At 45.7% G+C, this 57671-nt stretch carries 48 protein-coding genes (2 of these 48 running past the window's edge); 24 read left to right on the forward strand and 24 right to left on the reverse strand.

Going from position 1 to position 57671, the window contains the following annotated elements; all coding sequences use genetic code 11:
- Positions 1 to 575: the 3' portion of a DnaJ domain-containing protein gene (locus QT996_RS02580; protein WP_333044308.1), read on the forward strand. Its footprint begins 52 nt before the window's first position; only the last 575 of its 627 coding nucleotides appear in the window; its start codon lies beyond the left edge, outside the window; the stop codon is at positions 573 to 575.
- On the opposite strand, the gene QT996_RS02585 is transcribed toward QT996_RS02580, so the two are convergent.
- Complete coding sequence (locus QT996_RS02585) at positions 569 to 1498, reverse strand: serine/threonine-protein kinase (protein WP_333044309.1); 930 nt, start codon at positions 1496 to 1498, stop codon at positions 569 to 571. The two genes, QT996_RS02580 and QT996_RS02585, sit on opposite strands and share 7 nt — an antisense overlap.
- A gap of 461 nt (positions 1499 to 1959) precedes the next feature.
- Positions 1960 to 2691 (reverse strand): DUF7873 family protein, encoded by a 732-nt coding sequence (locus QT996_RS02590; RefSeq protein ID WP_333044310.1) that lies wholly within the window; start codon positions 2689 to 2691, stop codon positions 1960 to 1962.
- A 475-nt stretch (positions 2692 to 3166) separates the two neighbouring features.
- On the opposite strand from QT996_RS02590, the gene QT996_RS02595 reads away from it, so the two are divergent.
- On the forward strand, positions 3167 to 3421 hold the full coding sequence (locus QT996_RS02595) for a hypothetical protein (RefSeq protein ID WP_333044311.1): 255 nt from the start codon (positions 3167 to 3169) through the stop codon (positions 3419 to 3421).
- 3 nt (positions 3422 to 3424) lie between these two features.
- On the opposite strand, the gene QT996_RS02600 is transcribed toward QT996_RS02595, so the two are convergent.
- Entirely contained in the window at positions 3425 to 4318 is an 894-nt protein-coding gene (locus tag QT996_RS02600) for an EI24 domain-containing protein (protein ID WP_333044312.1), read from the reverse strand.
- A gap of 89 nt (positions 4319 to 4407) precedes the next feature.
- Between QT996_RS02600 and QT996_RS02605 the strand changes: the two genes are divergently transcribed.
- Positions 4408 to 5199, forward strand: a complete 792-nt coding sequence (locus QT996_RS02605; RefSeq protein WP_333044313.1) for a 2-phosphosulfolactate phosphatase family protein — start codon at positions 4408 to 4410, stop codon at positions 5197 to 5199.
- 135 nt (positions 5200 to 5334) lie between these two features.
- Here the strand turns inward: QT996_RS02605 and QT996_RS02610 are convergent, their stop codons facing one another.
- The gene (locus QT996_RS02610; RefSeq protein ID WP_333044314.1) at positions 5335 to 6720 is read right to left on the reverse strand and encodes a lipid-A-disaccharide synthase-related protein; all 1386 of its coding nucleotides are present in this window, start codon (positions 6718 to 6720) and stop codon (positions 5335 to 5337) included.
- A 163-nt stretch (positions 6721 to 6883) separates the two neighbouring features.
- On the opposite strand from QT996_RS02610, the gene QT996_RS02615 reads away from it, so the two are divergent.
- Positions 6884 to 7447 (forward strand): Uma2 family endonuclease, encoded by a 564-nt coding sequence (locus QT996_RS02615; protein WP_333044315.1) that lies wholly within the window; start codon positions 6884 to 6886, stop codon positions 7445 to 7447.
- Between the two features lie 204 nt (positions 7448 to 7651).
- On the opposite strand, the gene QT996_RS02620 is transcribed toward QT996_RS02615, so the two are convergent.
- The 3 genes from QT996_RS02620 to QT996_RS02630 all read right to left on the reverse strand — a co-directional run bounded on the left by QT996_RS02620 (position 7652) and on the right by QT996_RS02630 (position 17054).
- Positions 7652 to 12847 (reverse strand): PAS domain S-box protein, encoded by a 5196-nt coding sequence (locus tag QT996_RS02620; RefSeq protein WP_333044316.1) that lies wholly within the window; start codon positions 12845 to 12847, stop codon positions 7652 to 7654.
- 412 nt (positions 12848 to 13259) lie between these two features.
- The gene (locus tag QT996_RS02625) at positions 13260 to 14552 is read right to left on the reverse strand and encodes an ATP-binding protein (protein ID WP_333044317.1); all 1293 of its coding nucleotides are present in this window, start codon (positions 14550 to 14552) and stop codon (positions 13260 to 13262) included.
- A gap of 183 nt (positions 14553 to 14735) precedes the next feature.
- Complete coding sequence (locus tag QT996_RS02630) at positions 14736 to 17054, reverse strand: tetratricopeptide repeat protein (RefSeq protein ID WP_333044318.1); 2319 nt, start codon at positions 17052 to 17054, stop codon at positions 14736 to 14738.
- 163 nt (positions 17055 to 17217) lie between these two features.
- Between QT996_RS02630 and QT996_RS02635 the strand changes: the two genes are divergently transcribed.
- From QT996_RS02635 to QT996_RS02645, 3 genes are all read left to right on the forward strand, one after another.
- Positions 17218 to 19761 carry a glycosyltransferase gene (locus QT996_RS02635; protein ID WP_333044319.1) on the forward strand — a complete coding sequence of 848 codons (2544 nt, stop codon included), beginning with the start codon at positions 17218 to 17220 and terminating at the stop codon, positions 19759 to 19761.
- A gap of 136 nt (positions 19762 to 19897) precedes the next feature.
- Positions 19898 to 23404: a glycosyltransferase gene (locus QT996_RS02640; RefSeq protein WP_333044320.1), complete on the forward strand. Its 3507-nt coding sequence runs from the start codon at positions 19898 to 19900 to the stop codon at positions 23402 to 23404.
- 73 nt (positions 23405 to 23477) lie between these two features.
- A complete protein-coding gene (locus QT996_RS02645) occupies positions 23478 to 24806 on the forward strand; it encodes a GH39 family glycosyl hydrolase (RefSeq protein ID WP_333044321.1) in 1329 nt (442 codons plus the stop codon).
- A 70-nt stretch (positions 24807 to 24876) separates the two neighbouring features.
- Here QT996_RS02645 and QT996_RS02650 read toward each other — a convergent pair whose 3' ends face one another.
- Both QT996_RS02650 and QT996_RS02655 read right to left on the reverse strand, forming a co-directional pair.
- Positions 24877 to 25176 carry a contact-dependent growth inhibition system immunity protein gene (locus tag QT996_RS02650; RefSeq protein WP_333044322.1) on the reverse strand — a complete coding sequence of 100 codons (300 nt, stop codon included), beginning with the start codon at positions 25174 to 25176 and terminating at the stop codon, positions 24877 to 24879.
- Positions 25173 to 25712: an RNase A-like domain-containing protein gene (locus tag QT996_RS02655; protein WP_333044323.1), complete on the reverse strand. Its 540-nt coding sequence runs from the start codon at positions 25710 to 25712 to the stop codon at positions 25173 to 25175. The genes QT996_RS02650 and QT996_RS02655 overlap by 4 nt, the downstream gene beginning before the upstream one ends.
- A gap of 356 nt (positions 25713 to 26068) precedes the next feature.
- Here QT996_RS02655 and rfbF point away from each other — a divergent pair, with 356 nt between their 5' ends.
- The 5 genes from rfbF to QT996_RS02680 all read left to right on the forward strand — a co-directional run bounded on the left by rfbF (position 26069) and on the right by QT996_RS02680 (position 30765).
- A complete protein-coding gene (rfbF, locus tag QT996_RS02660; protein WP_333044324.1) occupies positions 26069 to 26845 on the forward strand; it encodes a glucose-1-phosphate cytidylyltransferase in 777 nt (258 codons plus the stop codon).
- A gap of 150 nt (positions 26846 to 26995) precedes the next feature.
- Complete coding sequence (locus tag QT996_RS02665; RefSeq protein WP_333044325.1) at positions 26996 to 28060, forward strand: acyl-CoA dehydrogenase family protein; 1065 nt, start codon at positions 26996 to 26998, stop codon at positions 28058 to 28060.
- Between the two features lie 77 nt (positions 28061 to 28137).
- On the forward strand, positions 28138 to 28869 hold the full coding sequence (locus QT996_RS02670) for a cyclase family protein (protein ID WP_333044326.1): 732 nt from the start codon (positions 28138 to 28140) through the stop codon (positions 28867 to 28869).
- A 47-nt stretch (positions 28870 to 28916) separates the two neighbouring features.
- Positions 28917 to 29663: a DUF1995 family protein gene (locus tag QT996_RS02675; protein WP_333044327.1), complete on the forward strand. Its 747-nt coding sequence runs from the start codon at positions 28917 to 28919 to the stop codon at positions 29661 to 29663.
- A 331-nt stretch (positions 29664 to 29994) separates the two neighbouring features.
- The gene (locus QT996_RS02680) at positions 29995 to 30765 is read left to right on the forward strand and encodes a metallophosphoesterase family protein (protein WP_333044328.1); all 771 of its coding nucleotides are present in this window, start codon (positions 29995 to 29997) and stop codon (positions 30763 to 30765) included.
- Positions 30766 to 31072: 307 nt separating this feature from the next.
- Here QT996_RS02680 and QT996_RS02685 read toward each other — a convergent pair whose 3' ends face one another.
- On the reverse strand, positions 31073 to 31924 hold the full coding sequence (locus QT996_RS02685) for a M48 family metallopeptidase (protein WP_333044329.1): 852 nt from the start codon (positions 31922 to 31924) through the stop codon (positions 31073 to 31075).
- Between the two features lie 379 nt (positions 31925 to 32303).
- On the opposite strand from QT996_RS02685, the gene QT996_RS02690 reads away from it, so the two are divergent.
- The gene (locus tag QT996_RS02690) at positions 32304 to 32828 is read left to right on the forward strand and encodes a DUF4330 domain-containing protein (RefSeq protein ID WP_333044330.1); all 525 of its coding nucleotides are present in this window, start codon (positions 32304 to 32306) and stop codon (positions 32826 to 32828) included.
- A 185-nt stretch (positions 32829 to 33013) separates the two neighbouring features.
- On the opposite strand, the gene QT996_RS02695 is transcribed toward QT996_RS02690, so the two are convergent.
- Positions 33014 to 33919 (reverse strand): alpha/beta hydrolase, encoded by a 906-nt coding sequence (locus QT996_RS02695; protein WP_333044331.1) that lies wholly within the window; start codon positions 33917 to 33919, stop codon positions 33014 to 33016.
- Positions 33920 to 34448: 529 nt separating this feature from the next.
- Here QT996_RS02695 and QT996_RS02700 point away from each other — a divergent pair.
- Positions 34449 to 35063, forward strand: a complete 615-nt coding sequence (locus QT996_RS02700) for a hypothetical protein (protein ID WP_333044332.1) — start codon at positions 34449 to 34451, stop codon at positions 35061 to 35063.
- Here the strand turns inward: QT996_RS02700 and QT996_RS02705 are convergent.
- Positions 35031 to 35963, reverse strand: a complete 933-nt coding sequence (locus QT996_RS02705) for a hypothetical protein (RefSeq protein ID WP_333044333.1) — start codon at positions 35961 to 35963, stop codon at positions 35031 to 35033. The two genes, QT996_RS02700 and QT996_RS02705, sit on opposite strands and share 33 nt — an antisense overlap.
- Before the next feature lie 105 nt (positions 35964 to 36068).
- Positions 36069 to 37274 carry a transposase gene (locus QT996_RS02710; protein ID WP_333044334.1) on the reverse strand — a complete coding sequence of 402 codons (1206 nt, stop codon included), beginning with the start codon at positions 37272 to 37274 and terminating at the stop codon, positions 36069 to 36071.
- Positions 37275 to 37603: 329 nt separating this feature from the next.
- Between QT996_RS02710 and QT996_RS02715 the strand changes: the two genes are divergently transcribed.
- Complete coding sequence (locus QT996_RS02715; RefSeq protein ID WP_333044335.1) at positions 37604 to 37819, forward strand: hypothetical protein; 216 nt, start codon at positions 37604 to 37606, stop codon at positions 37817 to 37819.
- Positions 37820 to 38006: 187 nt separating this feature from the next.
- Here the strand turns inward: QT996_RS02715 and QT996_RS02720 are convergent, their stop codons facing one another.
- A complete protein-coding gene (locus QT996_RS02720) occupies positions 38007 to 38156 on the reverse strand; it encodes a hypothetical protein (protein ID WP_333044336.1) in 150 nt (49 codons plus the stop codon).
- Positions 38157 to 38421: 265 nt separating this feature from the next.
- Here QT996_RS02720 and QT996_RS02725 point away from each other — a divergent pair, with 265 nt between their 5' ends.
- The 3 genes from QT996_RS02725 (at position 38422) to QT996_RS02735 (ending at position 41858) form a co-directional block, all read left to right on the forward strand.
- Complete coding sequence (locus QT996_RS02725) at positions 38422 to 39324, forward strand: MBL fold metallo-hydrolase (protein WP_333044337.1); 903 nt, start codon at positions 38422 to 38424, stop codon at positions 39322 to 39324.
- Between the two features lie 240 nt (positions 39325 to 39564).
- Positions 39565 to 40779 (forward strand): bifunctional riboflavin kinase/FAD synthetase, encoded by a 1215-nt coding sequence (locus QT996_RS02730; RefSeq protein WP_333044338.1) that lies wholly within the window; start codon positions 39565 to 39567, stop codon positions 40777 to 40779.
- A 170-nt stretch (positions 40780 to 40949) separates the two neighbouring features.
- Positions 40950 to 41858: a MoxR family ATPase gene (locus tag QT996_RS02735; protein ID WP_333044339.1), complete on the forward strand. Its 909-nt coding sequence runs from the start codon at positions 40950 to 40952 to the stop codon at positions 41856 to 41858.
- Between the two features lie 252 nt (positions 41859 to 42110).
- Here the strand turns inward: QT996_RS02735 and QT996_RS02740 are convergent, their stop codons facing one another.
- Both QT996_RS02740 and QT996_RS02745 read right to left on the reverse strand, forming a co-directional pair.
- Complete coding sequence (locus QT996_RS02740; RefSeq protein ID WP_333044340.1) at positions 42111 to 43319, reverse strand: glycosyltransferase; 1209 nt, start codon at positions 43317 to 43319, stop codon at positions 42111 to 42113.
- A gap of 383 nt (positions 43320 to 43702) precedes the next feature.
- A complete protein-coding gene (locus QT996_RS02745; protein WP_333044341.1) occupies positions 43703 to 43909 on the reverse strand; it encodes a hypothetical protein in 207 nt (68 codons plus the stop codon).
- A gap of 114 nt (positions 43910 to 44023) precedes the next feature.
- Here QT996_RS02745 and QT996_RS02750 point away from each other — a divergent pair, with 114 nt between their 5' ends.
- Together QT996_RS02750 and QT996_RS02755 are read left to right on the forward strand one after the other, a co-directional pair.
- Positions 44024 to 44350, forward strand: a complete 327-nt coding sequence (locus tag QT996_RS02750; RefSeq protein WP_242715806.1) for an MgPME-cyclase complex family protein — start codon at positions 44024 to 44026, stop codon at positions 44348 to 44350.
- Complete coding sequence (locus QT996_RS02755) at positions 44347 to 45084, forward strand: hypothetical protein (RefSeq protein ID WP_333044343.1); 738 nt, start codon at positions 44347 to 44349, stop codon at positions 45082 to 45084. The genes QT996_RS02750 and QT996_RS02755 overlap by 4 nt, the downstream gene beginning before the upstream one ends.
- A gap of 79 nt (positions 45085 to 45163) precedes the next feature.
- Here QT996_RS02755 and QT996_RS02760 read toward each other — a convergent pair whose 3' ends face one another.
- The 3 genes from QT996_RS02760 to QT996_RS02770 all read right to left on the reverse strand — a co-directional run bounded on the left by QT996_RS02760 (position 45164) and on the right by QT996_RS02770 (position 48659).
- Positions 45164 to 47260 (reverse strand): tetratricopeptide repeat protein, encoded by a 2097-nt coding sequence (locus tag QT996_RS02760; protein WP_333044344.1) that lies wholly within the window; start codon positions 47258 to 47260, stop codon positions 45164 to 45166.
- A 77-nt stretch (positions 47261 to 47337) separates the two neighbouring features.
- Positions 47338 to 47601, reverse strand: coding sequence for a hypothetical protein (locus QT996_RS02765; protein ID WP_333044345.1), 264 nt, complete (start codon positions 47599 to 47601; stop codon positions 47338 to 47340).
- A gap of 116 nt (positions 47602 to 47717) precedes the next feature.
- Entirely contained in the window at positions 47718 to 48659 is a 942-nt protein-coding gene (locus QT996_RS02770) for an NAD-dependent epimerase/dehydratase family protein (protein ID WP_333044347.1), read from the reverse strand.
- Positions 48660 to 48883: 224 nt separating this feature from the next.
- Here QT996_RS02770 and dnaG point away from each other — a divergent pair, with 224 nt between their 5' ends.
- The gene (dnaG, locus tag QT996_RS02775; protein ID WP_333044349.1) at positions 48884 to 50905 is read left to right on the forward strand and encodes a DNA primase; all 2022 of its coding nucleotides are present in this window, start codon (positions 48884 to 48886) and stop codon (positions 50903 to 50905) included.
- A 313-nt stretch (positions 50906 to 51218) separates the two neighbouring features.
- Here the strand turns inward: dnaG and QT996_RS02780 are convergent, their stop codons facing one another.
- Positions 51219 to 51734, reverse strand: coding sequence for a pentapeptide repeat-containing protein (locus QT996_RS02780; RefSeq protein ID WP_333044350.1), 516 nt, complete (start codon positions 51732 to 51734; stop codon positions 51219 to 51221).
- A 14-nt stretch (positions 51735 to 51748) separates the two neighbouring features.
- Here QT996_RS02780 and QT996_RS02785 point away from each other — a divergent pair, with 14 nt between their 5' ends.
- Positions 51749 to 52342, forward strand: a complete 594-nt coding sequence (locus tag QT996_RS02785) for a YraN family protein (protein ID WP_333044352.1) — start codon at positions 51749 to 51751, stop codon at positions 52340 to 52342.
- A 202-nt stretch (positions 52343 to 52544) separates the two neighbouring features.
- On the opposite strand, the gene QT996_RS02790 is transcribed toward QT996_RS02785, so the two are convergent.
- Complete coding sequence (locus QT996_RS02790) at positions 52545 to 52934, reverse strand: hypothetical protein (RefSeq protein ID WP_006632408.1); 390 nt, start codon at positions 52932 to 52934, stop codon at positions 52545 to 52547.
- A gap of 157 nt (positions 52935 to 53091) precedes the next feature.
- On the opposite strand from QT996_RS02790, the gene queA reads away from it, so the two are divergent.
- A complete protein-coding gene (gene queA / locus QT996_RS02795) occupies positions 53092 to 54237 on the forward strand; it encodes a tRNA preQ1(34) S-adenosylmethionine ribosyltransferase-isomerase QueA (RefSeq protein ID WP_333044354.1) in 1146 nt (381 codons plus the stop codon).
- Between the two features lie 42 nt (positions 54238 to 54279).
- Here queA and rpmF read toward each other — a convergent pair whose 3' ends face one another.
- Positions 54280 to 54453, reverse strand: coding sequence for a 50S ribosomal protein L32 (rpmF, locus tag QT996_RS02800; protein WP_006632406.1), 174 nt, complete (start codon positions 54451 to 54453; stop codon positions 54280 to 54282).
- Positions 54454 to 54633: 180 nt separating this feature from the next.
- Positions 54634 to 55110 carry a TM2 domain-containing protein gene (locus QT996_RS02805; protein WP_333044355.1) on the reverse strand — a complete coding sequence of 159 codons (477 nt, stop codon included), beginning with the start codon at positions 55108 to 55110 and terminating at the stop codon, positions 54634 to 54636.
- 391 nt (positions 55111 to 55501) lie between these two features.
- On the opposite strand from QT996_RS02805, the gene acsF reads away from it, so the two are divergent.
- A complete protein-coding gene (gene acsF / locus QT996_RS02810; RefSeq protein ID WP_333044442.1) occupies positions 55502 to 56578 on the forward strand; it encodes a magnesium-protoporphyrin IX monomethyl ester (oxidative) cyclase in 1077 nt (358 codons plus the stop codon).
- A 142-nt stretch (positions 56579 to 56720) separates the two neighbouring features.
- Here the strand turns inward: acsF and QT996_RS02815 are convergent, their stop codons facing one another.
- Positions 56721 to 57671 carry the final stretch of a tetratricopeptide repeat protein gene (locus tag QT996_RS02815; RefSeq protein WP_333044357.1) on the reverse strand. It continues 3546 nt past the right edge of the window, so only the last 951 of its 4497 coding nucleotides appear in the window; its start codon lies off the right edge, out of view; the stop codon is at positions 56721 to 56723.

The raw sequence follows: 57671 nt of genomic DNA on the forward strand, positions 1-57671 counted from the left end.
TATCGCAAGTTAAGACCTCTTATCGGCAGTTAGCCAGACAGTATCACCCCGATGTGAATCCGGGAAACGAACAGGCTAAGAATAAGTTTATTGCTATTACTGAGGCTTATAAGTTCCTGGTGAAGGTTGCCCCCCACCATGTTGCGGAGTCGAAAGTTGCCAATTCAACTGTGCCGCCTACTTCGACACCGCCGGATCTGGGGGTGAAAGCTCAACCGCAAGCAGTTAAGGTGACTCGAAAAGATGCCGCGGTTCAATCTCATGCGGATCTGTCGGCGGTGGAACAAAAGTTAAAGCAAGATGCTTATTTTGAGTTGCAGCAGTTGCTGAAATATCAGAGGTTCCCGCGGGCGATCGCCTTGATTGAGGGTTTGGCACAGCGGGTTCCCGAAGATTTGGAGGTGCGTCAGTGGCAGGCGATCGCCTATCAGCGCTGGGGACGGCATTTGATCGGAGAAAGGCAGGTTGATAAGGCGAGAATTTATTTGAAAAAGGCGGTGAAAACTGACCCTCACAATCGTGCTTTGTGGGCGGAAGTTGAGCGGGATTTTCGCAAGTTGGAACAGATTTACTGAAGTGATGTTGCGTCCCCCTTTTTCAGGGGGTCTCCGTCGTGAATTTTTAATTTTTCTACAATAACTTGGGTATTTTCAGGTCGGTTTTCCGGTAGCGGTTCCATCAATTCGTCGATCGAGTCTAGGAGTAACGGGTCAATATCTACAGCCTGGTTCCTCCAATTAATTTTACCAGTTTTTTCATTGACGGGAAAGTCGATCGGCTGTATCCCGGTTAATAAATGTACAAAAGTACGCCCTAGGGCAAAAAAGTCCGATCGCACGCCTGCTTTACCTGCAATTTGTTCCGGTGCGGCGTATCCAGCAGAACCTAGGGGTGCGGTATCTATCTCTGCTTCTGTGGCGGCGCCGAAGTCAATTAATCTCACTTTCCCATCCGCTGCAACCATCAGGTTGGATGGCTTAATATCCCGATGCACTACATGGTATTTGTGGATTTCCTGCAAAATATTGGTCATTTGTTGTAGCCAATCAAGAGCGAGCTTTTGAGAAACGTACTGTTTTTTAGTTAAGAATTCTGCCAAGTTTTCTCCGATAATTTTTTCCATCACCAAACAAGACAATTTCTGGAAGTTATGGGGGAGTTTAATGGGGAAATAACCGTCAGGTTCGACTTGGGGAACTGAGCCCTTTCCGGCCAGCCAAATCAAAACTCGCGCTTCTTGCTTGAACAAGCGAAGTAAATCGGGATTGTGGGTGTGTTTCAAGACTTTTAAAATTTTGACCGTTCCCCATTCGTTTTCCCCGGTTCCCAAATCTTCGACTTCAAAGATGTCTGTGGGGCGTGCGGGATTGGGCGATCGCACTGGTTTAAGGATACGATAGCGATCGCCAATTAACAAATCCGTACCGCAAGCCTGACAATTTTGAGCAGCAGCAGGATTTTCGCGTTGTTCGCATTGAGGATTGATGCAGTAAATCATCTGTCTTGATACGTCCAGGACTGACGGATTTAACGAATTGAATCAATTATTAGCATAAAACCCAGCAGTTCTGACCTTACTACTGGGTTTATATTTACCGCCCATTTGGGCACGCTATCACATTTAAGTCAAGGATTTAAGATTAATAGCATCGCGCTCTACCGATTGAGCTACCCCCCTACGTTTGGTAGAGGGGGCTGGATATGAGCCAGCAACCTCGATGATGTGATTTTCCTGACATTCGTTTTAGCGATCGGCGGTGAATGCTGAGTTTAGAGTAATAGCTTGCTGTTGAATTTGTACGCAATGCTGCCTCTGCTAATTGGGCTACCCCCCTATTTTGGGTAGAAGGGACAGGAGTCGAACCTGCACTATCACATTTGTACGGTTTAAGTTGAAGTTTTAGATTGAGCTTGTACTCTGTTTATATCTTAAACCATAACTATCAAAAAAGCAAGCAATCAGCGGAAAATAAACTGAAAAATTCGTTCTCCCACTCTCTGTTCCTCAACTTCAGAATTATTAGCTTCTTCGCGGGCGAACATAACAGCTTGCTGCAAGATTTCCACCCTTTGCAGCAACTCATTGATCCGCCGCGCCAGCATTGCTCCAGAAAACTTGACAGTCCGCCAATAGCCGATCGTAATATCTTCGTAATAAACATCGACTTGAGCCGGATGGTGTTCGGTAGCTTCAGCTTTAACGTGATTGCGCGGAGTTTTAAAAATCTTGAGAGTTTGCATCGGTTCAGTGGCCCAACAGTCTGCCGAAGCATCGAAGTTCCAAGTCTCGGAAGCATCTAAGACGGGAAGTTTTTTGATGAATGCTTGCAAATCGGCTAACTGCTTTTCAATGAATAGCAAATAGCTGACGGGAACTTGGCTCAAAAGCACATTTCCGTCTACAGTTACGTCCGCGCGAGCGCTACAGTTTGTCCAATCTTTGGTTGCGGTTACGTCAAAGAGTTTGGTCAAAACTTCAGTCGTTTTGCGGATAATCTCTTCTGCTTTGACTTCAACTTTTTTGGACTCGGGCGGCAGTTGTTCGCCTTCTTCGTCTTTGGGACGGTAAGTGCGGGAGATTCCAGAAAGCACAGCGGGCTTCTGGAGAGCTTTTTGAGCTTCTGCCAGTTCTTGAACCGAGCGGCTTTTGATGCCTTTTTCGATCGCAATAATCTGATTTAAGCGTGCCATTGTTCGATTTTATTGACGCTGAACTCATATCAAGCCGGGTTAATACTGATAATCAAATTGTTTGTCCTGTGGCTTTTAGGGCTTTGAGAACTTCAGTCCTCAGTACAAACCTCACGATCGTTCTTTAACCAGACTTGTTCATTTTGTAGAATTACATACTTCAATATAAATTACAAGCTTTTTTTTGTAGGCGCGCTGCCAAGAGATCCCGCCGCTACCCGTGCCCAGCAATTTATCTCTTAAAAAATCGGCAAAATCTCTAGCGTCGTTGCCAAAGTGTAGCAAATATAACTCTTTGTCAGCGCTCCAACTACCTCTTGAGATAGATGCGGAAATCCCTCCCAGGGCGCGTTGTCATATCGGGAAATATTTCTTAACATATAGATAACAAAGGGAATCCGAGGAGACACCAAAAATCCTTAAGCCCTTGGGGTGCCCCGGTTAATCAGACTTTTCGCAAACAAGGGCTAAATCAATGAACAAGTCGCAAAACTCGGAAGTTTCAGCATTTTTGCCCATGCTCCAAAAAGGCATTTGGTTGTTTGGGATTCTCTCTTGGATATTCGGGCTGACAGATAGAACTATTGCACTATTATCTGACGGATATTTGTCGGCGATCGATATTGTCCAGCTATTTACAGCATCCTTTTTCTTCATTAGCTGGCTGTTTTTAAGCCCCTTTTTGGGTCTTAACTCCCAGAGTCAGCCGAAGGAAGAAGCATCTTCCTAGTTTTTAATTGGTAATGTTAGTTTCTCGATCGCTCTTTGTTTCTTCTGGGGCAAAGCGGGCCGGCCAAATGCGATCGCAAAAAAACAAAGTTCCCGCCGTCACGCACAGCGGAATCGCCAACAGATTCAACAGCGGAATGCTCACCAAACCCAAACAAACCACACCAAAACTCCCGCTGGCCGGCAAACTCGCCCAAATTATCTCCAACTTCTCCTGAAAAGGTCGCCTCCGCCTCTCTAAAGGTGCATCTAAAAAGTCCAAACAGACAATAGTCGCGCCCAAAGCTACGCCACCCAAACTGCTAAGAATAGAGCCGACACCAGGGAGAAAATTTAGTAGCAGCAGCGGTATACCGACGCTCAACAAAATTTGTAATTTTCGCAGTTCAAAGGCGATCGCCCTTTGAATATCCCCAAAACTACTCGCTAAATTCATTGGTGCTTCTGCGGGCAATTGACCGTTCCGCAGGAGTTCCAATTGTTCGGAAAGTTTGCCGTACCAGGGCGAACCTAAAATCACGCCAAACTGCACTAACAAAAATCCAATTATTAGCAAAAGTCCTGACACTAGGATCACGCGCAGCAGCCAGCCAAAAGCAACTGTTAACACGCCGAGAAAGCTCAGCCAAGCTGGAAAACTCGCAATTAGAGTATTAAATCGGACGGACAAATCGGCAACCCAAACGTCTATCCCTGCCAAACTGGGAAATAGCAAGCTTAAATAAAGACCAATACCAATTATCAAATTTAGCACCACGGGAACTAATACATAAGTCCACAGCTTGGGAGTTTGCAAAATCAGCGTGAAAGCTCGCAAAGGATAGGTGAAACCTGCCAGGAGTCCAATTGGTGCGGTAATGGCGGCGTGGGCGGGGTTTGAATTGAGCTGTTTTGACATATTTTCTGCTTTTGAGGACTCGACTCTATTTTCTATTCTCCACTTTCCATTATTATTGCTGATGAGGATTTATCGCAGGTAGCCCAAAAGTGAAGCTTTTTATTTACCATACCCCGGAACTTACGCCAGCCGACAAAATGCCGGCTTGCGCGATCGCAGTTGATGTGCTGCGGGCGACTACGACAATGGCAACGGCCCTGAATAATGGCGCGGAAGCTGTCCAAGTTTTCAGCGACTTAAATAAGCTAATGGCCGAGAGCGAAAAATGGCCTGCAGATAAGCGGATTCGCGCCGGAGAGCGCGGCGGCGGCAAAGTTGACGGATTTGACATGGGGAATTCCCCCCTCGACTGCACGCCAGAAAAGGTGACTGGGAAGCGAATTTTTATCAGCACAACTAACGGTACTCGGGCTTTGGAGAGAGTGCAAGCTGCTGCAACTGTGTTAACGGCGGCTTTGATTAACCGCAAATCTGTGGTGCAGTTTTTGTTAAATAAACAGCCGGAAACTATTTGGATTGTGGGTTCTGGTTGGGAAGGAAGTTATTCGTTGGAAGATACGGTTTGTGCTGGTGCGATCGCCCAAAGTCTGCTAGCAGAAAGCGGTATTCCTGCGAGCGATTTTGCTGGGAACGATGAAGTATTTGGGGCTATTGCTCTTTATTTGCACTGGCAAGATCGGTTGCACGAATTGTTGGAAAGAGCTAGCCACGGTCAGCGCCTCCTCGGTTTAGGTGTTATTGAAGATTTAAAATATTGCGCGCAAACGGATACTTTAGATGTGCTGCCTATGCAGCGAGAACCGGGAGTTTTGGTTAAGTCGGATTTTAAAATTCCTCAAGCTAATTTCTGGGATCAATCTTCGGAAAAAACGGCGAATTAAATTTTTTTGCGAGTGCAGTATTAGTAAGGTGCGCCTAGGCGCACCCTACGGAAATTAGCAGGTAGTTAGTGAACAATATTTCTTTAAGCAAGTAGAATTAAACATACTTGGTAGGGACAAAACTATGTTTTGTCCCTAGTCTATTGTCGGCAATTGAGAATTGCTGCCTTCACCGCCGAAGCGCTGAATTAAACACTCGGCAATTCTGGCTGCTGCACCGGGTTCTCCCATGCGCCGCCAGCCATTTTCAGCGATTAGCTGCAACCTGTCGGGGTCGCGGAGCAAAGACTGCACCGCGCCGGCAACTTCGGCGGGATGTTTGACTAAGATTAATGACGGGCCTAACAGGCGACTTTGAGCTTCTGCAAAGGCGGGAGTAAATTGCGGGCCGTTTCCGGGAATGGCGATCGCGGGTTTTCCTAAACCTACAAATTGTTCTGTAGCTGTTCCTGCCATTGCTATTGCTAAATCTGCTTCGTACAAACAATCGTTAAAACTTTGCTGAGTCAAAATCATTGTGGCGTTTCTCTGCACAAATGTCAGCGGTAATAGCAAATTAGGAGATTCTTGCTGAATTTCTTGAGCGCTAGAAACAGGAGGTCGCAAAATACTTCCTTCTCGCCGCTGCGTTCTAGTTTCGCCTTGTTGTCGCCACCCAAAAAATTCTAAACTAGGTCGCAAAGCTTCTAGATTTAACTGAGGGGAAATCGCTCCGAAAAATAACAATTTGCGATCGGCAAACAGCGACAAAATTCCGGCTACAGCCTCTATTATTAGCAGCCAATTAGCATAGGCTTCCGGCGCTCTAGAACCGGGGAGTAAGGTGATGACGAGCGATCGCGACCTTTCCCGAAACTCTGCGTCAGGGCCGTAAAAACCGGCGGGGTTTTCCGGTTCGAGTCCGTCCATCATCGGGTTTCCGAGATTGTAAGCGGGAATTCCCAGCTTTTGTAAAGTCTCGGCGGTTAGCGCGTCCCTAGCAAAAACGGCCCGACAGCGCGATCGAGTCATCAACCAGCGCTCCCAAGGCAAATAAACCGATCGCGGGCAACCCCACCAACCAAAGGCGCGGGATTTGCGAGCCAGAGGCCCGTCCTCGTCCCGCAAATAATACTCGGACTTGGCAGTACCGACAAAGGCATAGGGCGCGCCGCCCAGCCAAGCAAACAGCAGCGGTACAATATCCCCGCAGGCTAAAATAACGCCGTCTTGATTCCCAGACTGTTGTTGCGATCGCACCCAAGCGCGGATGGCTTTAAACTGAGCTAGGGTCAACTGAAGCAGCCCGCCTTTGACATCGCGCAAAAATTCCCTTCCGTCCATGTAAATAAAGCCGCCCGAAGGCATCCGCTGCACCGGGCCGATGATGCGGGCGTTTTCTAGTTGAGCGAAAGCTTGCCCTTCGCCCACTAGCGGAAACACGGCTAATTCTGGAGGATGCGGGTGCTGTTGTAGTTCCTGCAAGATGCGAAGGGCGATCGCGTCTTCTCCGTGGCCGTTACTGAGGCAAAGTAATTTCAATCCCAACTCTCTCAAAAACTGTCTCTGAATATATAGAAGCAAGATTAGCCGCAGGATGCAAGGTGGTATAGCCGGATGTTGAAGTAAGTGGAGCGACGATCGCACGAGTCCGGGACTTTTTGGTAAAATAGCAGATGAAACTCTATTTTTTAGGTAAAATTGGATGGTACAAACCCTGCCAAAATCTTTGACACTCCAAGAGTTTCTTAAGTTGCCAGAAACCCAACCAGCCAGCGAGTACATTGACGGTGCAATCATTCAAAAACCGATGCCTCAAGGAGAACATAGTGTCATTCAAGGCGAGTTGACAAGTGCTGCTAATGCTACTCTCAAACCTCAAAAGGTGGCGCGAGCATTTCCCGAACTACGGTGCATTTTTGGCGGTCGAGCGATCGTTCCAGACGTGACTGTATTCACTTGGGAGCGCATTCCCCGTAAAGAAAATGGTGGTGTGGCAAATGTGTTTGCGATCGCCCCGGATTGGACAATTGAAATCCTCTCCCCCGACCAAAACCAAACTAAAGTTACTAAAAATATTTTACATTGTCTCAAACACGGAACTCAAATGGGTTGGTTAATCGATCCAGAGGATCAGTCGGTTTTTGTATATCGGCCGACTCAATCAACGGAGGTGTTTGACGAACCGGAACAGTTATTGCCCATGCCATCTTTTGCCCGGGAATTGCAACTGAAAGTAGGAGATTTATTTGGTTGGCTATTAGAGTGAAACAACAGAATATTAGAGTAGGAGAGAGGGAGAGGGGGTAAGGATTTGACGAGTTTTGATATGGGATCGAAATATGCAGTTTAGATGCACAACAGCTTATCAGACAATATAGACAGTGCACTGAAAAGGTGCAAATTCTGAATGGGGTCTTGAGAATTGGGCATTGGGCAGTGGAACTGACAACAAATAACTAATGACCACTGATCACTGACCATCGATATATTGCTTTAAAGTATTCCGAATTTGTTTGAGCTGAAATCCCTTAGCAAGTTGGCGCAGCTTCGAGACAAACGGCACTAAATTAGGTTCTAAACTCTCCAGCTTAGCACTCTCCTCAAAAATTTCTTCAATGTCGCCCATAGCTGCGAGTTTCAAAAGTTTTGCTACCGATTCAGAAGCCGCAGGTAACAGAGAAGAATAAGCAGGAAAATCAGAGGCGGGTGACAAACTGGGAGTTTTGCGTTTTTTGTTTTCCGAAGATTCCCCATAAATCCATTCTAGTCCCAAATGCACGCGCAACTGTTCCAAAAAGTGATTTGCTTCGATCGGTTTGGGAAGAAAAGCATCGTACCCTGCGAGGATGGTATCTTGCTGCGTAGCCTCGAAAACGCTAGCTGACATAGCGATTAACACGACCTCTTTTACTGCCGGCAACTGCCTCAGTTTTCTTGCAGTTTCTAAGCCATCCATTACAGGCATCCGCAAGTCCATTAAAATCACATCCGGTTGAAATTTAACTGTTTTGCAGAGGCATTCTTGCCCGTTTTGGGCCTCTGCAACCTCAAATCCCAAACGCCGCAGTAGCCTGCATAACAAATCGCGATTTAGTGGATTGTCATCCACGATTAGCACTTTCCGCTTATTGCCGATAAAACCGACAATCCAGCGTTTTTCCTGCAAAGGAGACACCTCCAAGTACCGTTTAGCTGCTGGCAATTCTAAATCCACCCAAAAAGTGCTGCCTTTTCCCAAAGTGCTGTGGACGCGAATTTCGGTACCCATTAGTTTCGCTAATTTTTGGCTAATCGAGAGTCCGAGACCTGTACCTTCAACAAATGTATTGCCTCCTACTTGGTGGAAAGGCAAAAATATTTCTTCTAACTTGCTTCGCTCTATTCCAGTGCCGGTATCCTCCACTTGAAAGCGGATTTTTAAAGCGTGTTTTGCTGCGATAGGATTGTGGGCAAAGCGCATATAATTTTCTTTGAGTTCCGAACTCAAAGTCGAGAGTTCATAATTTTCTCCTTGCCCTAGACTCCAGGCCCCGGTGCCGACATAGCCGACTTTGAAAGTCACACCGCCGCTGTTAGTAAATTTAACGGCATTGCTGAGTAAATTTATGAGAATTTGGCGCAATCTTTTTGGATCTACACGAACGCAGCTAGGCAGGGGAGAGACTTGTTCATAATGGAATAAAATTTCTTTTTGAGAGGCCCGCATCTGAAAGAGATCAGCAATGTTTTTCGTGAAATTTAGAAAATTCAACTCTTCCGGGTAGAGTTCCATTTTTCTAGCTTCAATTTTGGAAAGATCTAAAACATCGTCGATTAACATCAGCAGGTGTTGACCGCACTGTTGAATATTGCTGAGACTTTCTTGGTGATCTGAGTTTAAGTCTTTGTCGGTTTTGAGGATTTGAGCGTAACCTAAAACGCCGTTTAAAGGCGTGCGTAGTTCGTGGCTCATATTGGCAAGAAATTCGCTTTTGGCGCGGTTGGCGCTTTCTGCGACTAATGCGGCTTGTTGGAGGGCAGATTCTGCAAGTTTGCGATCGGCAATTTCGGTTTGTGCTTGTTGAAATAGCGTGGATTGCTGGATCGCGATCGCCAATTGCACGCACAATTGCCGGAGGGATTCTATTTCTGAGGAATCCCAGGGACGGGGGCCCGTGCAATCTTGGGCGATTAGCAGTCCCCAGAGGTTATTTTCTGCAGTCTGTTCGGTCTGGGAAATGCTTTCTCGTGCTTTTAAAATCGGCACTATTAAGTTAGCTTTTACTTCAAATCCTTCGAGAAACTTCATGTGACATTCCGTCAGATTTTCCCGGTAAATATCTTCCATAGCTCGAATAGAGCCTTGCTGGTAAATCTCAACAAATCTCTCTTTAAAACAGCCGTCAATATTGGTAAAGTCTCGCAGCGAAATTCGATTGTGGGCCACGGATTCCACAACTACAACGCCGCTCCAGTCGGGATTAAAGCGGTAAATAACTGTGCGGTCTGTTTGCAAAAATTGCCGCACTTGTTCGACAGCAGCGGTGAGGATTTCTTCTAAATTGAGGGAGGAGCGAATGCGATCGAGCATGGCAACTACCAGCCGTTCTCGCCTTAATTGCTGCAACAGCGCTATCTCGGCTTGTTTGCGTTCGGTGATGTCGGTAATTACTCCCACTAACCCGATTAAATGACCACTTTCATCTTTAATGCCGTCGGCGCGAAATAAAGTTGTTACCAGTTCGTTGTTTTTAGTGTTGATTTTGAGTTCGCCTTGCCAAGATTTGCCTTTACGGATCGTTTTAAACATTTCTAGCAGCACTTTAGTTTGGGGGTAAATTGCTGTTAATCCGCCTGCTGTGTTTAGTTCTTCTGCGGTGTAGCCGTACTGTTGAACAAAGGCTTGATTGTGGTAGAGCGATCGCCCTGTCAAGTCAGCAATGCCGATCGCATCGCTGGTGCTTTCTACCGCTTGAGTAACTCGCAGCAAATCTAATTCTGCTTGTTTGCGATCGCTAATATCAGTAATAGTTCCGATATAGCCTTTAATTTCCTGCTTGTCTCCGATTTCTGCAATTGCCTGACCGATCACCCAAATTACACGACCGTCTGGATGCTGAAAGCGGTATTCTGATTTAAAAGGAATTTTCTCAATAATTGCTTGATGCCATTCATTTTTTACCCGCTCCGTATCATCGGGATGTAGGGCATTCATCCAGCCATTTTGGGCGGCTAATTCTGGGTTTAATCCCGTGATTTCGCTCCACCGTTGATTCACATAAAGGCAATTTCCCAAGGTGTCTGTATGGAATATGCAAACTGGCGATGCTTCTGCTAAAGTTTGGTAGCGACGCTGGCTCGCTCGCAGGGCTGATTCTACCTGTTTTCTATTAGTGATATCGCGCACTATAGAAATGATTTCGCCACCGACAAGCCTTGTCAGCGACAATTCTTGAGGGAACTTACTACCGTCCCGGCGCTGACCGCTAGCTTCTATATTGCAGTACCCTTTTTGCATGAGCATTGGCATTATTTGTAGTTCAAAAAATAGATTTTCTGCTTTGCTGTAGAGCATTTTCCATTTCTTCCCATACAGTTCGCTAGTGCTAGCCAAGCCGTACATTTTGAGATAAGCGTCGTTGGAATAAATACATTCTTTATTAGTATTAAAAATGGCGATTCCGTCATACGCAGCGGCCATTGCTACTGCTTGTCGCTGGAGTTGGGACTCTGCTTGTTTGCGAGAGGTAATGTCGTGCCCGACTGAGTAGATTAAACTTTCTTCACTAAATGGCGAGGATGTCCACAGGAAGCATTTGTAAGAACCATCTTTGCAGAGATAGCGGTTTTCAAAGGAGATACTGGAGGTACCTGCTATTAGTTTGGCTCCTTCGGCTGCGGTAGCTTTTCGATCGTCTGGATGAACAAATTCGATCATCGGCTTGGCAAAAAGCTCAGCACTACTGTAGCCTAGAACCGTTGACCAAGCAGGGTTAAATCGTCTAAAATAGCCATCAAAGCCTACAATACAAAGCAAGTCTAAGGAGATGGTAAAAAAGTGATCGCGCTCTGTTTGGGCTTGCTTTAATTCAGTGATATCCATCACTAAACCGTCCCAGAGAATATCGCCTTCGCTGCCAGATTTGCTTTCATTATTCAGCCTTTCCGGTCTCGCCGCTCCTTGCAGCCACTTAACTTTTCCAGATGGCAAAGTCTGTCGCCACTGCTGCTGCCAAGGTTCCAAGGTAGCGGCAGAAATTTCGATCGATGATTCTAAATCTAAGAAATCGTCTGCGTGAATTCCGCTGAAAATCAGTTCCGCATTTTGCTCGATTGCTTCTGCTTCTAATTCGTACAGTTGGCGGCTGCCTGAAGAGACGTAGGGGAAAGACATTTTTCCAGTTGCTGACCTTCGTAATTGATAAATTGTTCCCGGTATGTTAGCTACCAATTTTTGAAAGCGAGCTTCGCTTTGTTCCAGGGCTTTTTGTTGCTGTCTGTATTCCGTAAAATCTCTAATTGTACCCACTATTACTTTACTGCCGTCTGCTATTTTGAAGACGCTTTTTTTTGTAGAAATTATGTGTTCTCTCCCGGCAGTGTCTGTAAATTTTTCTTCTGTTTCCAAGCAGACACCCGTTCTCAATACTTCTTCATCTTTTGTCCAAAAAACAGCAGCCTCTGATTTGGGAAAAAAGTCATAATCTGATTTACCGAGCAGTTCTTGCCGCGATTTCCCGACAAACTGACAAAAAGCATCATTTAATATCATCCAGCGGTGTTGCTCGTCTTTGACAAAAATGGGGTCGGGCGTAGCATTTATGGTGTGGTTTAAAAAATTTTCTGACGCTTTCAGTTTGGCTTCGTAGCGGTAGCGATCGCTCACGTCCAACACTACTTCGATGATCCGGTCGATAGACCCGTCCAGGCGGCGGATGCAGCGCAGAGAAACTCGCGTGTAAACTATTTCGCCGTCTTTTTTGAGCCACCTTTTGTCTAAGATGTAACCCTCGCTCCTACCTGCTAACATCTGAGAAAAATTTTCACAATTAGCCTCCAAATCCTCTGGATGAGTCAACTCTAGCCAATTCTTTTGCACGAGTTCGTAGCGCTCATAGCCCAGCAAATTGCACAGGGCATCGTTAACTTCTATCCAGTGGCAATTTAGAGGAATTTCCCTGTCAATAATTGGAGCGATGATGGCAATGCCGATCAGGGAATTTTCCACCACCGAGCGATATTTTTCTTCACTTTTTCGCAAAGCATCTTGACTGTTCTGGCGTTCTATGGCGTAACGGAGCGATCGAATTAACAGTTCGCTATCTATTTTTCTTTTTACCAAATAATCCTGTACGCCGACCGAAATCAACCGCAGGGCAAGCTCTTCGTCGTTTTGGGCGGTCAGAACTACGATCGGCACATTTACCCCGTACTCTTGTACCCGAGCCACCGTCTCGATTCCCAGACTATCTGGCAGTGAAAGGTCTAATAAAATTATGTCAAAAGTTTCTTGATTCAATCGCTGCTGCGCTTCGCTGAGGCGCTCTACTTTCGTCAGCACTATACGCTGCGCGCCGCCTATTTCTGACAGCAAATCTTCAATCAGCTCAGCTTCATGAGGGTTGTCTTCTACTAACAGAACTTTTAAGCAGATAGGAGGCACAGTTAAGTTAAAAACTGCTTTCATAATATTTATTAATCAATAAAATATTAAAATAACTTTAATTTTACCTTTTATTTTCAGGGCAGTCATTCAATTGCACGCACACATACATCGAGCGTCCGATTCGGGAGGGTAAGCAAGCGCTACAAAATTTTTGTTTAATCATTAAAATTTTATCACGCACCAACTAGACTGTCAACGGAAAATATTTTTTATTATAACTGATTATTTATACCACTTAACAAAAAGAATGCAACTGTAGCCCATCCCCCCACCACGCTCGTCCCATTCCTTCCCAATTATTTAATGTTTTCATCTGCTTTCTTAAATAGTATTAACTTCTCAATTATATCTTCTAGATGAGGATTTCTAATATAGAAACTATTTAATTTTGCCTCGCTTATAGCTTATACTTTTGGTCAAAATTATGTCTCAATTAAGGGAGAGTAAAGTAAAAAGTTGAACCTTGCTCTGGTTCCGATTCCACCCAGATACATCCCCCATGAAGTTCCACAATTTTTTGACAAATTGCTAAACCAATACCTGTCCCCGAATATTCTCTTTGAGTATGCAAGCGCTGGAAAATTTGAAAGATACGTTTTTGATGCTGGGGAGCAATCCCAATTCCATTATCTGAGACAGAAATTAACCAGTTTTCCTCCTGTCTGCAAGCGGTAATATGAACCACAGGCGGTGCATCGTGGCGATATTTAATCGCATTGCCGACTAAATTTTGAAAGAGCTGTACGAGCTGAGAAATATCCCCCATTACCGCTGGTAATTCGCTGTAGGTGACAATGGCTTGAGTCTGGCGGATCGCCCCTTGCAGGTTCGCGAGTGCTTGCTCGACTGCGTAATTGCAATCTGTCAGTTCAAAAGGTTTCCGGCTCCGGCCAACTCGTGAATATTCGAGTAAATCGTCAATTAAAGTTTGCATTCTGGTGCAGCCGTGAACGATATTGCCGATAAACTTACTACCTTGGCTATCGAGTTGATCTTTGTAGCGTTTTTCTAAAAGTTGAGCGTAACTGGCAATGGTTGCTAAAGGCGCTTGCAAGTCATGAGAAGCCACATAAGCAAATTGTTCTAGTTCCGCATTTGAACGCGCCAATTCTTGGTTAGATTTTAATAGAGCCGATTCGGCGCGCTGGCGGTTCGATATCTCTTGTTGGAGTACCAAATTTTGCTCTTGGAGGGCTTTTTCAACGGCGCGACGGGTGCTAATTTCTTGTTGGAGGATTTGGTTTTTTTCCTGAAGAGTTTTTTCTACGGCTAAGCGGCTGGTGATTTCTTCTTGCAACAGCACATTTTGTTCTTTTAGCTGCTTTTGTAAATTCCGCAGGCTGAGGTGACTTTCGATGCGGGCGAGCACTTCTTCAAACTGAAATGGCTTGCTGATATAGTCAACTGCTCCCACAGCAAATGCGTTTACTTTGTCGAAAACTTCATCTTTAGCGCTGATAAAAATAACCGGAATTTCGCGAGTTTTAGGCTCTAATTTCAAGTGCTGACAAACTTCATAACCGTTCATTTCCGGCATCATTATGTCGAGCAAAATTAAATCAGGTGGATTAGAATTGCAGGCTCTCAAAGCCATTTTTCCGTTAATCACGCAGCGGGGGGTGTACCCCCTTTGAGTCAACATGGTAGACAACAGACGCAGGTTTTCTGCAGTATCGTCTACTACTAAAATGTTTCCTAACGGCGTCCCTGGTTGCTGATTGTTCATTGATTATTTCCCAGTTCCTGTTTTCTTCACAAAAAATGTTGGCAGCTATTTTATTTAGGACTTACGGAAAACACCCGGTTTCTAGTAGGAATATTGGGTAAATAAAACGATAAATCCGGTCCGAAACCGGGTGTTTAGCCGTTTGTTCACAAGCAAGTCCAGTTATTGTTCGTTTACAAACCCTCAAATCCCCAGCAGCAGAGTCAAAGCATTATTGTTCCAAGTCAATCCTTTGTCTAAAACTTTAAATCCCGCGACTTTGCACATAGATTCTAAAGCAGTAGCTGTAGGTAGCCACCAACAAGGCGCAAAATCGTTCATGTCAAAAACTGCTTTCTCAGTTATCCCTATAAGTTGGTTATTGTTGATGTATGGTCGCCAATAAGCTGTTAAAATAGCTCGTTCTGCGTCGTCCAAAGCGGGAACAAACATTACTCCCGAAGCGGGAATTTGATAGCGTCCCAACTCATTTTCTATCACTTCTTGAGTAATAGCTGAAGTGAAAATTAAATGCTCGCGAGTTATCTGACGCAAAGCAACTAAAATCTGCAACGGATGCGGGTGATGGTACAAAACTCCTGCACAGTGAACTACATCGTAAGGCTCGCCAATGTCTGTAAGCTGAATCTGAGTGATATCTTGATTGATACAGTGATAATTAGCAATATTTAAACTTGTCATGCGATCGTGAAAATCTTGCCACCACTGGAGGGATGCCGGCATGGCATCAATCATTGTCAGAGAAACTGCACCGTATTTGCTAGCTACAGATACTTTTTCGCTGACAGTTCCCCACAAGCCGCCGACTTCTGCAAAAGTCTTGCCTTTGGCGACTCTGGCGATATAGCGATCGCGAATATCCTTAGCCTCTAACTCTAATAATAGAGTAGATTTCCCTGTTTGACGCTGTTTTTCTAAAATCCCCTCTAATTTTTGGGATATTTCTGGATCTTTTGGTCTAATCTCTAATACCATCAAGTACAACATGATGGCTTCGTTAAGCCGATCGCTCTCAGCCAACTTTTGGGCGATTCCGCAGTAAAATTCAGGAGCGTGCTGCGGCTGCGTTTGGTGGTGATAGTAGCTAGTTGCTACATCTGCATCTACCGGAGTTCTTTTAATGAGAGCCTTACCTAACTTTATGTAAATTTCCGGTAGAGACGGCTCGATTTTAAGCGCACAAAGGTAGGCGGAAACAGCATCGTTCCATGCGTGATTTCCACTCAAAGCATCGCCTAAATTGTAATAAGACCAAGAAATATGGGGATTAAGTTCAATAGCACGTTGGTAAGCGGTAGCTGCGGCTTTCCACTGTTGAGTTTTTAACAGCGCTTCTCCTAAATTGTGGTAAGTCCAAGAGAATTCTGGATTGAGTGCGATCGCCCGCCGATAAGCGAGTGTTGCGGCTTCAAACTTTTGAAGTTTAACTAAAGTCAAAGCTAAGTTATAATGAGACCAAAATAAATCCGCATTTAGTGCGATCGCCCGTTCGTATGCAGCCTCAGCTTCCGACCATCTTTCTAGCTTAACAAGAGCATCTCCTAACTGGTGAAAAGCTGAGAAAAAATTCGCATCTAATTCAGTAGCGCGCTGGTAAGCTGCAACGGATTCTGACCATTGTTCTAATCGATCGCAAGCTGCACCGAGGCTGTAGTAAGATCCAGAAAAATTCGGATTTATTTCAACACTTGTGCGATAACATCTCGCGGCTTCTTGCCATTTTCCTAACTTGAGCATAACGCTGCCTAAGTTGTAGTATGACCAAAAAGAATTGGGATTTAACTCAATACTTTCCCGGTAGGCAGCCTCCGCTTCGCGCCAGAGTTCGCTCGCTTGCAAAACATTGCCTAATTTGTAATAAAACTCTGAAATATCCGGCTGGAGTTGAATTGCTTTGCGGTAGTGAACAATAGCTTCATTCCACTGCTTTAGCTCGCTAGCAGCTTCGGCTATTTTGCAATAAGCTTCACAAAAGCTCGGGTTTAAATAAATCGTGCGGTGGTAACAAACTAGCGCTTTTTCTACCTTGTTTTGGGCAAGCAAAGTATTACCCAAGTCTAGATATTCTTCTGCTATTTCTATTGGTTCCACAAGGAGTGCTTGATACCAACAGTCTGCTGCTTCTTCAGCTTGACCGACTTGGGTAAATATCCGGCTCAAATTACGGTAAAATCCTGCAAAGTTTGGTTGCAGGGAGATGGCTTTTTGGTAACAGGCGATCGCCTCTTGCCAATGTTCCAAAGTAGCGCAGAGAGTGCCGAGGTTAGCAAAAGCTTCGGCAAAATCGGGTTGCAGGGCGATCGCAACTTTATACCAATACCTTGCGTCTTCTAGTTTACCCTGAGCTTGCAGCGCTTTCCCCAAGGTCTTGCAAGTCTTGGCGGAATTGGGGTGCGATGCCAAAATTTGCTGGCAAAGTGCGATCGCCTCATCCAACTTCCCTAAAGCCAAATAGACTTCTGCCTGTTGTTGAAAATCAACCGCTGCTGTTTCTGAATTCACTTCCTGCGTTCCTGTTGAGTAATAATTCTATGTATTATTGTATGGTACAACTTGTCAAACTTCAATTTCAAGTAAATACATCTGCCGATGGGCCTATAAATAGTGCTAAATGTCAGCAACCTTAATATAAACTAGACAATAATAGGTAATAGCGAGCTAAATAATGTCAATAGTCAATCGAACACCGCTTATTAGCGTAATTATACCAGCATATAATGGCGATCGCTACATCGTGCAAGCGATTGAAAGCGTCCTAGCTCAAACTTTTACTAATTTGGAGATTATAGTTGTAGACGACGGTTCGACAGATCGCACGCAGCAAGTATTGCAGCCTTATTTTGACAGAATTCGCTACATTTATCAAGAAAACCAAGGAGTCGGGGTAGCCCGGAATCGTGCTTGCGAACTAGCCCACGGCAAGTTTTTAGCTTTTCTAGATGCCGATGATTATTTCCTACCATCCAAGCTAGAGAAACAACTAGCTTGCTTTGACGCTGACCCCACCTTAGATATGGTGCAAACAGGTTGGGTGATCGTCGATGAAACCGGGCGAGAGATTTCTGCTGTCAAGCCTTGGCAGCAAGCGTCTAAATTAGACTTAGAAAGCTTTATTCTATATAAATGCGTACGACCGAGTGCAATGATCCTGCGCCGAACCTGGTGGGAAAAATTGGGCGGTTTCGATTCTCAGTTTCCACTAGCAGAAGATTTAGACTTTGCCTTGCGTTTAGCTTTAAAGGGGTGCAAAACAGTTTGGTTAGAAGAGACACTTACCTGTTATCGCCAGCACAATTCTAATCTCATGTCAAGCGGTTCTCGCCTAATGAAGAATATAGAAATTGTGATGAAAAAATTCTTCGAGCGACCAGATTTACCTCAGTCAATCCGGCAATTAAAAAACCGGGAACGCTATCAATGCTTAAAGTGGCTGGCATGGCGGATGTATCGCGACGGTCATCTAACAGAGATGGCCCAGTGTTTAGAAGAGTCATTGCAATATACGCCTTTTTCGCCCACAAAAACAGTTTTGAATTGGCTAGAAAGTTTTCAGATGGCTTCTGAAGAATATGGTGAGAACTTTGACGCTTATTCGCTGAGTAAGTTACCGGAATGGCAAGAGATTGTTTTGATGGTAATGACTAATCCACCCCAATCTCAACAGAGTTCTATTCCCACACATTCAAAAGCGCAAGCGCACATTCTACTTTACAACACGGACGATCCGGGCGTAGGAGGATTAGCGCAATACAATCATGCCATTCTTTGTCAGTTAGCCCTATTAGGCTATCGAGTCACTTGCGTGCAAACCAAACATTCTAGCCCCTTGGTTGAGCGAGAACGAGAGTTAGGTATAGAGCATTTGTGGCTAGATTTTAGCGGTCATAAAGATTTACAGCGGGTGTTAAGAAATACTCAGGATGCACGAGAGCTTTTTGCTAGCAATCAACCGGATATGATTATTTTTAGCGATGGTTGGCCATTTTCCAATTTTGCAGCTAAACAGGTAGTTATTGAAATGGGAATACCATACATGATAGTGATCGGCTTAGTTATGCCAGAACACGCAACTTTTGCCTGCGGGGATGTAGTGCCTTATGTAGAAGGAGTGCTCTACCACTGCCTGCAAGCTAGAGCCTTGATTGTTGGCGCTTACGAACATTTGAATTTATTGTGCCAACATTTCAAGTTGCCAAAAGAGCGAGGACAAGTGATTTACTTGGGGCGTTCTCCCAAATATTTTGCACCTCCTAATCCTGGGGTTCGTCAACGCCTGCGACAAGAAATAGAAATTCCAGAAGATGCGATTGTCTGTTTCACATCTGCTCGATTGGCATCGATTAAAGGGCATCGATATCAGATCGAAGCAATCAAGCAGTTGCAGCAGTCTCCTGTGTGGTCTAAACTGTATTTTGTGTGGGCAGGAACTGGTGAGGGAAGCGCTGACAATGTAGAAATAGAATTGAGGGAAACTATTAAAGAGTTAGGGGTGAGCGATCGCGTGAAGGCGATCGGACAGCGCTGGGATATCCTAGATTGGCTGGATGCTAGCGACATATTCATTTTGACTTCTCTAGCAGATGCAGCGCCTTCTCTTGCAGTTATGGAAGCGATGGCTAAGGGATTGCCGGTAGTTGCAACGGCTGTGGGCGGCATTCCTGAAGGGCTTGGCGAGACTGGGAAATTGTTGCCAGATCCGAATACCGATCCAGAGGGAACCGCGAGGGAATTGGCGGAAACTGTAGAAGCTTGGGCAATGGATCCAGAATTACGGCATCAAATCGGTAAAGCTTGCAAGCAGCGAGCCGAGAAAGTGTTTAAAGAGGAACGGATGTTGGCAGAGTCGATTGAGGCGATCGAAAAAGCTTTACTTTGTGATCGCCAAACAGATCCATTTGCTACTCGAAAAGAGGTGCAGAGGTCAATGGCGAAAATAGAAAGCCTGGTCAACTACAGCTCTTTAGTATGGAATGCTTGGCAGGCTTACTATCAAGAAGATCTAAGCGGAATGCAGAAGTCGCTTCAAAAATCTTTGAAGTACACACCTTTTTTAAGTACAGAAACGCTCTTAAACTGGGTAGAATATTTTGGCAATTTTTCGTTAGCTAAAGGGCATAATTTAGATACATATTCTCTCATTAATTCAGTACAATGGCAACAATTAGTCGAGGAAGTACAGGGTATTGAATCTGTATTTTATGCACGCTAAAAGACCAGATTGACATTTCAAATTCGGATTGCTGTCAGCAGTAGAATTGCATCTGCCTTCTGCCTGACCTCCGTTACATTCCTTACATCCGTTCCAGAATCCGTTGCCGAACCCTTCCTTATCCCCGATATAATTCATGTCAATACCAAATCCGGCACCGCGAGTAAGTGTAATTATTCCAGCATATAATGGCGATCGCTACATCGCCCAAGCGGTAGAAAGCGTCATCAGCCAAACCTATAAAAACTGGGAAATTATCGTCGTAGACGACGGCTCAAGCGACGACACCCGCCAAGCATTGCAGCCTTATTTTGACAAAATTTGCTATGTTTATCAGGAAAACCAAGGAGTAGCTGCCGCTCGCAACCGAGGAATTCAGGAATCCCGAGGTGAATTAATTGCTTTTTTAGATCAAGATGACTTTTTACTGTCAGATAAGTTAGCTGGACAAGTTGCGTTATTTGACGCTCAGCCATCACTAGGAATTGTTAATAGTGGCTGGCGAATGGTTAAAGAGCAAGGCGAAAGTATTTTCGATGTAACACCCTGGGAATACTTGCCTCAGCTAGACTTAAAAACCTGGATTGTTTATCTGCCCCTACTTCCCAGCGCCATGATGTTTTCGCGGCAGTGGCTGGAACGAGTCGGTGGCTTTGATTCTCAGTATGATTCAGTAGATGATGCCGACTTAATCTTGCGTTTAGCACTATCTGGTTGCGAAGCTGCTTGGTTGCCTCAAGTGACAGTATGCTACCGCCAGCACGGGCAAAATGTGTCCATCCAGAGAGCGCTAAAACAGGCCAACCTTTGTATTAAATTAAAGCAAAGTTTCTTCAGTAGAGCCGACTTGCCAGAGGACATCCGCCAATTAGAAAAGCAGGCTTTTTATGAAGCTCTGACATGGATGGCGTGGCAACTTTACTACAGCGGCTATCCGGCAGAAATGACTGACTATTTGCAAAAATCTTTGAATTATACCCCGTACTCCCTGACAGCAACTATAGCAGATTGGGTAAAGCGCATAACTGAAATTGCTAAGACCTACGGCCGCAATATCGATGCAATTTCTCTCCGAAAATTACCAGAATGGAAACAGTTAATGGCTAGTATTATTACTCCCAAAAAAGTTCGCGTCAGTGTCATCATCCCGGCTTACAACTGCGAGCGCTACATTGTCAGAGCCGTAGAGAGTGTTCTCACCCAGACTTATCAAAACTGGGAAATTATCGTCGTAGACGACGGCTCAACTGACAACACTCGACAAGTTTTGTCACCTTACCTCGATGTAATTCAATACATCTATCAAGATAACCAAGGAGCAGCAATTGCTCGAAATCGTGCTTGTAAGTTAGCACAAGGGGAATTTTTAGCTTTTCTAGATGCTGACGACTTCTTCTTACCAGAAAAACTAGAAAAACAAGTAGCTTGCTTTGACGCTGACCCCACATTAGATATGGTGCAAACAGGTTGGGTTATCGTTGGAAAAAACGACGAAGGCATCTATGGAGTCACGCCTTGGGAAGAAGAACCCAAATTAGATTTAGAAGCTTTTGTTTTCTACAAATCCGTGCGTCCCAGCGCCATGATGCTGCGGCGAGAGTGGTGGGAACGCTTGGGGGGTTTCGATCATCGCTTGCCGCCAACCGAAGATTTAGATTTTGTGCTACGTTTAGGTTTAAAAGGCTGCAAGTCAGTTTGGTTAAAAGAGATATTAACCTGCTATCGTCAGCACGACAGCAATATCATGTCTAACGGCTCCAAATTAATGAAAAATACCGAGATTTTGATGGAGCAATTTTTTGCTCGGCCAGACTTACCTCAGCACATCCGTGACTTGAAACGCGCGGAACGTTACAAGTGTTTCGTATGGATAGCATGGCGGATGTACCGCGACGGATATTTGGCACAAATGGTCGAAAGTCTGGAAAAATCTCTGTATTACACTCATTTGACAGGCACTGAAACTGTTTTTAATTGGCTGGAAACTTTTAAGGGGGTTTCGGAACAGTACGGCTACAACTTTGATGCCTATGCCTTAACCAATTTACAGGAATGGCAAGACATAGTGGCGATCGCAGCGAATAATCCTTATCAGTTTCAATCGGCTTCCACTTCAGCTTCTCGGCGGTCAACAAAGCACGTACTCCTGTACACAGAAGACTCAGGAGTCGGCGGTTTGGCTCAGTTTAACCACTCGCTGATGTGTAAATTAGCTGCGGATGGCTACCGAGTTACCAGCGTTCAAAGTCAAGCTTCTAACCCTTTAATTACCGAACAAAAACAGCTAGGTATCGAACATATTTGGCTAGAGTTCGACACGATGAAAGAGTTTTTGCGAATTGCTTACAATTTGGATGATGCTCAAAAGATTTACTCCCAGGCTCGACCGGATTTAATTATATTTAGTGACGGCTGGCCGATGGCTAACTTTGCAGCTAAAAAAGTTGCGATCGAGCAAAATATACCGTACATAATCAGTCTGGGTTATATCAATCGCAATTATGAAACCTTCGATCGCGGCGATCAAATCCCCTATTTCGATGCAGTTGCCTACCAGTACATCGTAGCCAAAGCAGCGGTAGCAGTTTCCCACGAGAATTTAAACTTGTTCCAAAGCCTATTTAAAGCGCATTTAGAACGAGGAAAAGTAATCTATTATGGCAGACCAAATAGTTATTTTGAGCCACCGAATCTTTCCACTCGCCAACGCCTGCGTCAAGAACAAGGAATCCCAGAAAATGCTATCGTTTGTTTTACGGCGGCGAGATTGACTCCAATCAAAGGATATCAGTATCAATTGCAGGCGATCGCCCAATTAAAAAATCGTCCAATTTGGTCCCAAATTTACTTTGTTTGGGCCGGCCCTGGGTCTACTACTCACGACAATATGGAACCTGAATTAAGAGCAACTGTGAGCAAATTGGGAGTAGAAGAACAGGTTAAATTCTTAGGACAGCGCTGGGATATTGCCGATTGGCTCGACGCCAGCGACATCTTTATTTTATCTTCCCAAGCTGAGGGAATGCCGCTAGCAATTATGGAAGCAATGGCGAAAGGATTGCCCGTAATTGCCACAGCAGTCAGCGGGATTCCTGAAGAACTGGGAGATACGGGAAAGTTGCTCCCCGATCCTACAATCGACCCAGAAGGAACAGTAAAAGAGTTGGTACAAACGGTGGAAATATGGGCAAAAAATCCGGAATTGCGCCGACTTGCAGGACAAGCATGCAAAGCGCGAGCCCAAGAACTATTCAAAGAAGAACGGATGCTTCGGGAATATGGAGAAATAATTGAACAGGCATTGGTAAGTGACGGTGAGAGCGACAGTTTATCTATTAGTCCGAAACTCAAAAAGCAGGTACAGCAAGTGGATAGCCTGGTGAGATACTATTATTTAGTGTGGAAAGCTTGGGAGGCTTACGATCGGGGAGATATGTCCGAGATGGTGAATAATTTGCAATCTGCTTGGGCCTGCACGCCTTATTTTACCACAGAAACTATCTTTGATTGGGTGAAAAATTTTGGTATTTTTGCTGCGGAAAAAGGAGTTAATTTCGATACCAACGAGCTGATCAACTCCCGATCGTGGCAACAAGTGATAGAATCAATACAGGGTTTGGAAGTGTTTTCATCTGTTCGTTAAAATTGATCTCTTGCAGCCTTCTTAGGAACGGGCTATCCGGCCCATTCCACAAAACATCAACCAAACAAAAGATATGCAATTTACATTCAAGTTCCCACGTATTAATAAACTGCTGCCAATGTGTTTAGCTATTGTCACGGTTCTGTTAATAGCCTATTTGGGACAGCCAAGAGCGATCGCCCAACTGCGATCGAACGTTACAGTAGATTTTGGACAGCCAGCCACCGGTACAATTTCCATGAGTGGCATCCTGCATGGAATCGACACCGCGAAACCGCCGGAGAGCTCGATCAAACCCTTGCAGCCGAAACTTTGGCGGGCCGGGAGACTCGATATTTACGATCGCGTAATCGCTAGCGGAGCGGAGTTTCAGTTAGTAGTCAGCGACTTGTGGGGCTACGGTAGCAATCCCAACGGCTGGCCCTATCAAAACTACCCCGCGTGGGAAGCATTCATCCGACAGTTAGCCCAGCAAAATAAAGGCAAGAAAATTATTTGGGATGTATGGAATGAACCAGATTTAAAAAATCCGTTTTGGAATGGAAGCAGAGAACAATTCTTTGAAACCTACAAAAGAGCTTACAAAATTTTGCGACAAGAATTGGGGCCGGCAGCAATGATTGGCGGGCCGAGCATTACCAACTACAACAAAGGATATCTCGCCGCTTTTTTGGATTACTGCAAAGCGAACAAACTGGAAGTAAATTTCCTAGCTTGGCACGAACTTAACGATACCATGATCTTATTTGTTGACGACCATGTAATTGATGCTAAACGTAATTTTCAGCAAAGTCCCTCTTACAAAGAACTGAACTTGCAAAAAATTTACGTCAACGAAATTGTCGGGAACTTAGCGCAGTACCAGCCGGGGGAAATCTTAGGTTATTTGTATAACTTAGAGTATGCAAAAGCTGACGGTGCTTGCAGAGCTTGTTGGGAGAGTAAAGGGCCAAATAAAGTTAGTAATTGCTTCAACAATACGCTGAGTGGGATGGTCACGCCTAACACTTTTGAGCCAAGAGCAGCTTGGTGGACTTACAAAGCTTATGCTGACGGGGTTAATTCGCGGGTGCGGAGTTGGTCAAATAACAATCGCCTTGTCGCTTTAGCCAGCAAGTCAAATCCTGAAGGTAAAGCACAGATACTTTTAGGTTATTTCGATCCCAATTTTTCCTCAGCAACAACGGTAACATTAAGCCTCGGAAATTTGGAGCAGCTAGGTATTCAAAAGGGCCAGAAAATAACTCTAAAATTAGAAAAAATTCCCAACAATCAAGAAGGAGCAGTGCCACAGCTTGTCACCGTTAAAGAAGAAAGTTTGTCGGTAAGTAGTGGCAGCTTGACTTATGTTATCTCTAATTTTAACGTCCACGAAGGCTACTTATTGACGGTTAGCAAGTGATATCGTTTTAGGTTGCATCGGAATTATATAGAGGACACGGCACTGCCGTGTCCCTACAAATATATAGATTTTAGCTGGGATTATTCAAAGATTTTTGCACCGATTCCAACCACTCTCGGATTGTTTGATTTTCGTATTTTGGATCGTAGTAACACCCTAATTTATCGAGGATGAATGTTTCTAAATCGGCTGAGGCGATCGGCATTTCTAGCAGTTTGCTGAGTTCTTGCGATGCAGCTTCAACACTTGCGGGCGATTCGCTGCTGCGGTAGTTGTTCACTACATCGCTGGGAGTGTCAGCTTCTAACGGCCAGTCTTGGTGAAAGTAGGAACTGAAAAATTGGGTTAAATGAGGAAAGTGATTTATCATTCGGGATAGGCGCTGAGAATAAAGTATCCGGGAGGTAATTTGGCGCTGCGCTGGAGGACGATTTTCAGGCGAGATGCTGAAGTTGCTTTCGATGCGCGGCGACGCAGAGTAATGCCAATTATTCTGTTGGCATTGTAGTCGATCGTATAACGATTGCCTCGACTTTTCACCCAGGAGTCGATCGCACTTTGATTTCTGTTCATTGCTTCTGCAATAGCCGCTTCGGCGACGGAACTATCAGTAAAAGAAGATGCGGCAGAAATTCTCGTTTCGCTGGCGAGTCGCTGTGCTAGTTGTGCTTCTGTTTTGCCAACGTGTCTCTCTAAAGTGTGTCCTCCTGCTGCTTCGTGAGAGTCTAATCCGCCGCCCGGTATGTTGGGCAAAAAAGCTACGGTGCTTTGTGGTATAGTTGAGAGTTCCGGTGCTAAAACCGTGGCGTAAACACCAGGTATTGCCGAGTGGAAGAAGACTGTTATTGAGGCGATCGCACACAGGATACCTAAAAACTTTTTTAGGCGATAGAGTTGATTTTTCATTGCTGTTGAAGGTCTTTCTTATATTTAGTATAGGTTTTTGCTGTTCTTTTGTCTATTTCTTAATCGACTCTTAGTAAGTTAGAAATTGCGCTGTATTCAAATATACTGTCCGCAGTACCCACCCTACTGTTAGTTAGAAATTGCGCCCAGCATTTAAATACATGGTATGCACAGAACACCCTAGGATTATTCCTAAATACACGCTGCCCCCCAATCACCCTACGATTATTTATAATAATTCGTGATTTCTGTGGTTTACAAAGCTTCACTCACTATGAGAAAATGTTAATAATTCTTTGAAAAAATCCCTCATGATTGATGATAAATTAATTTATCATCTTTAAAAATCTGACAAAATGCAAGTAGTTATCCTAGCAGGTGGTCTTGGTACTCGTCTCAGAGAAGAAACAGAATTTCGTCCCAAACCCTTAGTTGAGGTGGGGGGACATCCAATTATTTGGCACATCATGAAGATATATGCACACTACGGTTTCCAAAACTTTATTGTGTGCTTGGGCTATCGCGGCAACATGATTAAAGAATATTTCCTCAATTATGAAGCCATGAACAATGACTTTACTATCTGTCTGGGACGCCAAAATGCCATCACTTATCACGAGGAACATCTGGAACAAGATTTTAATGTTACCCTGGCTGAAACTGGCGCGGCAAGCATGACAGGAGGGCGGGTAAAACGAATCGAAAAATATATCGATCGCGATAATTTCATGGTGACATACGGCGATGGAGTAGCTGATGTCAATATTGACGCCTTGCTCGAATTTCACAAGTCTCACGGGAAGCTAGCAACTGTCACTACATTTCGCCCGATTTCTCGCTTTGGAATTTTGGATGTAGACAGCGATAGCCGCGTAGTTCAATTTTCTGAAAAACCTCAAATCGACGGCTGGATCAGTGTTGGATATATGATATTCAACCGCCGGGTGTTTGAGTATTTGGGGGGAGATGATTGTATTTTAGAACAAGAGCCGATGCAGCGTTTGGCGGCAGACGGACAGTTGATGGCTTACCGTCATGACGGCTTTTTCTTTGCGATGGATACTTTTCGAGAATACAAGTATTTAAACGAGCTTTGGGATGAAGGGAAGGCTCCTTGGAAAGTGTGGAAATGAGTTAGTTTTGGAGCGGGCTTTTAGGCTCGCTCCAAAAGAATTTGAAGAAAAATAAGGCATATTCTGCGTTTATGAAGTACACCCCGCCACCAAGTAGTAGGGACATGGCACTGCCGTGTCCCTACCTCTGCTATAAAATAATTATAAAAAATGGATTCTCAAGAAATTATCAACAGCACAGAAACTTACCTACAAAAGTGCGTTGCACCCCACGCGGAAATTATAGACAGCGACTCGGAAGCGCTGAAAACAGCAGTTGCTGGATTAGAAAATCGATCGCTCTTAGCGTTACGAGTTCCCCAAAAATGGGGCGGTGCGGAAATTGCACCAGAGATATTTTACCAATATCAGGAATTGACGGCTCGATATTCCGGCGCTGTGTCTTTCCTGCAAACTCAGCACCACAGCGCAACTGCCATGCTTGCCAACAGCGACAATGAATTGCTAAAAAGCAGATTCTTGCCCGCGATCGCCCAAAAAGAGTTACGCTTGGGTATTGGGTTTTCGCATTTAAGGCGATCGGGCGATCCGGCCGTCACCGCAACTCCCACCAAAGCGGGCTACTTACTGTCAGGAAAAGTTCCTTGGGTAACAGGTTTTGGATTGTTTCAAAAGTTTATTGTAGCGGCGGTACTTCCTGACGCTCGCGCTGTTTTCGGTTTAGTGCCTTTTGCCAATATTGAACGCGAATCGGGTAAAATAGCTTTTAGCGAAATCATGCAGTTAAATGCCATGAGCTCGACTAATACTGTGACAGCCACTCTCGATAATTGGTTGCTGCATGAATCGGAAATAATTTCAGTTAAACCTGTCGGCTGGATTTCGGAAAACGACACCAAAAATATACTGAATTTTGTTCCGGGTACTTTTGGCTGTATTCGAGCAGGATTGGATGTAATTGCAGCAGCGGCGACTGCTAAGAATTCACCTTTTATAACGGCGGCTTGCCAAAAACTAGAGCAAAAGCTCGATCGGCTAAAACAGAATTTTCCACAATCTCAACATAGCTCGAAAGCAGAACAACTAGCGCTGCGAGCTCAAGCCATTGATTTAGCGGTGCGTTGCGGGCACGCTGCGGTTGCAGTTTCTAGCGGTGCTGCTAACGGTGCGGTACACCCGGCCGGGAGAGTTTATCGAGAAGCTTTGGTGTATACGGTGTCCGGGCAAACAAAGGAGGTGATGGAAGCAACCCTCGATCGACTAATCGAATTTTAGATTTTAGATTTTAGATTGAGCTGGCAGAAAGTCAAAAACTCAACTGTGTTTAATAAATAATAGATATATTTAACCGGATGACAAACAACTTTAAGTCAAATAACTTAAAAACGATCGCCTACAGCCAAATTGTAGACCTAACCCATTCAATTCACCCAAACATTCCCCTCTGGCCCGGAGATCCAGCAACAGAATTTGAAACTGTCTCTCAAATAGAACAACACGGCTATTTCCTGCGAAAATTCTCAATGGGAGAACACAGCGGCACTCACATTAACGCACCCAACAGCTTTTATGCCGCAGGGGCCAGCATTGATAGTTATGGCCCGCAGTCGCTAGTTTCCCCTGCAATTGCGATCGACATTCGAGAGCAAAGTTTTGCGAATCCAGACTACACTTTAACAATTGATGATATATTGACTTGGGAACGGCAGCACAAACTTATAGAACCGGGAAATCTAGTTTTATTGTATACTGGCTGGCAAGAAAAATGGGATGACGAGCGATCATTTTTTAACCGAGACGAACACGGAATTTGCCACTTCCCCGGATTTGGCAAAGCAGCAACTCAATTTTTGCTAGAAGAACGCTCTATCGCCGGAATTGGAACCGACACCCACGGAGTAGATACCGGGCGAGATGAAAGTTTTGCGGTTAACAAATTGGTATTAGAAAAGCAGCGAATAGTCCTGGAAAATCTAGCAAATCTCGACTTGTTATCGGCGATTAACATCACTTTAGTTATCGGGATATTGCGTTTTTTGGGAGGTTCCGGCTCGCCTGTGTCAGTGTTAGCTTTTGTCGCTTGATGCGGTAAAATTAGATTGAAAAAACTCCAGTAAAAACCATCACATTAATGACACAACTGCCAAAAGATCTCAACGAGGCGATCGCCCAATCCCGCATTGCAACCGCCGCCGCCCTCTCGGACGGCAAAACTCTACTGCAAGTCGAATTAGTATTTCCCGAAATCGCCCTGCAAGCACAGTCTATCACCGAACAATTTCTCCCAGAATTTGAGGAAATCTACCCCGGAGTAAAAGTGTTTTTTCCCGACACCGGTGCGGCCGCCCTCGCGCGCCGCGACTGGGGAGAAACACCCTTTAAAGTCACTGATTTGGGCAGCAGTCGCACTTCTGTTGAAGATAAAATAGCACCGGAAGATCAACTTTTTCTCCTGATCAATCCAGCAGCCGTAGAAGTGGCCCAAGTCGAACAACTTTACATAGCTGCGGCCGGTCGCCCAGTAATTCTACTCAACCCGCGCCTCGAAGATGTTGCCACCATAGGTATAGGCTATGCCGGCCGCCAATTGCGCGATCGATTCCTCAGCAAAATCGAATCCTGCTACTACATCAGACCCCTAGACAGTGCTGCTTTATTCCGCTGCTACCCCCAATCCTGGCAAGTGTGGCTGGAAACAAACAACGAATACGAACTAATTTCTGAAACCGCCCAAAAACCAGTCGGAGACGATTTAGAGCGGATTTTAGCCGCTTCTCTCCCAAGCCCAGATCCCGACTCCACCGCACCTGCAAAACCCGTAAAAAAGAAAGGTTTTTTGGCAGAGCTCCAGACATTCCTCAAAGCTTTGACTCAGTGACAATCGTTAAGGCTCGATCGTATTTTAGGGTGTGTCAGCTAGGATTATTTTCGACTTAATCGGTCGGCTAATCCCTGACGCACCAGGCTCACCGTGAAATAACTCAAAACTTTGCCTCAGTAACAGCAGTTGCAGAAGCACAATTAACAGCTTGCCTGTGTTTCTATCAGTAGCTACGCAAACAGAGACTGGCGAGCTTTACACGACATCTATACAAAGCAGTATAATGGGTGACACCCCTCCACCGTAAAAGAGGGGAGGCAAATAGCAGCAAAATCAAATGCTATAAGGTAGAGATTGGGGTTTTGAGTCAGGGAAGCGGATAAACACAATGGAGCACCGGCGCATTGTTATCGGGGACGTACACGGGCATTACGACGGCTTAATGACCCTGCTAGAGGCACTTGCCCCCGGCTCGAACGATCGCGTCTATTTTTTGGGAGACTTAATCGATCGTGGCCCCAAAAGCGCTCAGGTATTAGATTTTGTCCAGCAAAGCCCCTACCAAACTCTGCTGGGCAACCACGAACAACTGATGCTGGAGGCTTTGTCGGCGGTGCCGATGGATATGCGAGCGTGGCAATCTTGGCTGTACAGCGGCGGCGATGCGACAGTAGCAAGCTACAGAGATACAGGGATGATGCCGTACAAACACTTAGAGTGGCTGCAATCGCTCCCCACGTACCGGGACTTAGGGGACATCTGGCTGGTTCACGCCGGCGTTGACCCCCATCTGTCGATCGATGAACAGTCGATCGAGCAACTCTGCTGGATTCGCAAGGAATTTCACACCATGTCGAAACCCTATTTTCCCAATAAATTAATTATCACCGGTCACACGATCACCTTTACCTTTCATGGGGTCAGACCGGGCGAATTAGTCAGGGGCGAAGGGTGGTTGGATATTGACACGGGTGCTTATCATCCCAAAAGCGGCTGGCTGACAGGATTTGACCTAAGCTACCGCAGAGTTTATCAAGTAAATGTATTTAACAATCAAGTCAGAATTTTGCCGTTTGACGAAGTTGTCCGGCAATTGAAGCCGCAGCCGATTGCACCCTCGGAACCTGCGATCGATTCTGTTGTTCAACAGCAGTGTTAAATCAAGTTTTCGTTGTAGGGTGCCTCAGTTTAAGTTCGATCGATTAAGTCGAAATTAACCTGCTTGTGACGTACCCTAGTAACGGGATTTGTTTTTTAACTCCTATGTTGCACCATTGTCACTTAGCCTTTTATGAACAGGCTTTCCGGCCTGTTCCACAAGAAAATATTTCTTTTGTCGAACGGGCAAGATTCCCGTTATGGAGAATGGTGCAAGATGTGAGTTTTAACGAACCGCGAAGACGCGAAGATCGCGAAGTAAGAAAAGAGAAGATAAGACAAGAGAGTGCCTGACTGATTTAAAATTGCTACGAACCTAAAAGTCTGCGGATTTCTAGCCTGTAATCCTCATTATTCAAACCTTCACCGCTAGCAAGTTCCGGATCTATAGCCTGTGAAATAGCAGCAATACGATCGGCCGTAGCTGGGTGAGTGCTCAAAATGCTAGGAGGAGAAGGCTGGTTGAGCAACTTTTTCATAAAATCAACCATCCCAGATTGAGCGTAGCCCGCTCGCCCCATAGTTTGCAATCCCAACTGATCCGCTTCATACTCAGCTTGGCGGCTGTGAGGGCGGCGCAAAGCCAGTTCCACCCCAATCTGAACCGCCTGAGATCGATCGAGTCCAGTCGCCGAAGCTACACCTGAAGCGATCGCCATTTGACGCATTTGTTTGATCGCGTGGCGAGCACTAATGTGAGCGATTTCGTGGGCGAGTACACTTGCCAATTCTGCCTCATTGTCCGCCGCTGCCATCAAACCTTTATTCACATAAACAAAACCGCCCATAGTTGCAAAAGCATTAATATTGTCGTCCTCAATCACTTGAAAAGTATAAGGAATATTCGGGCGAGTGCTTTCTTGAGCGAGCCGTTGACCGATGCGGTTGATATATTCTGTAGTGTCGCGATCGCGATCGATCTTAAGCTCGCTGTTTGTTAACTGCTGATTAATTTGTCGGCCAATAGTCACCTCTTGGCCATCGGACATATTCGACAATTGAATAACTTGAATGCCTCTAAAAATCAGTTCAGGCAAAGAAAATGCTTGAGTCGGTTCCGGGGAAACCACCCCGATACCCGCAGCCACAATCAGCGACAGAAACAGATAAATTCCCCTACCGCAAGTACGCCGGCAAGTCAACCAAAAACTTTTTAACATGATTGATACGTGGGAGAAGTTAGATAAAATTTGAGGAAAAACTCAAAAAGTCACTCAATAGGCAGACGCAATTTGAGGCTGCTTAGTTGCTATTCTAGCTTTTTGTAAATTTTTAACCGCCCCACCAGCTTCTTGGCAATCCGCCTGTCGGCCAACCAACCGCCGTCAACTGCCTTCTGCGTTCTGTTTTAAGTGCCCAAGTCATGCGGATTTTGGGCGATCGTTGTGGTAATATCTTTTAGCTTCAGGACTTAAGCATCAATCAAGTATGTCATTGCCAGCGGTAGCTCAGCAATAGCAGCATCTGCTTTTTATCGATGTCTGCCTAAGTCCTGAGCTTGTAAACATACTCCTGTCGCTATCAGTATAATAGGCGATTATGAAAATTTTGGATTCTCAAGGCCGACTGTTCGGCAAACTCAGCATTCTAGACGTAGCTGCCGCTCTGATCGTACTGCTAGTTGCAGTCGGAATCTTCTTCTTTCCCGGCACTTCTGGCGGTTCCGTCGCCCAAGTCGGCACCAGTGTCAAACCTGTAGAGATTGATGCAATTGCGATCGGTCTCAAAGGAACAAACGTTCCAGATTTGTTCAAAGCAGGCGATAAAATCAATGTGGTGATCCGCAATCAACCCTCCGGTCAGATTACCATCAAATCTGTCAAAACTATCACCAGAACCCTAGCAGTTCCTCAGCCCAATGGCACTCTGAAAGCTCTCCCAGATCCCAGAGAAGAAGAAGCCTTCAGCAAAAATATGATGTTTACCTTAGAGGGAAAAGGTCAACTTACTGAAAATGGCCCGGTTTTAGGAAATACGAAAGTCAAAATTGGCACTACTTTAGAGCTTGAAGGCAGCAAGTACATTTTCAACGCTAGCGTTATCGACGTACGAGTCAAAGAATAATTAGTAGTCATTAGTCATTAGTCAGTAGTCATTAGTCATTGCTAATGGGGAAGGGAGAAGAGGGAATTCATATTCCTTCTTCCTTCTTCCTTCTTCCTTCTTCCTTCTTCCTTCTTCCTTCTTCCTTCTTCCTTCTTCCTTCTTTCTTCTTCCTTCTTCCTTCTTCCTTCTTCCTTCTTCCTTCTTTACCCTTCCGAAAGCAACTTTAAATATTGCCGAATTAAGCCAATCGTAACAGCGGGAATTTCTAACTGCGGAGTCAAACCTACGTTTTCCAGAGGTTGAAAAACTTTGATTGCTTCAGGGTTGAGGTTGGCCAACCGCTGGCCGATATCGGGCCCGGTAAACTGCGACTTTTCTCCCCAAATAATCGCTGTCGGTGTTGTTAGCTGAGTGATGTACAGTGACAAATCAAAGCACAAATCTCCCCGCACAAAAGACAGGGCGGCATATTCTGCATTTGGTTCCAAAGCAGATGCGAGGTAAGCATCAACAATTTCTTGATAAACGCGACGCGAATCGGCAAATTGGCGTTGTTCTAGGAAGCTGCGGATGCCACCGTCTGTGGCGATTCCGGTACTGTAGAGCAAGCGATCTAAAATTGGCGTGTTGACTAGCTTAGCGAAGAAACTGCTGCCGTAATCTTGTCCGAAATCCGACAAACCGCTGGGTATGGTCAAAATCAGGGATTTGAAGAGATCTGGCCGTGCGATCGCAGCTCGAATCGCGATCGCCCCCGTTAACGAAGAAGCAATCACATCTGTTGCACTGCCGCAAGTTTTTTCTAGAAATTCGATCAAAGTTGTGATATAATCTTCAACCTGATAACTTCTTGCCGGATGTTCTGAGCGCCCCCAACCGATTAAATCAGGTGCTAAAATTCGATATTCTGTCGCAAAAGCCGGATAAACTTTCGACCATTCGTAGGCACTCGACCCGCCACCAAAACCGTGAAAAAATACTAAGTTTGGTTGATTTTCCGAAGTTGAGGTCGGCAACCCCATCCAAGGCATTTTTTCAGCAGTGTAGTAAACCATTCTGCCGACAGAAGTAACTATTGATCGCTGACCGAAGCCGAGGGGTACAAGCATAAACTAACCTCAATCGCTGTAATATTTTAGATTCTTTTGAGCCGCCCCGTCTTTGTTTAAAAAACTTGCAAAGCTGGTGGCGTTTTTGTAAAGATTGAGTAATGATTTAAATCTATTTTAGTACAGGTTAAGCGTGAAACTACAGACAGCAAGTAAGTTGTGCGATTTGGGCAATTCGCCTGTGTAGTTATTCTCAGCGTTGCAAACTACCGCCGATCGGAGATAATAGCAAAATGATGGGTAAGACCCCTCACCAAAATAGAGTCTGTTCGCCAACCCGGATAGCAGGCGCTCGGAAAGCAGGAGTATTAGAACTCGCTTTCAGGCAGGCAGCAGGTTGGCCCACGCTCGCCAATCACGAATCATTAATCACGATATTTTGCGGAGCAGTGGCTTTTGAGGTCGAAAGTCTTTGTTGGAAAGCGGGCGCTCGGGTTTCGATTCTTAATCGCAGGTTTGGCAATCACGGGCACCGCCGTTATCAATTCCCAAACACAAGAAACAACTAATCTCAGGGAGGTCTACTAAAATGCAACTGCTCAGGAAACGGGATCGCGAGGGTTTTATGGTTGATGCGAAAAGTCTTCAATCTGACGGGTTTGCAGAATTTGATACAGCCTGTCGAAGCATGGATTTAAATGGCAAAAAGTCTTGTGTTGCCATTCCAGAACGCTCAGGCGCAGGGTCAGAGGTGCGATCGCGCGCCACCGTACCGGCGATCGTCCGCGTAGCTTTAGAAGACTTGAAATGCTTTGAAGTAGTAGAACACCAGTTTGCACATTGGGGGGTGACTTTTAGCAATGCCGTCGCCATCCAACCTTCAAACCCAGCATTTTTCACGGGTTCTGGGGCAACAGTGTTAATGGGAGCCCCCAAAAGCGGACTGATAGAAGTAACTTTTAAGTATCCAGTTCGCTGGGTGTCAGGACTTGTCACCAGTTCCCGGCGAACTGTTTTATCTGCTTGTGACATTGACGGCAACCCAATTGTTCAGGATGAAATGCCGGCGCCCAATCTGGTCGGGTCTAATTCTCCCATCGCCCCTAGGGCTCCCCTGCGCGTAAAAGCTCGGAATATTCATAAAATTACTTTTTACGCTTTTGACGGTCAGCTAATAGTCGATGACTTGATGTTTGGATTTTAAAGCCATGCCATAAGTAGCATCCCAAGTCTGCAAACCTTCGAGAAGGGCATTGCGGACTAAAGCTTCTGGTTCCCGACTCAGCATCAGGCGAAAGCACTCGGCAGCGCGGGAACGGGCGATCGAACTTTTGACGGAACTCACAGGACCAAACCCACCCTTATTCACCAAATCAGTCATTTGTCGCACTGCAATCAAACGCTTCACGGGGTCAGCATCAGTCAAATCCGCCAAGATACGATCGAGCGCCACTTCATCTTTTGCGGCCCTCCGACTCAACCCTTGCCGCAGCAACAGCCCTGCAATCGCGATCGTGCCCAAATTCTGCAAAATCAGGCTCAAAGCCATCCAGTGGCTCTCGGAGTCCGCCCAAATCGCCAAACTCATGTAAGCGCCCAAGGTAGCAATGCCACCCGTACCCACCGCTAAAACAAATCGGCGGTTCGGGCCCTGCCAAAATTGCTCGCCTTTGGCTCGCAGCAATTGCCAGTCCCACGACTGCCCTCGGTAAACCAGCATCATCGCTGCTATCCCCAGGCCTGTGGAAAACAGTAACTCACTGTTCCACAACCCCCAAACTCCTGCCAGGGTGACAACTGCCAGCCAACCTTTTGCTCTAGTCAAACGCTCTAGCAGCCACTTGAGAAGAGCAGTAGAATACACAGGCGATCGGGCCGACTCGCTCTTGCCACCTACCCTCCGGCGTCTTGTTTCGGCAGTTCGGCTTGTGGCTGCTGGGGTTCCCGGCGGGCGATCGTCCGAACTAAATTCCCTCAAAGCTTGGCCCTGAGTCATTTCTAAGGACAATTCGCTCAAGGGGAGCGATTCGAGTTGCAAAGTGCGATCGGGTACTTTCACAGGCGATCGATTCAGCTTGGTGGTAGTTTTTTTAACTTGATTCATACTGACTTTTTTGAAAAATCACTTAAAGTTATCCAGGCGTTTTTAACACTGATTTAGATTCTTGTTGACATTCTCACCGGGCTAAAGCCACGGTGATTCTAAACATCACTGTTTAGGCTTCCTCTTTCTACGACCCGACTTATTTGAAGGAGTTTCCTCACCCAAACAGAGATCGATGTCTCCAGAGGCGTTTGAGGTTCCCGTGTGCCCCACGGTACGCAATCCTAGTTCTAATATGTTGCGAGCGGCGTTCCAATCTCGATCTAAGACAAATCTACAATGCGGACAAATATGTGTTCTTTGACTTAAAGATTTCTTCGCGACTTTCCCACAATTAGAACAATTTTGGCTTGTATAGTGTGGCGGTACTGCAACAGTCGCCACCCCAAATACTTTGCCAAAGTATTCAACCCAATTTCTAAAAGCTGTCCAAGCAGCATCTGATATAGACTTAGACAACTTTCTGTTTTTAACCATGTTACGCACCGACAAGTCTTCATAGGCTACCAAGTCGTTGGACTGGATTACGCACCTTGCTAATTTCACGGCAAAGTCTTTACGTCGCCTACTTACCTTGAGGTGTTTTCTGCTTAAACGATTCCGAGCCTTAACTCTATTTTTAGAGCCTTTCTGAGTTTTAGAGAGTCTCCGATTAAGCTTTTTAAGTGACCTTTCAGACTTTTTCAGATAGCGTGAATTCTCTACGGTATTTCCGTCAGAGTCTGTATAGAACTGCGTTAGCCCTACGTCTAAACCAATGGTTCGTCCAGTAGGTTCGCGCTTCTCATTTCGTTCAGCATCAATACAGAATTGCACGTAGTATCCATCAGCTCGGCGAACTACGCGCACCCGCTTCATTTGATTTAACTGATAGAAGTGTAGGTCACGAGTTCCCCATAATTTAAAACTTCCTGCTTTAAATCCATCGGTGAAGGTTATATTTCGCCTGTCTTCAGAAAGTTTCCATCCACAAGTTTTGTATTCAACAGAACCATGTGTTTCATGCTTTTTAAATCGCGGGAAACCTTTTTTACCGGGTCTTGCTTTCTTGCAGTTGTCGAAAAACCGCGCAATCGCTGACCAAGCTCTTTCTGCAGAAGCTTGCCTTGCCATTGAGTTGAGCTTAGCAGCCCAAGGAAACTCCTTTGCTAAGACTACGCAATAAGCGCTTAAGTCGTAGCGACCTACATCTTTTGTGTCCATCCAGTACCTGATGCAGCTATTCCGAATAAAACGAGCAGTACGAATGGCTTCGTCTAGCCGTTCGTACTGCTCGTTTTTTCCTTCTAGCTTGGCTTCAAATACTAACATTTACGTCGCTGGGATGGATATAAAGACTAATTCACAGTTTTGGCTAAATTAAAGCCGTCCTATAAGGACGGGGCTTTAGACCCAGTTTTTCGGTAAACAAGAGTCTTAGGCTCTATGATACCGGAAATTTAAACCCGTGGCGAGTACCGCAACGGCGCCGAATTCCGAGAAATCATTACCCAAAATAGGGCTCTTGAAGATTTTTGAGAAAAGCACAACAGGTTAATAACAAATATTTTTGCATCACTCTTGAGACAGAAGGTCGATCGAAGTTAAGCTGATGGCAAAAAAACGAAATTTTTTAATTTCAGAAAATAGGGGAATTTTAAGTGATTCAATTCATCCGCCAAGAAATGCGCGACGAAAATTTAGCCTTTTGCCTGCTGGCTGGGGATGTCGCTGCTACCCCGGTGTCAGATGAGGCTGGGTTCAGCTTGACCGCTAGCGGGACGAACCGCAGCCTCGAAGCCGGCAGAGAATCCAGACAATATTGGCTGATAATTAATAGCAGGAGCATTCCTAAACTGCTAAGATTTTTGAATTAGTGGGAGTTGAGTTAATTAAACCGGGTTCTGGTAAAAAGGAGTCCCTGATGCTCATGGGCAGGGGTTCAATGGCGGAAGAATCTCAAGTCGGGTAAATTAACCGTCATTTTTGTAGAGGCGCGTTCACGCCCGATGATCTGCAAGATCAGCCAGATATCGGCGTAAAACTGCCCCGCCACCTAGCATATTATGGTCGATCGACCGGACTAGATAGCACGAAAGCCATCATCCGCGTTCCACCCCGTAAAGCAGCAAGGCAAACAACCGACCGCGCGATCGTGTTCGGCAAGTGCGGAGGCTGGAAAAACAGCGGCTTTTGACCAAACTCAGACAGCACTGCTGCCCCAAAGTGTGTCTGCGGAGGTTAGGCTAGTGAATAGAGGAAAAGAAGAGTTACGATCGAGACTTGATTAGTCTACGTTGTAATTTATTACTCAGTTGTCAAGCCCAACAGTTTTGCATTCTCGCGATGAGCGAGACTCTTGGCACTTCCAACAAGTGGGGAACTCGATCGTCAAAGAAGTTGGGTTTGATGGTAAAGCCCTTAGTAATATGTAAACACCTTACCCATAACTCGCCGGAACAATCTTGCAAGAAAACCCATGTCTAGTATGCAAAACCAATTCACGGTTCACTTCTGGGGCGTTAGAGGTAGCATAGCGTCTCCCGGGGCAGAAACAGTACGTTACGGGGGCAACACGCCCTGTGTAGAAATGCGAGTAGGTGACAGTCGCCTAATTTTCGATGGTGGTACTGGATTGCGGGTTTTGGGACAAACTCTCCTGTCCCAGATGCCCGTAAAAGCTCATATGTTTTTTACTCACTCTCACTGGGATCACATTCAAGGATTCCCATTTTTTGTCCCAGCTTTTATTCCTGGGAACTGCTTTCACATCTATGGGGCTATTGCTCCTAATAAGGCTACTATCCAGCAACGCCTCCACGACCAGATGTTGCACCCCAATTTTCCGGTGCCCCTGCAAATTATGGGGGCAGACCTGAAATTTAACGATATAGAAGTGGGCCAACCGCTGGAACTCGGAGAGATTAAGGTGGAAACTGCTTTGTTGAACCATCCGGGGGAAGCTATAGGCTACCGCGTCAACTGGCGGGGGTATTCGGCTGCTTACGTGACTGATACCGAACATTTTCCCGATCGTTTAGACGAAAATGTGCTGCATTTGGCTCAGGATGCTGAGGTACTGATCTACGACGCTACTTATACCGATGAGGAGTATTATTCGGAGAAGAGCAGCAAGGTCGGCTGGGGACATTCGACTTGGCAGGAAGCGGTGAAGGTGGCAAAGGCTGCTAATGTCAAAAAGTTGGTGATTTTTCACCACGACCCCCTGCACAATGACGAGTTTTTAGACAAGGTGGGAGAACAAGTGGCTCAAAGATTCCCGAATAGTTTGATGGCGCGGGAAGGTTTGTCGTTACAATTGCTGCCTCCTGATAACGATTTGTCTGAAGCGTCGGTGCAAGCGCCTCAAGTTCATGTCTGATGGATTTGAGATTGTCAGATGGTTGTGAAATCTTGATCTGTGAAATCTGACATTTAAGCGAGGGCTGACCTCACTCAAAGACGGATACCGTGCCACGTACTCCTGTCGTGGAACACCAAAAAGTTTCGACTCTAGTTGAACCTCTCAGATTAATCTGGGGAGTCAATTCTAAAATCTAAAATCTAAAATCTAAAATCGACTGGCGATCGCAACCTGGCTAAGTATGTCAAAATTTTAAGCGTGTGGGTAACTTCTTCTTGTACCGCTGCTCTGACTCCAACTTCTGTTGCCTTGGGAAACTTTGATGGTTTGCACCTAGGGCATCGACAAGTCGTGCAGCCAATTTTAAATCGATCGCTTGGATCAAATTCTGCGACGGTTTTTGCGTCGGGGCCAAACTTGCGCTCAAACGTTGGCACAGATCAAAATTTGGAAAGCGAACCTCCGGCGACCTGCTACAACGACTCAGCAGCACCGCCCGATCGATCCGGCAGCAGCCATAATTTCGAGGGTTTGATAGGCCCCAGGGCAGAGGGCAACAGCCTCTCTGGGATCGATTCTGATGGGGTCGATCGACTTTACAGCACTGTAGTGACATTTGATCCGCACCCGCAAGAATTTTTTACGGGTCAACCGAAAAAACTGCTAACACCTCTGGCAGAAAAGGTAGAATTGCTCGCCGCAATGGGGGTCGAGCAACTTGTGCTGCTGCCGTTTGATCGAGAATTGGCGGCTTTGACTGCTTGTGAGTTTGTCGAGGAAATTTTGGTGCGACAACTAAAAGCGAGTCGAATTAGTGTGGGAGTTGATTTTCGGTTTGGACGGGGACGCGCTGGAACGGCTGTGGATTTGCAGTCGATCGCCTCGGGTTACGGTATTGATGTTGCTCTTATACCCCTACACAATTGCGGTGAGGGCGATCGGATCAGCAGTTCTGCAATCCGCGAAGGTCTGGCATCCGGCGACCTCACAAGAGCGAATCAGTTACTGGGGCGACCTTACAGTTTAGTCGGGACTGTGGTTGGCGGACAGCGACTGGGTAGGACGATCGGATTTCCTACTGCTAATATCGAACTGCCACCGGAAAAATTTTTGCCACGTTATGGCGTGTATGCGGTACGAGTCTCGCTGAAGCATGGATGGGAAAAGATGAAAGAGGGAAGTTCTTCCTATCAACAGGAAAATCCCAAATCTCTAATTCCCGGCACATCATCCAATTTATCTTTTGTCAATGGGGTGATGAATGTTGGCTGCCGCCCGACTGTAGACGGGCTGCAACCCACTGTGGAAATTCACCTGTTAGATTGGTCTGGGGATTTGTACGGTCAAACCTTGAGCGCGAGTTTAGTAGAGTTTTTGCGACCCGAACAAAAATTCGCTTCTCTGGATGCTCTCAAAACTCAAATTCAGGCAGATTGCGATATTGCTAGAAGTCTCTTAACTGCTAAAGTCTAATAATTATGTGATCTAGAACGGGCGATCGCTTTTAAAAATGGTGCAAGATGAGTCAGACTAAATTCTAGTTGTACAAATACGAAGTCCGCAAGGCAAAGACTCAAGATTTTGGCAATTGGATGTTTGATCCACAATTGGCGACTAGCAATTAACAATTAGAAATCAGGGATATGAGACAAAATATTGAGAGGCTCAAACAAAATCTAGGCAAGACTATTGTTGGCAAAGCGGATGCTATTCGCTTGGTGCTGGTAGCCGTGCTTTCGGGCGGACACGCGCTGCTGGAAGACGTGCCGGGTGTGGGAAAAACGCTGCTGGCGAAGTCTTTGGCGCGATCGATCGATGGGAAGTTTCAGCGGATTCAGTGCACTCCCGATTTGTTACCGACGGATATCACGGGTACTAATATTTGGAATCCGCGCAGCGGAGAGTTTGAGTTTTTGCCCGGGCCAGTTTTTGCTAATGTTTTGCTTGCCGATGAAATCAATCGCGCGACGCCACGAACTCAGTCAGCTTTGCTGGAAGTGATGGAAGAAAAGCAGGTGACAGTAGATGGAGTTTCTCGGAATGTTCCGGCGCCATTTTTTGTGATTGCGACTCAGAACCCGATCGAATATCAAGGCACTTTTCCGCTGCCGGAAGCCCAGATGGATAGGTTTACTTTGTCTTTGACTTTGGGCTATCCCGCTGCCTCGGAAGAGTTGCAAATGTTGGAACGGCTTTCTGATAGTTTTGCAGTTGAAGATTTGCAGCCTTGTATTTCTTTGGAAGAGGTGCAGGAATTGCGCCGTTTGTGCGCTGCTGTGAAGGTGGAAGGCTCTTTGAAACAGTACATTGTGGATTTGGTGCGATCGACGCGGGAAGATGAGGAGATTACTCTGGGGGTGAGTCCCCGGGGTGCGGTGGCTTTGCACCGGGCGTCCCAGGCTTTGGCGTTTATTTCGGGGCGGGATTTTGCTACTGATGATGATGTTAAGTATGTGGCGCCGCACGTACTGTCTCACCGTTTGATTCCGGCGGGCGGAAGGAGGGCTAAGGCAATTGTTGATCGATTATTGCGGTCTGTTCCTATTCCTTAAAAAGTCTGTAAATAGGTTGCTTTAATTAAAGGAACAGGCAAGATGCCTGTTCCACAAAGAATAAATTTTTTGGGGGTGCGTATTTGCCCGCCCTTTTTATATCAAATCCGGTGGCATGGGAATTAATATTACCCACAATCACGACACGGCGCCTGGTCGTTTCCCAAAAATTAATCAGTCGATGGTTACATCCGAGGGGGGCTAATGATTATTGTGGGGTAGGGAAACAGCATAGCCTTACTACTTTTTTAATCACGGCTTAATAGCACTCTCAAACAGCGCGACTAATTTTTTTGCCTCTAAATCAACATTGTGTTGTTGAGCAACTCTCTCGGCTCCTGTTTTCCCCATTTGTTCTAGTTTTTCTAAAGGTGCTTCCAATACTGCGCGCATCGCTACCGCTAATGCTTCTGCGGAACCGGGAGGAACTAACCAACCGCAAACACCGGGTTCTACGAGTTCCGGGATGCCAGCAACATAAGTGCTAATTACGGGCCGATTAAGAGCGAGGGCTTCCATAATTACGACGGGCAAACCTTCAGCAAAACTCGGCAATACCATTGCCCGTGAAGCTAAAATCTCTTGCTGAACTCGATCGCCGCTGGCCCAGCCGGTAATTTCTATATGATTTTGCAGGCCGAGTTGCTGAATCTGCTTTTCAATATCCGATCGCAGTGGCCCGTCTCCTACCAGTACCAACTTAAACTGCAAGCCTTGAACTGCTAGCAAGTTAGCAGCTTCTAGCAATAACAAATGACCTTTTTGTTCGCTGAGTCGGCCAATGCAAGCTAAGCGGGGTGCTGCGGGTATGGGAACATAGGGTGCAGCTAAAAATGCAGCATCTACGCCGCAGTGTATGACGTGAATTTTTGACCAAAAAGTGCGATCGCACCACCGAAAAAGCTGACTTTTACCGAAGGAACTCACTGCTGCTACAAAGGTCGATCGTTTAATTTTTTCGTCTAAGGAAAGAAGTGTGGCTTTATCAAATTCTTCAGGGCCGTGAACGGTGAAACTGTAAGTCGGGCCGCCAAGCACGCGGCACAGCATTGCGACTGTTGTCGAATTTGTCCCGAAGTGAGCGTGAACGTGTGCTGTACCCGATTCTGCAAACCAATTTAAAAGAATGCAAGCTTCTGCTAAATAAGCTAGATGCAGCAAAATCCCCCGTTCCGAGTGCCAGCCAACTTTGAACATTAACCGCACAGCTTCGATGAATCGAATGGGTCTAGTTGCGGCAACGCGGAGCAAAGCCCACGCTAACCCCTGTACACCAACTCCTAATATTACTTTAGTCAATTCTTGCTCTAGTTTGTCGGCCCCATCAACGAGTTCAGACTCGCACGATCGGATCGAAAAACGCGCGACTTTTATGCCGCAATTTTCAACGGCTAGCACTTCTCTGCGGACAAAGCTGTGGCTGACTTTGGGATATTGGTTGACTAAATAAGCGATGTTCATGAACGGGGAGAAAATTTTATGGTAAAGCTTAGATTAGTTTAGCCTTTGGCTGCATTCCCTGGCCAACAAATTTAGCTGATTTGTTGAGCTTATTTGAGCATGGGTGGAGGGCGATCGCTTTTGGTGGAATGGCGGAAGTGACAGCGGGCCGATGGCTATTTCGGTCAGAGCAAATCAATCTACACATTTTTCATTTCAATACAATAGTAAGGACTATTTTTAGGTAGTAGTCACAAACCTTTGATTTTCCCGCGAGTACCTTTATCACCATGAAAGCCTTTTTTTAGGGTTCGCAATCAAAAACTGTCTGAAGTATTTTCATATGCAAACCACTCTCAATCAAGTTTAACAGCCCCCAGATTGCCTCAATAATTGGTAATTATTCAACCTGCAATTCCATCTAATTTCCTATTGTCAGGTAAATTTTCCCGAAAATCACCAGCCCGAAAAATAATCGCCCAAATCCCCAAAAAACCAGCAACTCTCGCAACTCTCACAACTCCCCCAACACTCACCACCAAAGATTTTTCTGAGGCGACTTGCTCTGCATCTACCCAAGATGACAGCAAATAAGGTAAAGTAAACGGCACAAGAGTCTAGAACTCTTCAACGACCGCAACTCGGCAAACCCGCCCCTGACCAGCAAAACTGGTCGGTACAGGCGGCATTAACCGCGAACCCTCAACCTCTAACAACCGAGAAAAATGCAAACCTACTACTACGTTTTAGCCAGCCAACGCTTTTTGCTAGAAGAAGAAGCCCTAGATGAAGTGTTTAAAGAAAGAACTCGCAACTACAACGAACAAGAAAAAGAAATAGACTTCTGGTTGGTCAAACAGCCCGCTTTCCTAGAAGCACCGACAATGGCAGAAGTTAAAGCAAAATGCCCTCAGCCAGCCGCGGCTATTATTTCCATCGATCCTGTCTTTATCACTTGGTTGAAACTGCGATTAGAATATGTACTGACAGGTGAATTTCAAGCACCATCACCAACTATTCCCGATGCCCTCGCATCCCTACAGACAGCATGAAGAAAGTAGCCAAATATCCGACGAAACAACTAACAACAATTAGGGGTAAATTGTACAAATTTCTTTTGTCTCTCCCCCTATTTTCTGCTACTTCGATCGCCCTTTTAGTCTTGACAATTTTATCGAGTTCTGTTAAAGCTCAGTCGAGCTGCCAACCGCCACAGTCCGACGAATATCTACTGTTAATTGTCACCAGAACACCCGAACAGCAAGAAAGAGCAAAACGCTCTTTCCCTGGAAATACTAACAACACAGTTTGTCGGTACATCAATGACACGGTGACGCGAGTTGGTGGCTTTCGGGACTCGCAAATCGCCAGCGATTGGGTTAAATACATCGAAGATGTTGTCGGATTGCAAGCTTACGTAGTACGATCGCCCGCAGCGGCACTACCCCAAAATTTGCCAGTCTACAACCCTCAGCCAGCACCAGGTTCTGAACCAGTCACCAATTCTCCCAGCGGCAATCTTGCCTTCAATCCCCGACCCCTGGGTTCTGGTTATGCAGTGTTAGTAGATTACTTCAACCAACCGGAATTAGCCGCCCAAGTCAGGCAAGCATTAGGCACGCAAGTAGGCTTAGCTTCCTACGGCCAGCGTCCCTTTTTATTCGTCGCTTATACAACGGATCAAAACGCCGCTACTGCTGCCGTAAAAGCATTGAGCGATCGAGGTTTTTGGCCGATGTTAGTAGACAGCCGACGAGTTACCGTAATTGCTCCCGCTGTTCGCTAAAAGATAACCTACCCACAATTATTGGGTTCGTGAAATTACTACTACACCCAAAGTCCTAGCATAGGGGGACTAATAACAATTATTGTTGTTGTTGGGGTTCTAGCGGGCTGCTTCCTAGCTGACTTTGTGCCCGCTTTTTTGCTTCCATTGCCGCTCCGTAATCCGGTTTGTAGCGAATTGCTTTGTCATAGGAGGCGATCGCATCTTCGTATCTTTTTACCGCCACCAGTGCATTGCCGCGACTGTACAAAGCTTCCGAGTAGTCAGGCTTGACATAGACGGCTTCATTGTAAGAGACTAGCGCATCTTCGTACCGCTTTAAATTGTACTGAGCATTTCCTCTATTGTACCACGCTTGATATTCTTTCGGGTTTAAATCTAAGGCTCTGCTGTAACACTCAATTGCTTGTTCGTACTTGCGTAATTCGTGGTACGACCAGCCTAAATTGTACCATGCTTGATAATAATCAGGTTTTAATTTAACAGCTTTTTCGTAAGCTTCTACCGCTGCTTCATGCCTCCGCATTTTTAGTAAAGCAATGCCTTGACTGTACCACGCTTGATAAAAGTTGGGCTGAAACCGCACGGCTTTTTCGTAGGCTTCAAAAGCTTCTTGATTTTTGTTTGACTCTAGGAATATATTGCCTAAATTGTACCAAGCTTCATAATTATCGAATTTGATTTCAAGTGCTTTTTCATAGGATTCTACAGATCGATCGTACTGTTTTAATTTTTGGTAAGCTTGTCCCCGATTGTACCAAGAATGGTACAAATTGGACTGAAATTGTACAGCTTTTTCGTAGGATGCGATCGCTTCTTCGTACCGCTGCGAATCTAAGAGAACATCGCCTCTGCCTTCCCACGCTGCGGCATAGTCGGGCTGGATTTTCAAAGCGTTATCAAAAGATGCGATCGCCTCTTGAGACTGTTGCAACTTCTCCAAAGCATAACCGCGTCCCGTCCAAGCTTCCAAGTATTCCGGCTTTAATTCTATGGCTTTATCATAAGCTGACTGCGATTCTCGATATTTTTTTAATTCATATAAAGTTTTGGCTTTTTCCTGCCACACTTCCGCGTAGTCGGGCCTGAGATTTATTGCTCGCTCGTAAGCGGCCAGAGCTTCTTCAAATCGGTTTAAATTGTAAAGAGTATTGCCTCGGTTGTACAAGTCAGTTGCATTTGCTGCATTAAAAGTATTTACACCATAAATTAATGCTATAATACTGATGCTAATTAAACTGGCGATCGACAATATTTTTAAATACAGTTTTTTTCGGGATTTGAGCTGCTTCTTCGCAGCAGCAACCGGAGGCAATACAGGAACTGTACCGCTGAAAGAATTTTTCAATTCTTTAATAGCTTGCAGCGTTTCGCCTGCACTAGAATAACGTTGCCGAAAATCGTACTTTACCATCTTATCTAAAATCTTCGCAAATTCAGGACTGACTGATGTTTTGTCCTGCCAAATAATTTCCTCTGTCTCGGAGTTTTTTGGCATTTGGTGAGGGTTTATGCCAGTGAGGCACTGAATTGCGATCGTACCTGCGGCATAGATATCGCTGCTCAGTTTCGGGTTGCCGTGAGCTTGTTCGCTGGGCATATAACCGGGAGTACCGATGCTGACACTCAAGCTATTCTTGGGCTGAGGAGTGGTGATTTGAGTAGTAATTTCTTTGACTGCGCCAAAGTCAATTAAAACTAATTTTCCGTCTCTATCTCTGCGGAGGATATTGCGGGGATTGACATCGCGGTGAATGACATTTTGTTGGTGTACAAAGTCTAAAATTTCGAGAATTTCCTGCAATATACAAATGACAGCATCTTCCTGCATGACTCCCGCAGTTCCCGGAGCGGCTGGCGTAATTTCTTGACTTAAATCGTGGCCTTCTATAAATTCTTGAACGAGATAAAACTCTTGATTTTCTTCAAAGTAAGCAAAAAGTCGGGGAATGCGATCGTGATTTCCCAGCTTGTACAAAACTTGTGCTTCAGTATCAAATAAACGTCTTGCTACCTGTAGAGTTTCCGGATCAGTTGCTTGAGGTTTAAGCTGCTTGACGACGCAGAGGTGGTTTCCTGGTAGCTGCTTATCTTCAGCTAAGTAAGTTTGAGCAAATCCGCCACCTCCCAAGTGACGAATAATACTGTAGCGACTGCTGAGTGTGATTCCAAGCATGAGATTTACCTAATATTCCTAGTCTTTTGGAGAATTAGCTTCCAACCAAGATGTCAAATCTTCCGCCTTAGAAAAATCTAACATGGCTTATCTAAATTTTTTAATTGGTCGAGCGATAACTGGGGAGTCCGGATTTCAATAAAATAAATTACAGGTGGGAATCTCTTGTGCAATTCTTCAATCATTAATTTAGTTACATCAGTTGTTGCTGTATTGTACAAAGCTAGCTTGCTCAAGGTCGGCCGATTGAGAACTTGGATTTCAATAATTACAGACTTGTCGTTTTTGAGTTTTGCTATAACCTCTAAGTAGCTATCTTTGGCTGCGATGTAATGTCGCATTGCGAACTTTACTGTGACAGTCTGTTTGCTTTCTTTCTTATTCCCTCCCCTTACTAAGGGGAGGGTTAGGGTGGGGTTCTAGATTTTTTCGGGCATTGGGACGCTCCCACTCTAACTTAACTTTGAACGGATTTCAAAATCTCGTCATCGACTGAAAAATCTATCTCAGCTTTGTCCCGTCCCGAAACTACATAATCATTCTGAAAAGAATCTTTCAATCCAGAAACTAAGTCAAATTCCGGCTGCCAGTTAAGATCGGTGACAGCTTTATTAACTGAAGCGAAAAAGTGCTGCAATCTCATCGGAAAAGCTTTCTTTTTGCCGAAGTCAAATTGTTTCGGGTCGTAGTGTACAATCTTAATAGCATCAGAGGATTTGCCTGCCGCTTGAATGCAGGCGCGGGCTAAACCGTCAAAGGTGACAAATCGATCGCCCGAAACGTTGTAAATTTGCCCGATCGCCCTTTCATTCCCCAAAACCGCCGCCATTGCTTTAGCCAAATCCTGACAGTGCCCCAACTGCGTGAAGTGCATTCCGTTACCGGGAATCGGAATCGGTCGATCGCGCACAATGCGATCGAAAAACCAAGCCTCTAAATCGTTATAATTTTGGGGGCCGTAAATGTAAGTCGGGCGAATCGAAGTCCAAGGCAAACCGGACTCGGCCAAGTAATTTTCGGTTTCGCATTTACCCAAATGCCGGCTTTTAGGATCAGTAGCGTCCCCTTCCATATGAGGCATTTGATCCGACTTCAAATAAACCCCCGCAGAGCTCATGTAAACAAAGTGCTGCACCCGCCCTTTAAATATTTCAGCTAAAGGCTTTGTATCGCTGAGTTCGCGGCCGTTGTTGTCAAAAACCGCGTCAAACTCGACCGTCGATAACTTTTCTTTTAGTTGTTCGACATTTGTGCGATCGCCCTGAATCTGTTTTACGCCCGCAACCGGTACAGGCTTGTTGCCCCGGTTAAACAACACCACTTCATGCCCTTGTGCTGCTAAAATCTTAGTAAGATAAACCCCGATAAACCGAGTACCGCCCATCATTAAAATTCGCATTATTTTCGATGCTCCTTACAGTTAGTGTAAATATCTTACAATAAAGTTATGCCTTACGGAGAAACCGGGTTTTTTAAGAAAACACATATTAGTAGCGATCAGCCCTGGTACAAAAAACCGGAACGCTTGAGTTTTTGTGTGCAAGTCCTGAAAGTCAGTTTTGTGCTTTACTAAAGTGCGATCGCTCAAAATCAACATAATTTCAAGTTGCCTAAAATAGCCCTATGCAAGTTCCCCGGCTGCATCCAGAAACAATCGAAGAAGTCAAACAAAGAGCCGACATAGTAGACGTTATTTCCGGTCGCGTCGTCTTGAGGAAACGCGGGAAAGAATTCGTAGGTTTGTGTCCCTTTCACGACGAAAAATCTCCCAGCTTTACTGTCAGTCCCGGCAAACAAATGTATTATTGTTTCGGCTGCGGTGCAGGCGGTAATGCTTTTAAGTTTCTCATGGAATTGGAGAAACGCCCTTTCAGCGAAGTAGTATTAGAATTAGCTAAAAATTATCAAGTCCCCGTCAAAACAGTCGAACCAGAACACCGACAAGAATTGCAGCGGCAAATTTCCCTGCGGGAACAACTTTATGAAATCTCAGCACTAACAGCCAACTTTTACGAACACGCTTTGCGACAAACCCAAGGAGAAGAACCCTTAGCATATCTCAAATCAGAGCGCCAGCTAAGCGAAGAAACTATCCAACAATTTCAATTAGGTTATGCACCCCAAGGTTGGGAAGCACTTTACAGTTATTTAGTAGAACAGAAAAACTATCCGGCGCAATTAGTAGAACAAGCTGGATTAATTGTACCCCGAAAAAATGGCGGCAGCGGTTATTACGATCGCTTCCGCAATCGCATTATGATTCCCATTCGCGATACCCAAGGCAGAGTCATCGGTTTTGGCGGCAGAGCTCTCGGCGACGAACAGCCGAAATACCTCAATTCTCCCGAAACAGAACTATTCGATAAAGGCAAGACTTTATTTGCTTTAGATACAGCGAAAACAGCCATTAGCAAAGCCGATCGCGCAGTGGTTGTAGAGGGGTACTTTGATGCGATCACACTTCACGCCGCCGGCATCTCCAACGCCGTCGCTTCCCTCGGCACAGCCTTAAGTTTAAACCAAGTGCGGCAGTTATTACGCTACACTGACTCCAAACAAATTATCCTCAACTTCGACGCCGACAAAGCAGGAACTCAAGCAGCAGAACGCGCTATTGGAGAAATAGAAAAACTCGCTTATCAAGGAGAAGTGCAACTGCGGGTGCTCAACATTCCCGACGGCAAAGATGCCGACGAATACCTCAAAACATACTCCCCAGAACAATATCAAGAATTGCTGGAAAATGCTCCCTTGTGGCTCGACTGGCAACTGCAACAAATGCTCGTCAATCAAGATTTGAAGCAAGCCGATAGTTCCCAGCAAGTGACAAAAAAAATTATTAATTTATTAACGAACATCACTGACGACAATCAGTTAGCACATTACCTGCAAAAGTGCGCCGAAATTCTCAGCAAAGGAGATTTTAGGCTCACCAAAATGCTCGCTGAAAACTTGCTCAATCAAGTAGTCAGCGATTGGGCAAAGCGGCAGAGTCAAGACGAATCTTTGACAATGCCCCTGTTAATTAGAAACAAGCTGAAGCCGAACAAACAATATAAAAAGCAGCGTGCCAGTGGCGGCGAAAACAAAAGCTCAAAATCAAGCTTATCTGCCGTAGCCCGCAGTCTTTTAGAAGAAGCAGAAGCGCAATTATTGCAGATTTATTTGCACTGTCCCGAATACCGCCAAGATGTCAGAGAAGCAATAGAAGCTAGAGACGTGCAGTTTAGCCTTTCTCACCACAGATTTTTGTGGCACCAGATTGTGAATGCAGAAATATTGCACAAAATGTCTTTACAAGTAGCGCCTGCTGAGTTAATATTGAAATTGCAAGATAGCTTCATTGAATATCCGAATCAACTCAATCAAATCTCGCATTTATTTCACTTAAATGAGTTTTCAGAAAGAAACGTTTATCGCGCACCTCTAGTAATTAGATCTGCCCTCGCCTGTATCGAGCAAATAATTAGCATGAAGCGCCGCCGGATTGCACTCAATATGTGGGAAAAAGCCAAGGCCGCTAGCAGTGGCGAAGAGGCTATAGAATATCATCAACTATTCTGTGCCGAACAAGAATGGCTCAAGGAATTAGAGCGGCTGCGTCAAGTGAATTTTTACGATTTAACATCCGTACCTTGGGGCTAATACCAGGGGTGTTTCATTCTCTGGTAGGGCCAATCCCCCCGTGGTTGCCCCGATATCTGAAACCCGCACCCGCTCGTCTATGGGGTGGGCGCGCATTCTTGGCACCGCCCCTACAAAACCCTGGTTTTTCTGAGAATGAAACAGCCCTGACGGTAATACCCTTTTAGATTTTAGATTTTAGATTGGGGATGACTCGTTCGATATAGGTTTGAAGCTTACCAGCAGTTACATTTTTTCAACTGATATAAGTAATAAAGTCCTTACTACAAACGAATTTGTAGTAAGGAATAAATTCTTTTATTCAACGAGCCTTTTAATAATCGCAAAAAAGAGTTTCGCGAGTATCTCTACCCGTCACGGGATTAGTACCTTTTGCCACTTTACAAAGTTTTTCTATCATATCGTCTCGCAACAGTGTCTCTGTAAAATCAGCACCGTCAATGACAGCTCCTTCGAGTCTGGTATTGTAAGCAAAAGCACCCTCAAGGATAGCATTAGTTAAATTTGCTTTCATCATGCGAGCTAAATCTAAAGTTGCACCCGTGAAATTCGCCCCTTCTAAATTTGCCTCTTCCATATTGGCAGCAAAAAAGCTGACGCCCCGCAAATCTGCATTAGTAAAATTGCTATTGCGAAGATTGGCTTTATTAAAGCTGTCGTCAGTCAGAACTTGGCCAGTAAAATCAGCGCCGACTAGGATTTCTTTGTCGTGATCCAAAGCGAAAGCAGGTGCGGGATTAATGCCGATCGCCCCAGCGGCAATTACTGCTAAAATAACAAAACTCAGCAAGAAAGTATAAATATGTTGGCGAATTCGAGAAATCATCATACAAGTTCAAGCTAATGGGCAGTCGTGACAGTTCAGAATTGAATTCTACCAGAAAGAGCGTCAAGCGTAGCTATCCCGTAGGGAATCGCCCGTTAGCGACGGCTGACTCCAATGCCCCCCAATCCCCAAACTCTCGGGATATCGGCACATTGGGAGAAAACTTAGTCGCCGAGTGGTTGCAGCAGCAAGGCTGGGAAATCCTGCACCGCCAGTGGCACTGTCGCTGGGGAGAGATTGACATCATCGCACTCGGAAGAGATGAAGAAAGCGCAAAAAACCGATTTCTTCCCAATCAGCAATCCCCAACATTAGCATTTGTAGAGGTAAAAACTCGCCGCCGGGGAAATTGGGATGCTGGTGGAATGCTAGCTGTTACTACCACAAAACAAGCCAAACTTTGGCAAACAGCCGAAATATTTTTAAGCACTCATCCTGATTTAGCCAATAATTATTGTCGCTTTGATGTCGCTTTAGTAAGGTGCGAACCTTCACAACAAAACACTAAGCAAATATTACCACCATTAACAGCAGCAAACTCTCAATTCACCATTGCAGAAAACTACCGCCTTACCCTGCAAGAATACATTCGCTCGGCTTTTAGCAATTAAAAATAAATATCTAATTAAAAATTAGAGGGTAAAATCACAAAGCAATGCCAGTAGGTAATTTTTAATTATTAATTTCCCTAAGCTGTCGCGCCTTTCTCTCTTAATCTTTAACGGAGGTGAAAAAAGCGTTAAATCTTCTTCCTCTCTTCCTTTCACTTCCTCTTCCGCTCTGCCATAACAGCTAGTTTATATGAGTAGCAGTCTAGGCGAGAGTTTCCGGGCAATATCCCAGACCCTTGACAAATTGCTGGCGAAACGCTTCAATTTCTTTGCGGTCAGGGCTGCCGTGACAAACGACTGCCACCTGGTAGCGGCGCATCACGCTCAGTGGCGACTGTCCCGTTTCCAAACTCCAAAGCGCCATTTGCAAGCGAATTTCAGGATCGTAAGGAATCCCGAGTTCGTTCATAAAAGCCCGAAAATCCCCGTGCATTTCTGGAGTTAAATATTGGCTCATTTTCACCTTTACCACCCAGCCGTCTATTTGGTGAATAACAGTGATAAATTGCAAGGGAAGATGATGAGCCGTGCGTAGGTAATCCACGACTCTCAGAGTAAGGCTAGTATTGGCGATGTAGTAGAGGTATTCCATAACGATCCTTATGAGCCTTATGAGCAAAGCTGATGCTATACCTCTATCGTCGCGGACTCTACCCGCCACCACAAGGGGAAAAGCACCCGACTTTGGATGGGGGTTTTTACCCAATTTGTTACCTAGTTGACAGATCGATCGCACAGGAATTCACTCGATGACAGAGATGGACTGGTCTTTGGACGGCTACGACTACGAACTTCCGCCCTCACGCATTGCCCAAAATCCCGTAGTGCCGAGGGACAGTTCTCGCTTGCTGGCTGTAGATTCTCCCAGCAGCCACCAACACCGGATTTTTAGGGATTTACCCGATTTGCTGCAACCAGGCGACTTGCTGGTACTCAACAACACCCGCGTGCTGCCAGCGAGGCTCTACGGGCACAAACCCAACGGCCCGGCTGTGGAGATATTGTTGATGGAAGAACGGCAGCACAACTGTTGGCTGGCTTTGGTTAAACCGGGGAAACGCTTAAAGTTGGGAGCAAAAATTGAGTTTGATCCCATCGCCCCTGCCTGTGAGGACTCGACCACAGCTTCTTGCTGTTGCCTTCCCGATGCCACGATGCCCGTGCCCGATCGTCGTCGATTGACTGCAACAGTTATAGAGAGGGACGACGCAACAGGGGGACGGCTGCTGGAGTTTGACATCCCCACAGATGAGAATCTGGTGAAGTTTTTGGACGAATACGGCCACGTACCCCTGCCGCCCTACATCGAAAATTCCCAAGCTTCAGCCGAACAGTATCAAACTGTTTATGCCGATCGGCTTGGGGCGGTGGCTGCCCCCACAGCAGGCCTGCACTTCACCGAAGAATTGTTCAGCCGCTTGGAACAGCGGGGAATAGAAAAAACTTTTGTCACCTTACACGTCGGAGTAGGCACGTTTCGCCCGGTGGAGGTGACAGACGTGACGGCTCACAAAATGCACGGCGAATGGGTGGAAGTACCCGCCGCCACCGTCGATAAAATCCGGGAAACTCAAGCCAGAGGCGGGCGGATCATTGCCGTGGGTACAACAGCAGTGCGAGCTTTAGAGGGAGCGGCCGCCGCGAGTGGTGATTTTTCCTTGCAACCTTTTTGCGGCCCGACCAATTTGTTTATCTACCCTGGTTACAAGTGGCGGGTTGTAGAGGGGATGATTACCAATTTTCACTTGCCCCGCTCTACTTTGATGATGATGGTAAGTGCGATGATTGGAAGGCCTCGGCTGTTGGATTTGTACCGAGAAGCGATCGAGCAACAGTACCGCTTTTATTCCTTTGGCGATGCCATGCTGATTTTACCAACAGCAAAAAAGGATTGATCGATCGGGCATCGGGTTCACCCCATGCCCGGTATTGCGTTTCTATTCTTCCTCCTCTTCTTCATTGCCGGGATACACGAAGCTGTTGGAACGCCCAGTCAGAACAGATTTGCCCAGAGACAGAGCTTTCTGAGCTGCCACTACAGCTTTGCGCTTCCATGTGGCCTTACGCATATTCTTCTTGGATTTGGAGGTTTTCTTCTTAGGGACTGCCATGACGCTAAATACTTTTTGCTTGCTTATATAGACAAACAAACATTCTAGCCGATTTTGCCGGCAATACTTACTCGAAAAACCGCAAGAACTGCTGGGCTAGCAATATCAAGTAGTAGGGTGCGTCAGCGATTAGCTTCTGGAAAAATAGACAAAATCCCCTAGGCAACGCACCCGCAGTAGCTAAAGTTCGTGAAAGTGGTAGATCACGACGCCAGTTACGGCATCGTTCTCGATACTCACATAACCGGTTTTGAGCATTGCCGTGAAAGCCTCTTCCACTTCGGCAAAAGTAGCGCCGGTTGCCATCACCCCTTGGGTGACAGATAATCTTCCGTTCTTGGTATAAGCTGCCTTCAGGAGTTTAACCCCTAACTGGTCTGGAGTTGGCTTGGGGTATGTCGCGGCGATCGCCCCGCTGCTGGGATATAGCGGTATACCTTCGGGAGATACGCCGAGTTTGCCCCTGAGACTGGCATTGTGTTCGTCCACCATGTTCGGCAGCAGCAGCAGGTCAAACAATTGCCCAAACCCAAACAAACCAAAGGTAAACAGCCACAGCAAACCCGTACCAATCTTGCCGTTGTAGAGGCGGTGGAGTCCGAATGGGCCGAAAAAACAAGCTGCCCATAAAAGGTAACTAACACCTAAATTGCTCATTTTATGCCCGTCCTGCCTGGTTATTCTAAGAATTGGAGTCCCTCTATACATTTTGTACTTTCTATCTGGTGTTTAAACAGCTTGACATGGGAATTTATTTGTGTGGTAGCCTAAGAAACTGACAAAAGGCAGAATTTGGTTTCCCAATACCTTGTCTGGAAGCCCATGAGTAATTTTGCGTAGCAATTCTTAACGCCAACAACATATTTGCGCGGGCGAGAGCTTGGTAAACTGGAGGGCGTGGAAATTACAGCAGCTTAGGCCTAGATTCCACACGGAGCGCCAAACCAAGCGCGCCGCCAGCGCTGGCCGGACATACACGAGCGCGATCGCCCGCAGTACCCGACAATTGAAACAAGCGAGTAGTTATAAGCAGAAATCCAATAAAAATATGGTAGATTCCCTCAAAAAACCCACTTTTGAAGAACTGCGGCCGGGAGTGAAAGCCCCAGCCAAAGAAACTATTCTCACACCGAGATTTTACACAACCGACTTTGACGAGATGGCCAAAATGGACATCTCGGTAAATGAAGCCGAACTAGAAGCAATTATCCAAGAGTTCCGCGTTGACTACAACAAAAACCACTTCGTGCGGGATGAGGAGTTCGCTCAATCTTGGGATCACATTGACGGCGAAAAACGCCAGTTGTTCATTGAGTTTCTAGAACGTTCATGCACCGCTGAGTTTTCTGGGTTCTTGCTTTACAAAGAATTGGGACGCAGGCTCAAAGACAAAAATCCAGTGCTCGCCGAGGGTTTCAACCTGATGTCCCGCGACGAAGCGCGGCACGCCGGATTCCTCAACAAAGCGCTGTCCGACTTTAATTTGTCCCTGGATTTGGGTTTCTTGACAAAGAGCCGGAGTTACACATTCTTTAAGCCGAAGTTTATTTTCTACGCGACTTACTTGTCTGAAAAGATCGGTTATTGGCGCTACATCACGATTTATCAGCACTTAAAAGCCCATCCTGAAGACCAGATTTATCCGATTTTCCGATTCTTTGAAAATTGGTGCCAGGATGAAAACCGCCACGGAGATTTCTTCGATGCCGTGATGAGAGCTCAGCCTCAGATGTTGAACGATTGGCGCGCTAAGCTTTGGTGCCGTTTCTTCTTGCTGTCAGTGTTCGCGACAATGTATCTCAATGATATCCAGCGCGCGGGTTTTTATCGATCGCTCGGTCTCGATGCTCGCGAATACGACATCGAAGTGATTAAAAAGACCAACGAAACAGCAGGCCGCGTATTCCCCGTCATGCTCGACGTGAACAATCCAGAATTTTATGAACGCCTGGATGTTTGCCTCAAGAACAATCAGCAGTTGACAGCAATTGTTGCTTCTAATACTCCGAAATTCTTGCAGTTCTTCCAAAAATTGCCTTTGTATCTGTCGAACGGCTGGCAGTTGTTGAAGCTGTACTTCATGAAAACAATTGAATCACCTTCAGTACAGGGCGCTGTGCGTTAAGTTTTGATTTTTCATCCTCTGTGACGGCGGTTCTGCGACAAGCGGAGCCGCTTTTTTTTTGTATCCAGATTCACCGCAAAAAGTTCTCGCTAGACTTACACTCGCCCGGAATTGGAATTAATGCTGGTTTTTTTCATAAAATTTATCGCCATTCCCCCTGAAGCGTAAAAGCCGCCCAATAATAGGGAGAATGCCACTTTTCCTGCTTCAACATTTCCAGTTGCGCCGCCCTCAATGCTGCCGCTGGCGTTAACCCTTTTTGCAGCATTCCCTGATAGAAACTCGACATTAACGTAGCCGTTCCTTCATCGTCCACAGTCCACAAACTCACCACTACTCGCTGAGCACCTGCATACATAAATCCCCGTGTCAATCCTACCAAGCCCTCGCCTTGAATGTTCTGCCCCATTCCGGTTTGACAGGCACTTAAAACTACTAAATTTGCTGCTAATTTGAGATTGAAAATATCAGTAAGTCGCAGGAATCCGTTTAAGGGATTTCCCTTTTCATCTACTAGCGACAAGATGATTCCTGACAGTTCTGGGTGAGCGCTATTGACTAAACCGTGAGTGGCAAAATGAACGATTTTATATTGGCTTAAATTCGGGCTGGTGGCTGTGGCGCGACTGGCTGCAAAATCCAAAGATTCGGTGCGAGAATTGGCAGGAACTAACGCTCGAATGATTTGAGCTTCTTGGCGAGTGAATTTTAAACGGTTCCACTGTACGTCATTGTCGCGACTAGAACGGCTTAAACCCAGATTTACTGATTCTATTGCTTCGCGATTGGTGGTAGTAGCAGGGGTTTTGACTCGTTCATCGTCAGCGCTAAAAACCGGATCGGCGAGAATGGCTAAAGTCCGATTAGGAGGTTGTCTGTCATTGTAGTTTTGTCTTAAGCTTCCCAAGCTGGAAGCAGAAGGCAGCAGCACGATTTCATGGTCTACAATTAAAGGCGGATTCCGATTTTCACCGGATGTTCCGGGGAGGGAAAGGGCGGCAAAGGGGAGGTAATTGAGAACGCCGTCGCCAACTATCAGCAGGCGTTTTTGAGCGAGTTGTGCTGCTGCGGGCTGTAAAATAATTTGACTGAG

This window comes from Microcoleus sp. S13C4 (genome assembly GCF_036700865.1).
Classification (GTDB): domain Bacteria; phylum Cyanobacteriota; class Cyanobacteriia; order Cyanobacteriales; family Microcoleaceae; genus Microcoleus.

Coding starts and splice junctions, on each gene's coding strand:
- QT996_RS02585 (WP_333044309.1), bottom strand. CDS start 1,498: ATGATTTACTGCATCAATCCTCAATGCGAACAACGCGAAAATCCTGCT.
- QT996_RS02590 (WP_333044310.1), bottom strand. CDS start 2,691: ATGGCACGCTTAAATCAGATTATTGCGATCGAAAAAGGCATCAAAAGC.
- QT996_RS02595 (WP_333044311.1), top strand. CDS start 3,167: ATGAACAAGTCGCAAAACTCGGAAGTTTCAGCATTTTTGCCCATGCTC.
- QT996_RS02600 (WP_333044312.1), bottom strand. CDS start 4,318: ATGTCAAAACAGCTCAATTCAAACCCCGCCCACGCCGCCATTACCGCA.
- QT996_RS02615 (WP_333044315.1), top strand. CDS start 6,884: ATGGTACAAACCCTGCCAAAATCTTTGACACTCCAAGAGTTTCTTAAG.
- QT996_RS02620 (WP_333044316.1), bottom strand. CDS start 12,847: ATGAAAGCAGTTTTTAACTTAACTGTGCCTCCTATCTGCTTAAAAGTT.
- QT996_RS02625 (WP_333044317.1), bottom strand. CDS start 14,552: ATGAACAATCAGCAACCAGGGACGCCGTTAGGAAACATTTTAGTAGTA.
- QT996_RS02635 (WP_333044319.1), top strand. CDS start 17,218: ATGTCAATAGTCAATCGAACACCGCTTATTAGCGTAATTATACCAGCA.
- QT996_RS02640 (WP_333044320.1), top strand. CDS start 19,898: ATGTCAATACCAAATCCGGCACCGCGAGTAAGTGTAATTATTCCAGCA.
- QT996_RS02645 (WP_333044321.1), top strand. CDS start 23,478: ATGCAATTTACATTCAAGTTCCCACGTATTAATAAACTGCTGCCAATG.
- QT996_RS02650 (WP_333044322.1), bottom strand. CDS start 25,176: ATGATAAATCACTTTCCTCATTTAACCCAATTTTTCAGTTCCTACTTT.
- QT996_RS02655 (WP_333044323.1), bottom strand. CDS start 25,712: ATGAAAAATCAACTCTATCGCCTAAAAAAGTTTTTAGGTATCCTGTGT.
- rfbF (WP_333044324.1), top strand. CDS start 26,069: ATGCAAGTAGTTATCCTAGCAGGTGGTCTTGGTACTCGTCTCAGAGAA.
- QT996_RS02665 (WP_333044325.1), top strand. CDS start 26,996: ATGGATTCTCAAGAAATTATCAACAGCACAGAAACTTACCTACAAAAG.
- QT996_RS02670 (WP_333044326.1), top strand. CDS start 28,138: ATGACAAACAACTTTAAGTCAAATAACTTAAAAACGATCGCCTACAGC.
- QT996_RS02675 (WP_333044327.1), top strand. CDS start 28,917: ATGACACAACTGCCAAAAGATCTCAACGAGGCGATCGCCCAATCCCGC.
- QT996_RS02680 (WP_333044328.1), top strand. CDS start 29,995: ATGGAGCACCGGCGCATTGTTATCGGGGACGTACACGGGCATTACGAC.
- QT996_RS02685 (WP_333044329.1), bottom strand. CDS start 31,924: ATGTTAAAAAGTTTTTGGTTGACTTGCCGGCGTACTTGCGGTAGGGGA.
- QT996_RS02690 (WP_333044330.1), top strand. CDS start 32,304: ATGAAAATTTTGGATTCTCAAGGCCGACTGTTCGGCAAACTCAGCATT.
- QT996_RS02695 (WP_333044331.1), bottom strand. CDS start 33,919: ATGCTTGTACCCCTCGGCTTCGGTCAGCGATCAATAGTTACTTCTGTC.
- QT996_RS02700 (WP_333044332.1), top strand. CDS start 34,449: ATGCAACTGCTCAGGAAACGGGATCGCGAGGGTTTTATGGTTGATGCG.
- QT996_RS02705 (WP_333044333.1), bottom strand. CDS start 35,963: ATGAATCAAGTTAAAAAAACTACCACCAAGCTGAATCGATCGCCTGTG.
- QT996_RS02710 (WP_333044334.1), bottom strand. CDS start 37,274: ATGTTAGTATTTGAAGCCAAGCTAGAAGGAAAAAACGAGCAGTACGAA.
- QT996_RS02725 (WP_333044337.1), top strand. CDS start 38,422: ATGTCTAGTATGCAAAACCAATTCACGGTTCACTTCTGGGGCGTTAGA.
- QT996_RS02735 (WP_333044339.1), top strand. CDS start 40,950: ATGAGACAAAATATTGAGAGGCTCAAACAAAATCTAGGCAAGACTATT.
- QT996_RS02740 (WP_333044340.1), bottom strand. CDS start 43,319: ATGAACATCGCTTATTTAGTCAACCAATATCCCAAAGTCAGCCACAGC.
- QT996_RS02750 (WP_242715806.1), top strand. CDS start 44,024: ATGCAAACCTACTACTACGTTTTAGCCAGCCAACGCTTTTTGCTAGAA.
- QT996_RS02755 (WP_333044343.1), top strand. CDS start 44,347: ATGAAGAAAGTAGCCAAATATCCGACGAAACAACTAACAACAATTAGG.
- QT996_RS02760 (WP_333044344.1), bottom strand. CDS start 47,260: ATGCTTGGAATCACACTCAGCAGTCGCTACAGTATTATTCGTCACTTG.
- QT996_RS02765 (WP_333044345.1), bottom strand. CDS start 47,601: ATGCGACATTACATCGCAGCCAAAGATAGCTACTTAGAGGTTATAGCA.
- QT996_RS02770 (WP_333044347.1), bottom strand. CDS start 48,659: ATGCGAATTTTAATGATGGGCGGTACTCGGTTTATCGGGGTTTATCTT.
- dnaG (WP_333044349.1), top strand. CDS start 48,884: ATGCAAGTTCCCCGGCTGCATCCAGAAACAATCGAAGAAGTCAAACAA.
- QT996_RS02780 (WP_333044350.1), bottom strand. CDS start 51,734: ATGATGATTTCTCGAATTCGCCAACATATTTATACTTTCTTGCTGAGT.
- QT996_RS02785 (WP_333044352.1), top strand. CDS start 51,749: ATGGGCAGTCGTGACAGTTCAGAATTGAATTCTACCAGAAAGAGCGTC.
- QT996_RS02790 (WP_006632408.1), bottom strand. CDS start 52,934: ATGGAATACCTCTACTACATCGCCAATACTAGCCTTACTCTGAGAGTC.
- queA (WP_333044354.1), top strand. CDS start 53,092: ATGACAGAGATGGACTGGTCTTTGGACGGCTACGACTACGAACTTCCG.
- rpmF (WP_006632406.1), bottom strand. CDS start 54,453: ATGGCAGTCCCTAAGAAGAAAACCTCCAAATCCAAGAAGAATATGCGT.
- QT996_RS02805 (WP_333044355.1), bottom strand. CDS start 55,110: ATGAGCAATTTAGGTGTTAGTTACCTTTTATGGGCAGCTTGTTTTTTC.
- acsF (WP_333044442.1), top strand. CDS start 55,502: ATGGTAGATTCCCTCAAAAAACCCACTTTTGAAGAACTGCGGCCGGGA.